52 protein-coding genes (1 of these 52 running past the window's edge) are annotated in these 55,842 nt (G+C 72.7%); 28 read left to right on the top strand and 24 right to left on the bottom strand.

Annotated features, from left to right (window positions below; translation table 11 throughout):
• Positions 1-74: 74 nt before the first annotated feature.
• The 3 genes from OO68_RS13705 to OO68_RS13695 form a co-directional block, all read right to left on the bottom strand.
• Positions 75-1,328 (bottom strand): FUSC family protein, encoded by a 1,254-nt coding sequence (locus OO68_RS13705; RefSeq protein ID WP_078625287.1) that lies wholly within the window; start codon positions 1,326-1,328, stop codon positions 75-77.
• 111 nt (positions 1,329-1,439) lie between these two features.
• On the bottom strand, positions 1,440-1,934 hold the full coding sequence (locus tag OO68_RS13700) for an FBP domain-containing protein (RefSeq protein ID WP_033308599.1): 495 nt from the start codon (positions 1,932-1,934) through the stop codon (positions 1,440-1,442).
• Positions 1,935-2,037: 103 nt separating this feature from the next.
• Positions 2,038-2,616 (bottom strand): PAS domain S-box protein, encoded by a 579-nt coding sequence (locus tag OO68_RS13695; RefSeq protein WP_403551898.1) that lies wholly within the window; start codon positions 2,614-2,616, stop codon positions 2,038-2,040.
• Between the two features lie 221 nt (positions 2,617-2,837).
• On the opposite strand from OO68_RS13695, the gene OO68_RS13690 reads away from it, so the two are divergent.
• From OO68_RS13690 to OO68_RS13675, 4 genes are all read left to right on the top strand, one after another.
• The gene (locus OO68_RS13690; RefSeq protein ID WP_033308597.1) at positions 2,838-6,020 is read left to right on the top strand and encodes a cytochrome P450; all 3,183 of its coding nucleotides are present in this window, start codon (positions 2,838-2,840) and stop codon (positions 6,018-6,020) included.
• A 30-nt stretch (positions 6,021-6,050) separates the two neighbouring features.
• Entirely contained in the window at positions 6,051-7,025 is a 975-nt protein-coding gene (locus OO68_RS13685; RefSeq protein ID WP_033308596.1) for a phosphotransferase family protein, read from the top strand.
• A gap of 93 nt (positions 7,026-7,118) precedes the next feature.
• Positions 7,119-8,408: an ROK family transcriptional regulator gene (locus tag OO68_RS13680; protein WP_033308595.1), complete on the top strand. Its 1,290-nt coding sequence runs from the start codon at positions 7,119-7,121 to the stop codon at positions 8,406-8,408.
• Between the two features lie 61 nt (positions 8,409-8,469).
• A complete protein-coding gene (locus OO68_RS13675; RefSeq protein ID WP_033308594.1) occupies positions 8,470-8,745 on the top strand; it encodes a hypothetical protein in 276 nt (91 codons plus the stop codon).
• A 90-nt stretch (positions 8,746-8,835) separates the two neighbouring features.
• Here OO68_RS13675 and OO68_RS13670 read toward each other — a convergent pair whose 3' ends face one another.
• From OO68_RS13670 to OO68_RS13655, 4 genes are all read right to left on the bottom strand, one after another.
• Positions 8,836-9,864 (bottom strand): SDR family oxidoreductase, encoded by a 1,029-nt coding sequence (locus tag OO68_RS13670; RefSeq protein ID WP_033308593.1) that lies wholly within the window; start codon positions 9,862-9,864, stop codon positions 8,836-8,838.
• 84 nt (positions 9,865-9,948) lie between these two features.
• Positions 9,949-11,130 (bottom strand): FUSC family protein, encoded by a 1,182-nt coding sequence (locus OO68_RS13665; protein ID WP_245236968.1) that lies wholly within the window; start codon positions 11,128-11,130, stop codon positions 9,949-9,951.
• A 166-nt stretch (positions 11,131-11,296) separates the two neighbouring features.
• Positions 11,297-11,962 carry an HAD family hydrolase gene (locus tag OO68_RS13660; protein WP_033308592.1) on the bottom strand — a complete coding sequence of 222 codons (666 nt, stop codon included), beginning with the start codon at positions 11,960-11,962 and terminating at the stop codon, positions 11,297-11,299.
• 39 nt (positions 11,963-12,001) lie between these two features.
• Positions 12,002-13,042, bottom strand: coding sequence for a PHP domain-containing protein (locus OO68_RS13655; RefSeq protein WP_033308720.1), 1,041 nt, complete (start codon positions 13,040-13,042; stop codon positions 12,002-12,004).
• A gap of 123 nt (positions 13,043-13,165) precedes the next feature.
• Here OO68_RS13655 and OO68_RS13650 point away from each other — a divergent pair, with 123 nt between their 5' ends.
• Both OO68_RS13650 and OO68_RS13645 read left to right on the top strand, forming a co-directional pair.
• On the top strand, positions 13,166-13,978 hold the full coding sequence (locus OO68_RS13650; protein WP_051814614.1) for an SDR family oxidoreductase: 813 nt from the start codon (positions 13,166-13,168) through the stop codon (positions 13,976-13,978).
• A 37-nt stretch (positions 13,979-14,015) separates the two neighbouring features.
• Entirely contained in the window at positions 14,016-14,252 is a 237-nt protein-coding gene (locus OO68_RS13645; protein ID WP_031110714.1) for a hypothetical protein, read from the top strand.
• Between the two features lie 21 nt (positions 14,253-14,273).
• Here OO68_RS13645 and OO68_RS13640 read toward each other — a convergent pair whose 3' ends face one another.
• The 4 genes from OO68_RS13640 to OO68_RS13625 form a co-directional block, all read right to left on the bottom strand.
• Positions 14,274-14,819 (bottom strand): VanZ family protein, encoded by a 546-nt coding sequence (locus OO68_RS13640; protein ID WP_033308591.1) that lies wholly within the window; start codon positions 14,817-14,819, stop codon positions 14,274-14,276.
• A gap of 199 nt (positions 14,820-15,018) precedes the next feature.
• Complete coding sequence (locus tag OO68_RS13635) at positions 15,019-15,681, bottom strand: DUF4230 domain-containing protein (RefSeq protein WP_033308590.1); 663 nt, start codon at positions 15,679-15,681, stop codon at positions 15,019-15,021.
• A gap of 105 nt (positions 15,682-15,786) precedes the next feature.
• Positions 15,787-16,164: an anti-sigma factor antagonist gene (locus OO68_RS13630; RefSeq protein WP_033308589.1), complete on the bottom strand. Its 378-nt coding sequence runs from the start codon at positions 16,162-16,164 to the stop codon at positions 15,787-15,789.
• A gap of 190 nt (positions 16,165-16,354) precedes the next feature.
• Positions 16,355-16,792 carry a MarR family winged helix-turn-helix transcriptional regulator gene (locus OO68_RS13625; RefSeq protein ID WP_033308588.1) on the bottom strand — a complete coding sequence of 146 codons (438 nt, stop codon included), beginning with the start codon at positions 16,790-16,792 and terminating at the stop codon, positions 16,355-16,357.
• Positions 16,793-16,904: 112 nt separating this feature from the next.
• Here OO68_RS13625 and OO68_RS13620 point away from each other — a divergent pair, with 112 nt between their 5' ends.
• On the top strand, positions 16,905-18,359 hold the full coding sequence (locus OO68_RS13620; protein WP_033308587.1) for an aldehyde dehydrogenase family protein: 1,455 nt from the start codon (positions 16,905-16,907) through the stop codon (positions 18,357-18,359).
• 22 nt (positions 18,360-18,381) lie between these two features.
• Positions 18,382-19,488, top strand: a complete 1,107-nt coding sequence (locus OO68_RS13615) for an NAD(P)-dependent alcohol dehydrogenase (protein ID WP_033308586.1) — start codon at positions 18,382-18,384, stop codon at positions 19,486-19,488.
• Between the two features lie 825 nt (positions 19,489-20,313).
• Here OO68_RS13615 and OO68_RS13610 read toward each other — a convergent pair.
• Positions 20,314-21,264 (bottom strand): NADP-dependent oxidoreductase, encoded by a 951-nt coding sequence (locus tag OO68_RS13610; RefSeq protein ID WP_209442578.1) that lies wholly within the window; start codon positions 21,262-21,264, stop codon positions 20,314-20,316.
• A 71-nt stretch (positions 21,265-21,335) separates the two neighbouring features.
• On the opposite strand from OO68_RS13610, the gene OO68_RS13605 reads away from it, so the two are divergent.
• The 6 genes from OO68_RS13605 (at position 21,336) to OO68_RS13580 (ending at position 26,941) form a co-directional block, all read left to right on the top strand.
• Complete coding sequence (locus OO68_RS13605; protein ID WP_033308584.1) at positions 21,336-22,280, top strand: GlxA family transcriptional regulator; 945 nt, start codon at positions 21,336-21,338, stop codon at positions 22,278-22,280.
• 269 nt (positions 22,281-22,549) lie between these two features.
• Entirely contained in the window at positions 22,550-24,316 is a 1,767-nt protein-coding gene (locus tag OO68_RS13600) for an ATP-binding protein (RefSeq protein ID WP_033308583.1), read from the top strand.
• A 4-nt stretch (positions 24,317-24,320) separates the two neighbouring features.
• On the top strand, positions 24,321-24,731 hold the full coding sequence (locus OO68_RS13595; protein WP_003994857.1) for a roadblock/LC7 domain-containing protein: 411 nt from the start codon (positions 24,321-24,323) through the stop codon (positions 24,729-24,731).
• Positions 24,728-25,099, top strand: coding sequence for a DUF742 domain-containing protein (locus OO68_RS13590; RefSeq protein WP_033308582.1), 372 nt, complete (start codon positions 24,728-24,730; stop codon positions 25,097-25,099). The genes OO68_RS13595 and OO68_RS13590 overlap by 4 nt, the downstream gene beginning before the upstream one ends.
• Positions 25,080-25,682: a GTP-binding protein gene (locus OO68_RS13585; RefSeq protein WP_033308581.1), complete on the top strand. Its 603-nt coding sequence runs from the start codon at positions 25,080-25,082 to the stop codon at positions 25,680-25,682. Before OO68_RS13590 ends, OO68_RS13585 begins: the two co-directional genes overlap by 20 nt.
• Positions 25,679-26,941 (top strand): cytochrome P450, encoded by a 1,263-nt coding sequence (locus OO68_RS13580; RefSeq protein ID WP_033308580.1) that lies wholly within the window; start codon positions 25,679-25,681, stop codon positions 26,939-26,941. The genes OO68_RS13585 and OO68_RS13580 overlap by 4 nt, the downstream gene beginning before the upstream one ends.
• Positions 26,942-27,001: 60 nt before the next feature.
• Here OO68_RS13580 and OO68_RS13575 read toward each other — a convergent pair whose 3' ends face one another.
• Entirely contained in the window at positions 27,002-28,732 is a 1,731-nt protein-coding gene (locus tag OO68_RS13575) for a hypothetical protein (protein ID WP_245236967.1), read from the bottom strand.
• 536 nt (positions 28,733-29,268) lie between these two features.
• On the opposite strand from OO68_RS13575, the gene OO68_RS13570 reads away from it, so the two are divergent.
• Together OO68_RS13570 and OO68_RS13565 are read left to right on the top strand one after the other, a co-directional pair.
• Complete coding sequence (locus OO68_RS13570; RefSeq protein WP_033308579.1) at positions 29,269-29,733, top strand: pyridoxamine 5'-phosphate oxidase family protein; 465 nt, start codon at positions 29,269-29,271, stop codon at positions 29,731-29,733.
• A gap of 79 nt (positions 29,734-29,812) precedes the next feature.
• A complete protein-coding gene (locus tag OO68_RS13565; protein ID WP_030845174.1) occupies positions 29,813-30,205 on the top strand; it encodes a VOC family protein in 393 nt (130 codons plus the stop codon).
• A gap of 9 nt (positions 30,206-30,214) precedes the next feature.
• Here the strand turns inward: OO68_RS13565 and OO68_RS13560 are convergent, their stop codons facing one another.
• Positions 30,215-30,538, bottom strand: coding sequence for a branched-chain amino acid transporter permease (locus OO68_RS13560; protein WP_033308578.1), 324 nt, complete (start codon positions 30,536-30,538; stop codon positions 30,215-30,217).
• Between the two features lie 212 nt (positions 30,539-30,750).
• Between OO68_RS13560 and OO68_RS43975 the strand changes: the two genes are divergently transcribed.
• Positions 30,751-30,903, top strand: coding sequence for an Lrp/AsnC ligand binding domain-containing protein (locus OO68_RS43975; protein ID WP_209442577.1), 153 nt, complete (start codon positions 30,751-30,753; stop codon positions 30,901-30,903).
• A gap of 48 nt (positions 30,904-30,951) precedes the next feature.
• On the opposite strand, the gene OO68_RS13555 is transcribed toward OO68_RS43975, so the two are convergent.
• Both OO68_RS13555 and OO68_RS13550 read right to left on the bottom strand, forming a co-directional pair.
• The gene (locus OO68_RS13555; protein WP_033308717.1) at positions 30,952-31,230 is read right to left on the bottom strand and encodes a DUF4235 domain-containing protein; all 279 of its coding nucleotides are present in this window, start codon (positions 31,228-31,230) and stop codon (positions 30,952-30,954) included.
• 56 nt (positions 31,231-31,286) lie between these two features.
• Positions 31,287-32,312, bottom strand: a complete 1,026-nt coding sequence (locus OO68_RS13550; protein ID WP_033308577.1) for a glutathione S-transferase family protein — start codon at positions 32,310-32,312, stop codon at positions 31,287-31,289.
• 139 nt (positions 32,313-32,451) lie between these two features.
• Here OO68_RS13550 and OO68_RS13545 point away from each other — a divergent pair, with 139 nt between their 5' ends.
• Positions 32,452-33,372, top strand: coding sequence for a cation diffusion facilitator family transporter (locus OO68_RS13545; protein WP_033308576.1), 921 nt, complete (start codon positions 32,452-32,454; stop codon positions 33,370-33,372).
• 86 nt (positions 33,373-33,458) lie between these two features.
• Here the strand turns inward: OO68_RS13545 and OO68_RS13540 are convergent, their stop codons facing one another.
• Together OO68_RS13540 and OO68_RS13535 are read right to left on the bottom strand one after the other, a co-directional pair.
• The gene (locus tag OO68_RS13540) at positions 33,459-33,908 is read right to left on the bottom strand and encodes a nitroreductase family deazaflavin-dependent oxidoreductase (protein WP_033308575.1); all 450 of its coding nucleotides are present in this window, start codon (positions 33,906-33,908) and stop codon (positions 33,459-33,461) included.
• Positions 33,909-34,013: 105 nt separating this feature from the next.
• Positions 34,014-34,646: a LysE/ArgO family amino acid transporter gene (locus tag OO68_RS13535; RefSeq protein ID WP_033308574.1), complete on the bottom strand. Its 633-nt coding sequence runs from the start codon at positions 34,644-34,646 to the stop codon at positions 34,014-34,016.
• A 351-nt stretch (positions 34,647-34,997) separates the two neighbouring features.
• On the opposite strand from OO68_RS13535, the gene OO68_RS13530 reads away from it, so the two are divergent.
• Positions 34,998-36,194, top strand: a complete 1,197-nt coding sequence (locus OO68_RS13530; protein WP_033308573.1) for a cytochrome P450 — start codon at positions 34,998-35,000, stop codon at positions 36,192-36,194.
• Between the two features lie 13 nt (positions 36,195-36,207).
• Positions 36,208-36,405, top strand: a complete 198-nt coding sequence (locus tag OO68_RS13525) for a ferredoxin (protein WP_033308572.1) — start codon at positions 36,208-36,210, stop codon at positions 36,403-36,405.
• A gap of 9 nt (positions 36,406-36,414) precedes the next feature.
• Here the strand turns inward: OO68_RS13525 and OO68_RS13520 are convergent, their stop codons facing one another.
• A complete protein-coding gene (locus OO68_RS13520; protein WP_033308571.1) occupies positions 36,415-36,966 on the bottom strand; it encodes a TetR/AcrR family transcriptional regulator in 552 nt (183 codons plus the stop codon).
• A 91-nt stretch (positions 36,967-37,057) separates the two neighbouring features.
• Here OO68_RS13520 and OO68_RS13515 point away from each other — a divergent pair, with 91 nt between their 5' ends.
• From OO68_RS13515 to OO68_RS13505, 3 genes are all read left to right on the top strand, one after another.
• The gene (locus OO68_RS13515) at positions 37,058-37,516 is read left to right on the top strand and encodes a nuclear transport factor 2 family protein (RefSeq protein WP_033308570.1); all 459 of its coding nucleotides are present in this window, start codon (positions 37,058-37,060) and stop codon (positions 37,514-37,516) included.
• A gap of 26 nt (positions 37,517-37,542) precedes the next feature.
• A complete protein-coding gene (locus OO68_RS13510) occupies positions 37,543-38,079 on the top strand; it encodes a flavoprotein (protein ID WP_033308569.1) in 537 nt (178 codons plus the stop codon).
• 120 nt (positions 38,080-38,199) lie between these two features.
• Positions 38,200-39,168 carry an aldo/keto reductase gene (locus OO68_RS13505; protein ID WP_033308568.1) on the top strand — a complete coding sequence of 323 codons (969 nt, stop codon included), beginning with the start codon at positions 38,200-38,202 and terminating at the stop codon, positions 39,166-39,168.
• 16 nt (positions 39,169-39,184) lie between these two features.
• Here OO68_RS13505 and OO68_RS13500 read toward each other — a convergent pair whose 3' ends face one another.
• Positions 39,185-40,027, bottom strand: a complete 843-nt coding sequence (locus OO68_RS13500; protein WP_033308567.1) for a phytanoyl-CoA dioxygenase family protein — start codon at positions 40,025-40,027, stop codon at positions 39,185-39,187.
• 73 nt (positions 40,028-40,100) lie between these two features.
• On the opposite strand from OO68_RS13500, the gene OO68_RS13495 reads away from it, so the two are divergent.
• Positions 40,101-41,066 (top strand): helix-turn-helix domain-containing protein, encoded by a 966-nt coding sequence (locus OO68_RS13495; RefSeq protein WP_078625285.1) that lies wholly within the window; start codon positions 40,101-40,103, stop codon positions 41,064-41,066.
• A gap of 388 nt (positions 41,067-41,454) precedes the next feature.
• Positions 41,455-43,734, top strand: a complete 2,280-nt coding sequence (locus OO68_RS13490) for a ricin-type beta-trefoil lectin domain protein (protein ID WP_033308566.1) — start codon at positions 41,455-41,457, stop codon at positions 43,732-43,734.
• 12 nt (positions 43,735-43,746) lie between these two features.
• Here the strand turns inward: OO68_RS13490 and OO68_RS13485 are convergent, their stop codons facing one another.
• Positions 43,747-45,006 (bottom strand): arsenic transporter, encoded by a 1,260-nt coding sequence (locus OO68_RS13485; RefSeq protein ID WP_033308565.1) that lies wholly within the window; start codon positions 45,004-45,006, stop codon positions 43,747-43,749.
• 114 nt (positions 45,007-45,120) lie between these two features.
• The gene (locus OO68_RS13480) at positions 45,121-47,508 is read right to left on the bottom strand and encodes a SpoIIE family protein phosphatase (protein WP_033308564.1); all 2,388 of its coding nucleotides are present in this window, start codon (positions 47,506-47,508) and stop codon (positions 45,121-45,123) included.
• Between the two features lie 257 nt (positions 47,509-47,765).
• On the opposite strand from OO68_RS13480, the gene OO68_RS13475 reads away from it, so the two are divergent.
• From OO68_RS13475 to OO68_RS13465, 3 genes are all read left to right on the top strand, one after another.
• Entirely contained in the window at positions 47,766-50,855 is a 3,090-nt protein-coding gene (locus OO68_RS13475) for a glycoside hydrolase family 2 TIM barrel-domain containing protein (protein WP_033308563.1), read from the top strand.
• 146 nt (positions 50,856-51,001) lie between these two features.
• Positions 51,002-53,245 (top strand): glycoside hydrolase family 9 protein, encoded by a 2,244-nt coding sequence (locus tag OO68_RS13470; RefSeq protein WP_033308562.1) that lies wholly within the window; start codon positions 51,002-51,004, stop codon positions 53,243-53,245.
• Between the two features lie 76 nt (positions 53,246-53,321).
• Positions 53,322-54,113 (top strand): alpha/beta fold hydrolase, encoded by a 792-nt coding sequence (locus OO68_RS13465; protein ID WP_033308561.1) that lies wholly within the window; start codon positions 53,322-53,324, stop codon positions 54,111-54,113.
• Here the strand turns inward: OO68_RS13465 and qcrB are convergent.
• Both qcrB and OO68_RS13455 read right to left on the bottom strand, forming a co-directional pair.
• Entirely contained in the window at positions 54,104-55,588 is a 1,485-nt protein-coding gene (gene qcrB, locus OO68_RS13460; protein ID WP_033308560.1) for a cytochrome bc1 complex cytochrome b subunit, read from the bottom strand. The genes OO68_RS13465 and qcrB overlap by 10 nt on opposite strands.
• Positions 55,585-55,842 carry the final stretch of a sigma-70 family RNA polymerase sigma factor gene (locus OO68_RS13455; protein ID WP_033308559.1) on the bottom strand. Its footprint extends 672 nt past the window's final position, so 258 of the gene's 930 nt are visible here — the last part of the coding sequence; its start codon lies beyond the right edge, outside the window — the gene reads right to left on this strand; its stop codon occupies positions 55,585-55,587. Before OO68_RS13455 ends, qcrB begins: the two co-directional genes overlap by 4 nt.

Here is a 55,842-nt window from a genome sequence, read left to right as displayed (position 1 = left end):
CGCTCCTCACATCAGGTGCCGGCCCCCTGCCGGCGTTCCCCCAGGGGGCCTTTCCCCATGAGCGAAAGGACCCCTCAGCGAGAACGCCCGCCGAACCCCGCGCGGTTCCGCCACATCTGCTCCGTGACGCCCAGCCGCTCCCGCAGCCGTGTCAGCCGGGGCATCCGGGCGCGCTGTTCGCCCGACACACGGTCCAGCTCCTCGAACAGACGCCGGGTGCGGTGCTCGGTGTCGAGCTCGTCGAGGATGCGGTTGACCTCCGCCAGGACCGCTCCCGGAAGCTGCCAGTGCCCGGGCGCCCGCTCCGCCTCCTCGCGCAGCAGCAGAGCCAGCTTGTCGCGGGTCCCCGCCGCGGTGCGCAGTTCCGCGGCGAGACGCTCCTCCGCCGACTCGGCGCTCGTGCTGAGGTGGGTGGTCACCAGCACCGCGAAGCTCACCACCGCGTCGGCGATCTCGGACAGCAACTGCTCCAGGGCGGCGCCCGTCTCGGGCTCGAACAGCGGCTCGGGTTCGCGCTCCTTCGCGAGGTCGGTGAGGGAGCGCGCGAGGACCCGCAGGACGACCGTGCAGATCTCCAGCGTGTCCAGGCCGGTGCGCAGCACGACCCGGTGCAGCACGCTGTCCTGCACCCTCGGATTGAGCCGCAGGCTGTCCTCGGCCTGCCGGAGGGCCGCGTCCACCTCGACGATGTCGTGGTCCAGGCGGCGCGCCTCGTGCAGCTGCTTCTCCGCGCGGTCCACCGGCGTGCCGCCGGCGGCCTCCTCGCCCATGCGCAGCATCAGCTGCCGCAGCCGCCGGGCCAGGTCACCGATCGACTCGCCCGCCTCCTCCACCCACACCGGCGGAGCCAGCAGCAGGTTGCAGGCGAGACCGACGACCGCCCCGATCAGCGTCTCCACCACCCGGGCCCAGGCGGTGTCCCCGACGGTGGTGACGCCGAGGACGAGCATCGCGCTGATCGCGACCTCGGGTACGTACTCCTCGACCCGGACCAGCCGCCCCACGGCCAGCGAGGCCACCAGGAGCAGCGCCAGGCTCCACCAGGTCAAGCCCACCAGCAGGCTGAACGCGATGGCGAGGAGAACGCCGGTCACCACGGCGTTCACCCGCCGGAAGCCGTTGGTGAGCGTGGCGTACAGCGTCACCTGGACGACCAGAAGGGCCGTCAGGGGGGCGGTGAGGGGCGCCGCCTCGGGGCTCAGGCGCAGCGCGATGACGTAGGCGATCGTCGCCGCGGTCGCGGACCGCAGCGTCTGGACGACCACGGGATCACGACGCTTCCTGACGATCCGCCCGGCCTGCGCCGTCCACTCACGTACCTCTCGCATCCTCGGGCTGTTCCCCTTCTCCGGCGCATCGAACGCATCCGTCGAACACGTCCGTGAAGGACGTTCACGAAGGACGTTAGTGCCGGGCCGGACCACGGGCGACCGAGGGGCTCAGGCGTACACCTTGTCGAGGAAGGCGGTCAGATGGCCGGTGGTCCGCTCGATCTGCTCCTCCACGGTGAGGCTCTCCTCGAACCGCGATCCGGTCTCCAGCGCCTTCTTCCCGCGTACGTACAGGGAGCAGGCGAGGTCGGTGCACATGTACGCCCCGACGGAGTTGCCCTCACGCCCGGCCGCCCCCGCCTTGCGGGCGGTCATCAGCGAGACCCCGCCCCGCGGGTGGGTCGTCAGGCACAGCGAACACATGCTGCGGTGCAGGAACCCGCGCTGCGCGGCCTGGAAGCGCATCGACACGCCGACGAGCCGCCCCGCCCGCTCGGTCACCAGATAGCTCCGGTCGGGCGCCCCCGGATCACGCCACCCGAGGAAGTCGAGGTCGTCCCAGGGCCGCGCGTCGAGGTCCCGGGGCACGGCCAGACGCTTGGCCTCGCCCTTCGAGCAGTTGATGAAGGAAGCGCGGATGTCCTGCTCGGTGAGCGGCTGCACGGGAGGGCTCCTACGGGTTGTCGTCGCGAAACCTAGGGGTCCTAGGTTTTGTGGGCCAGGTCAGGTTAGACAGCCTCGGCGCGGGCAGGCGACCGGATTTCCGTCAGGTCGCCCCGCCCCGGACGGCCGGCGGCCACACCCCGGGGGTCAGCACCCCCAGCGCGTACGCCCGGGCCACCAGTTCCGTGCGGTTGGAGGCGCCCCAGCGGGACGACAGGCGGCGCAGGTGGTAGGTCACCCCGTCCGTGGTGAGGGCCGTCTCCCGGGCCGCCCGGGCCGTGGTGGCGCCGGCGGCCAGAAGCGCCAGGATGCGGGCCTCCATCGGGGTGACCGGGGCCCTCGGCACGGGTGTGGCGGGGGAGGGGGCGCGTTCGGCGTCCACCCGGAGCATCACCAGCAGCGCGGGCGTGTCCTCCACCGTGTCGCTCACCGGATCCGCCGTCAGCTCGCCGTAGCGCTCCGCACCGCCCGGGGCCCGCCAGCGCACCGACACCTGATAGCGCGAGCGGTGGCGCAGGCGCAGCGCCTGCGCGATCCGCTCCACCTGGGTGGCCTCCCGCGGGCCGAACAGCTCCAGCACGTCACGGCCGCGCAGCCGCCCCGGCGTCGTACCGCACTCCGCGGCCATGGCCGGATTGGCCAGCAGCACCGCCCCGTACACGTCGCACACCGCGACCGGCATCGCGACCCGGTCGAAGAGCAGCAGGGCGCGGTTGCGCCAGGTCACGGCCTCCTGCCGGGCCAGGTCCACGAGCCTCTCCTGCCATGCCGGGCCGCCCCCGCGCAAGAGCGGCACGTCTGCTCCCCCTACACAATCATGCAGTGCAGAGGCGTCGCCTTCCGGGCCCGGTGGATCACGCTGGAGTGCAGTACTTCCGTACCGCGAAAGGCAGTTGCCGCCCCATGCCCCCCACCGGACAGACACCCCTGACCGCCGACGCCCTCCCCGGCGTCCCCGTCGCCGACATCTCCGCCACCGGACCCGGCGGCGCGCCCGTCCAGCAGGCCATGGACCTGATGCGCGAGCACGGGCCCGTGTTCGTGCGGCGGCTGTACGGGCGGGACACCCTGTTCGTGGGCGACCTGGACCTCGTGGCCGACCTCGCGGACGAGCAGCGGTTCGCCAAGCACATCGGGCCGGGTCTGGAGAACGTCCGGGAGTTCGCCGCCGACGGCCTGTTCACGGCGTACAACGACGAGCCCAACTGGGCCAAGGCGCACGACATCCTGATGCCCGCCTTCGCACTCGGCTCGATGCGCACCTACCACCCCGTGATGCTGAAGGTGGCCCGCCGGCTCATCGCGTCCTGGGACCGCGACGCCCGCGCCGGACGGCCGGTGAACGTCCCCGACGACATGACCCGCATGACGCTCGACACCATCGGCCTCGCCGGGTTCGGCTACGACTTCGGCTCCTTCGAGCGGGCCGAGCCGCACCCCTTCGTCGAGTCGATGGTCCGCTGCCTGGAGTGGAGCATGACCCGCCTGGCGCGCGTCCCGGGCCAGGACTACTCGGCGCAGGACGCGGCCTTCCGCGACGACTCCGCCCACCTCGCCCGCGTCGTCGACGACGTCATCGCCGCCCGCACCGGCACCGACCAGAGCGACGCCGACGACCTCCTCGGCCTGATGCTCACCGCCGAGCACCCGGCCGACGGCACCACACTCGACACCGCCAACATCCGTAACCAGGTCATCACCTTCCTGATCGCCGGTCACGAGACCACCTCCGGCGCCATGTCCTTCGCGCTGTACTACCTCGCCAAGCACCCCACCGCCCTCCAGCTGGTGCAGCGCGAGGCCGACGAACTGTGGGGCGACCAGACCGACCCCGAGCCCACGTACGACGAGGTCGGCAGGCTCACCTACACCCGCCAGGTGCTCAACGAGGCCCTGCGGCTCTGGCCCACGGCCGCCGTCTTCTCCCGGCAGGCCCGCCAGGACACGCTGCTCGGCGGGCGCATCCCGCTGCGCGCCGGACAGTCCGCCCTGGTCCTCGCGCCGATGCTGCACCGGCAGCCCGTGTGGGGCGACAACCCCGAGCTGTTCGACCCCTCCCGCTTCACGCCCGAGGCGGAGGCGGAGCGGCCGGTGCACGCCTTCAAGCCGTTCGGCACCGGCGAGCGCGCCTGCATCGGACGGCAGTTCGCGCTGCACGAGGCGACCATGCTGCTGGCCATGCTCGTCCACCGCTACCGGCTGCGCGACCACGCCGACTACCGGCTCACGGTCAAGGAGACCCTCACTCTCAAGCCCGAGGGCTTCACCCTCGCGCTCGCCCCGCGCACCGCCGCCGACCGCGTCCACACGCCGCTGCCCGGAGCCGCCCCCGCCCAGGACACCGAATCGGCCGAGCCGCAGGGCCTGCCCGCCCGTGTCCGCCCCGGCACCGCCGCCCTCTTCCTGCACGGCAGCAACTACGGCACCTGCCGCGACTTCGCCGCACAGCTCGCCGACGAGGCCGCCTTGGTCGGGTGCGCCACCGAGGTGGCACCCCTCGACGCCTACGCGGGCGGCCTGCCCACCGACCGGCCCGTCGTCATCACCGCCGCCTCCTACAACGGCCGCCCCACCGACGACGCCACCGCCTTCGCCGCCCGGCTGGAGGAGAGCCACGACCTGTCCGGCGTGACGTACGCCGTCCTCGGCGTCGGCGACCGCAACTGGGCCGCCACCTACCAGCACGTCCCCACCCGCATCGACGAGCGGCTCGCCGCATCCGGCGCCGGCCGGCTGCTGGAACGCGCCGCCGCCGACGCCTCCGGTGACCTCACCGGCACCGTCCGCACCTTCACGGCCGCCCTGCGCACCGCCCTGCTGGAGCGCTACGGCGACCCGGACGCCACCACGCCGGACCCCGGGCCCACGACCGCCTACGAGGTCCGCACCCTGACCGGCGGCCCGCTGGACGCCCTCGCCGAGCGGCACGGTCTCGTCCCCATGCGCGTCACCGAGGTCCGCGACCTCACCGCGCCCGGCCACCCGCGCCGCAAGCGGTTCGTCCGTGTCGCGCTGCCCGACGGCGTCACCTACCGCACGGCCGACCACCTCACCGTGCTGCCCGCCAACGCCCCGGACCTCGTCACCCGCGCCGCCACCGCGCTCGGCGCCGACCTCGACACCGTCCTGGACATCCGCGCCACCCGCCCGCGCCGCGACGGCATCGCCGTGGACCGGCCCGTGACGGTACGGCAGCTCCTCACCCACCACGTGGAGTTGCAGGAGCGGCCCAGCGCCGGGCAACTGGCCGCGCTCGCCGCCGCCAACCCGTGCCCGCCGGAGCGCACGGCCCTGGCCGCCCTCACCGACGACCCGCGCACCCTCGTGGAGATCCTGGAGGACCACCCGGCGCTGCGCGGCGCCCTGGACTGGCCGCAGCTCCTCGACCTCCTCACCCCGCTGCGCCCGCGCCACTACTCCGTCTCCTCCTCGCCGGCCGTCGACCCCGGTCACGTGGACCTGATGGTCTCGCTGCTGGAGGCACCCGCCCGCTCCGGCAAGGGCCTCTACCGCGGCACCGGCTCCGGGCACCTGGCCTCCCTGCAGTTCGGTGACACGCTGTACGCGCGCGTGCAGCCGTGCCGGGAGGCCTTCCGCATCGACGTCATGGGAGACCCGGCACCGGTCGTCATGGTCGCGGCGGGCACCGGCCTCGCCCCCTTCCGCGGCGTCATCGCCGACCGCACGGCGGCCCTCGCGGCGGGCGCCGAACTCGCGCCGGCCCTGTGCTACTTCGGCTGTGACGCCCCCGACGCGGACTTCCTGCACGCCGCGGAACTGCGCGCGGCCGAAACCGCCGGAGCAGTCTCCCTGCGCCCCGCCTTCAGTGAGACCCCCGAGGGCGAGGTGCGGTTCGTGCAGCACCGGATCGCCGTCGAGGCCGAGGAGGTCTGGACCCTGCTGGACGCCGGAGCGCGGGTGTACGTCTGCGGAGACGGTTCGCGGATGGCGCCCGGGGTGCGGGAGGCGTTCCGTACGCTGTTCCGCAAGCACACACCGGGCGCCGACGAGAGGGCCGCCGAGCAGTGGCTCGACGGGCTGATCGCGGACGGGCGTTACACCGAGGACGTGTACGCCGCCGGCTGACCGCGGACACAGGGGAGGGGTGGGCACACGGTGGTGGACTCCTGGGAACGGGCCCGGCACGTCCTTCGGGAGGCGGGCCTGGACCCCGGCCGCCTCGCCCACCTCGCCCCGCTGACCGGCGGCACGTACAACACCGTCGAGGAACTGCGCCTCACCGACGGCAGCCGCTACGTGCTGAAGGTCCCGCCCCCCGCGGTCGTCCCCGGCCTGCGGCACGAGCGCGAACTGCTGGTCTCGGAGGCCGAGTTCTACCGCTCGGCCGCCCGCGTCGGGGTCACCGCACCGCAGCTGGTGTCCAGGGGCGACGGCTTCCTGCTGATGACGGCCTGCCCGGGCGAGCCGTGGGACGGCACGCTCACCGGTGCGGAACACGCCTTGCTGCGCACGGAACTGGGCCGCCAGGTGGCCCGGCTGCACCGTGTGACGGGCCCCGGCTTCGGCTACCCCTCCGCCGCCCTCGGCCCGCTCGCCCCCGACTGGCGGACGGCGTTCACGGGGATGATCGACGCCGTCCTCGACGACGCCCGGCGCTACGGCGCCCGTCTGCCCCGGTCCGTCGACGAGGTGGCCGCGACCGCCGCGTCCGCGTACGGCGCCCTCGACGAGGTCACCGTCCCGTGCCTGGTCCACTTCGACCTGTGGCCGGGCAACATCCTCGTCGACCGCGCGGACGGAGCGGCCCGCATCGGGGGCCTCATCGACGGGGAGCGCATGTTCTGGGGCGACCCCCTGGCCGACTTCGTCTCCCTGGCGCTGCTGGGCGACATCAGGAACGACGGGGAGTTCCTGGCCGGGTACCGGGAGGCCGGCGGCCGGGTCCGCTTCGACACGCCCGCCCGTCTGCGCCTCGCCCTGTACCGCGCCTACCTGTACCTGATCATGCTGACCGAGACGATTCCCCGCCGGGTCGGCGAAGAGCAGGAGCGATGGGTGCAGGAGAGGGTGGCCCCGGAACTCCTCGCGGCCCTGGACGAGATCGCGGAGGCCGCCGGGCCCACCGGTTAGCTCACATCGTGAAATAAGAGGTGGGGGAAGGTCGCGCCGCGCCCGGATCCGACGGTATGTTGCAGGTCGGACAGGGGATGCGAAGGGAGCCTCATGGCGGCGGGGAACGGGCGCACGGTACGCGATCTCAGGCGGGCCAACCGCACGGCCGTGCTGCAACGGCTCTACTTCGACGGCCCGCTCAGCCGCTTCGAGCTCGGCCCGGCGACCGGCCTGAGCTCCGGCTCCGTCAGCAACGTCGTCGCCGACCTGGTCGCCGACGGACTGGTCGAAGAGGCCGGAAGCGTCGACTCCGACGGCGGCCGCCCCCGAACCCTGCTGCGCGTCTCACCCGGCAGCGGCCACATGATCGGCGTCGACGTCGGCGAGACCCGGGTCCGCGTCGAGCTGTTCGACCTCACCCTCACCGAACTCGCCCGCGCGGAGCACCCGCTCACGCCGCAGCGGTACGAGGTCGAGGCCATCGTCGACCACGTCCGCCAGGGCATCGCCGAAGTGCTGGACACCGCGGGTCTCGCGCCCGAGCGGCTCCTCGGCGTCGGCATCGGCGTCCCCGGCATCGTCGAGCGCACCCCCGACCGCGGGGCGCTCGTGCACGGGCAGACCATCGGCTGGGACGCCGTCCCACTGGAGGCGCTGCTCCGCGCCAATTCCCCGCTGCCGGACACCGTCCCGTACTTCATCGACAACGGTGCCAAGACGCTGGGCCAGGCCGAGATGTGGTTCGGCGCCGGGCGCGGCGCCCGCAACGCCGTCGTCGTCCTGTTCGGCTCCGGCGTCGGCGCGAGCCTCGTCACCCCGGACGTGGAGCAGGGCCGCGCCGTCGAATGGGGGCACCTGACCGTACGGGTCCGGGGCCGTCGCTGCCGGTGCGGGGCGCTCGGCTGCCTGGAGGCCTACGCGGGCGCCGAGTCACTGCTCGCCCGCTGGCGGGAGGAAGGCGGCCGGGCCCCGGACGGCACCGACGAGGAGACCGCCCTCACCACGATGCTCGCCGCCGCCCACCCGCCCGAGGGCGTCGCGGCCGACCCCGTCGCGCTGGCCGTCCTGGAGGAGACCGCCGAGTACCTGGGCGCGGGCCTGTCCGACCTGATCAACCTCTTCCAGCCCGAGCGCATCCTCATCGGAGGCTGGGCCGGCCTGGCGCTCGGCGCGCGCTTCCTGCCCGCCGTACGCCGGCATGCCATGTCGTACGCGCTGCGCCACCCGGCCGGGAAGGTGACCGTCGACCTGGGGCGGCTCGGGCCCGACGCGGTCACGGTCGGTGCCGCGATCCTGCCGCTCGCCGACTTCTTCGCACGCGGCGGACGGCGCCCCGACCCGGCACCGGAGTACCCGCTCCCGGCCTGGCGCACGGCGCTTCAGGAGCGGACCCCGCGCTGAGGTTTCGCCGATCACCGCGGAGGTACTCGCGTGGCGCCCGGACCACAGAAGGGAGCACGCCGTGACCGACCATCGCCTCGAAGGACCCGGCGAGAACGGTGACCCCATCCCGCGGGACATGCCGGACCAGCAGGCCGACGACGGCGAGGACCCGTGGGAGGTCGCCCCGCGCTTCACGGGCACCGGCAAGGACGGCAAGCAGCGCAGCGACGACGAGACCGACGAGCCCGCCGGTGACGTCCCCGACACGGACGAAGCGGGGACGGGCCGGCAGGGAGCACCGCACTCGGGAACGGTTCACCCCGAGCACCCGGTGCCGGACGAGCCCTCCGCCTGAGGAGGGCATCCCACCGAGGGCCGCAGCCGGCTGTGGGGGTCGGCTGCGGCCCTCGGGCATGTCCCGGGCCGCTCGCGGAGCTCGTCGGGATCAGCCCACCTTGCGTCCCCGTAGCGGCTCCGTCGGCGCCCCCGCGCCCTGCTGGAGGCCCAGCAGGAACTCCTCCAGCACCTCGGGCGCCGTATGCTCCGGCCGCCAGCCGAGCTCCGCCCGCGCCCGCGTGCAGTCCATCAGCGGCAGTCGCAGCACCGCGTCGAACAGGTGCGGGGAGGCGGGCAGCAGGTGCAGGCCCCAGGCGGCGGCGATCGCCGACCGGGCCGCGCTGCGCGGCAGCCGCACGGGACGCGCGTCGAACATCTCGCCGAGCAGCCGCGCGTCGACCGGCGGGTCGGCCGCCAGGTTGAACGCGCCCCGGACGTCCGAGCGCAGCGCCAGCCGGTACGCGTTCGCCGCGTCGTCCGTGTGCAGCGCCTGCATCCGCAGCCCGGGGATGTCCGGCAGGAAGGGCAGCAGCTCCGGGCGGGCCAGCGGACCGGGCAGGAAGCGGCCGCCGAAGATGCGGCGCTGCTCGCTCGCCGACTCCCGCTGGAACAGGAAGGCGGGCCGCATCCGCACCACCCGCGTCCCGGGGTGGTCGCGCTCGAACGTGTCCAGCGCCCGCTCCAGGTAGGCCTTCTCCCGGCAGTACGCGGCGTCCGGCCAGCCGTGCGTCGGCCACGACTCGTCCACCGCCTCGTCCTTCGGGCCGGGGGAGTAAGCGCCGACCGACGAGGCGTGCACCAGCGCCGGCACGCCCGCCGCGGCCACCGCCTCGAAGACCCGCATGCTGCCGAGCACATTGGTGCGCCAGGTCGCGGCGGGGTCGTGCGTCGGCTGGAAGGCCCACGCCAGATGGACCACCGCGTCCGCGCCCGTGAACCGCTCCACCAGATCGGCCCGCTCGGACGCCAGGTCGACGGCGGCCCAGTCCGTCTTGGGCGGCGACCAGTCGGGGATCCGCCGGGCCAGGCCCAGCACGGAGGCGACTTCCGGGTCCTCCGACAGCAGACGCACCACACTGGTGCCCACGTTGCCGGTGGCACCCGTGACCACGATCCTCATGCCCGTTGCGCTGCTCACCTCGTGCTCCTCTCGGCCGCGGTCCCCCGGGAGGTGACCGAGTACCCGGGGGCCGCGGAAGCACTACGGCGGACGGAAGCCGCGTCACTCCTCCTGGTCGCCGGGGACGGTCTCCGCCCAGAGGTTCTCCGCCTGGAGCAGCAGCGTGCCCAGGACGGCCGTGTGGGCGGCCCCCTCGCCGGCGTGCCGGCGCAGGTTCTCCTGCAACTCCTCGTGCAGCTCCCGCATCGCCTTCTCGGTCTCGTCGTCCGGCCGGGCGGTCACGCTGCCCTCAAGCAGGCTGTCGGCCTCGGCGCACAGGGCGTCCCCGATCAGCTCCAGCAGACGGGCGTAGGCGCGCAGGGCCGGGCCCTCGGGCGGGGCGGGCGTCCGCTTGTCGTCCACCGACACCGCCAGGGCCCGGGTGAGCGTGGCGACGTGCGCGGTGACCCGGCCGAGCCGCTCGTCCTCGTCCACCGAGGGCAGGGCGCCCGCGTGCGGGACGCGGTGCAGGGCGCGCAGCGGGGCATAGGTCAGGCGCAGGCTCTCCTGACTCCAGCGCCGTGCCGAGCGCAGCGCCTGGAGGCGGTGGTCCAGCCGGGCCGAGGCACTGACCCAGCCGGCAGCGGTCTGCCCGTCCCACTCGCCCTCGCGCAGGTCACCGGCGACGGTGTGCAGTACGTCTCCCGTCTCCCGGGCGAGCGCCGCCAGGTTCGTGCGTACGTCGCGCAGGTGGAGCGGCGGCAGGACGAGCGCGTTGACGGCGACGCCGATGACCGCGCCGATCGCGGCCTGCCCCACCCGGTGCCCGACGGCGGACAGGCTCACCATGCCCGAGGAGATGGTGAACAGGGCCGTGGTCGCCGCGTAGATGCCCTGGTCGCCGAAGCGGGGCCAGTTCGCCAGCAGCATCAGCACCGGTACCGACAGGGCGAGCGCGCCGGTCGTGTCGTCGGTGATCGCCTGCGCTCCCGAGGCCACCAGTGTGCCGACGCAGATCGCCCCGAACTGCCGCGCGCCCTGCACCAGGGAGCTGAACACCGTGGCCTGCACCAGCACCAGCGCCACCCAGGGCGCCATCAGCGCCAGCGGGTCGCCCATCCAGACGCCGCCCACCAGCCACGCCAGCACCGCCGCCCCGGCCGCCTTCAGCGACTGGACGACCAGATCCCGCTCCCGCCCGGGCCCCCGCCACGCCGCCCGCACGGCGTTCCAGGCGCTCCGCGTGTCGCGCCGCACGGCCTCCACCGGCCGTACGGTGCGGGCTCCCTGCTCGAAGGTGTGCATCCGCCCCTGAGCCGTCGGTGCTCCGTGGGGCCGGCCATCCGTGCCCGCCTCCGTGCTTCTGTCCCTGTCCTTCCGCCCGCGGAGGGCTCCCGCCGCCCGCCGTACCGCATTCATCACACGCGTCATGCGCTGTGGGTATCCGCTCGACCGGCGGTTTCACGCCGCTTCATGCGAGCGCCCCGTCGCCGAGGGCGGACAGCAGGTGTGCGGGATCCCCGTAGACCACGTCCGCTCCGGACTCCTCCAGGTCGGCGCGCGGGATCCCGCCGCACAGGACGCCCACGCAGCGCACCCCGGCCCGGCTGCCCGCCCGCATGTCCCACACGGTGTCGCCGACGAACACCGCCCGCTCCGCCGGCACCCCCGCCAGCTCCAGGGCGTGCTCCACCGGCTCGGGGGAGGGCTTGCCCTCGTCGACGTCGTCGGCGCTCGCCGTGGCGGCGATGGCCTCGTCCGCGTCGATGGCCCGGCGCAGCGCGCTCAGCTCGGCGCCGCCCGCAGAGGTGGCCAGCACCACCGTCCAGCCGTCCCGGTGCAGCCGTCGCAGCAGCGCCCCGGCCTCCGGCAGCGCGGGCAGCCGGTCGAAGTACTGCCCGTACAGCGCCTTGTGCCCGGCGCTGATGTCGGCGTCCTGACCGGTCTCCCGGTCGTCGCCCAGCAGATGGGCGACCAGGTCGGTCGACGGCAGGCCCACGGCCCGGTGGATGGCGTGCATCGGCACCTCGTGGCCCGCCTGCCGGAACGCCTCCCACCAGGCCACGACGTGCAGATGGTTGGTGTCGACCAGCGTGCCGTCGACGTCGAACACGGCCGCCCGTCGTGAGCTTCCCATAAGTGCAGTCCCTTCCTCCGAGGTCGCGCGGGTACCACGTCAGCCGCCCGCCACGCCGGACGGGAGCCGCCGCTCACGGGTCCAGGCCAGCAGTTCGTCGAGGGACCACGTGGTCACCACCCGCTCCGGCGGCACCCCGCACTCCTCGGCCCGCGCGCACCCGTTGATCTGCCAGTCCAGCTGCCCGGGCGCGTGCGCGTCGGTGTCGACGGAGAACAGCACCCCCGCGTCCACGGCGCGGCGCAGCAGCCGCCTGGGCGGGTCCAGCCGCTCCGGCCTGCTGTTGATCTCCAGGGCCGTGCCGGTCTCGGCCAGGGCCGCGAACACCTCGTCCGCGTCGAACTCCGACTCCGGCCTCCCGCGCCCGGTCACCAGCCGTCCCGTGCAGTGCCCGAGCACGTCCGAGTGCGGATCGCGGACGGCTGCCACCATCCGGCGGGTCATCGACCGGGCGTCCATGCGCAGCTTGGAGTGCACCGACACCACCACCACGTCGAGCCGGTCGAGCAGCTCGGGCTCCTGGTCGAGCGTGCCGTTCTCGTGGATGTCGCACTCGATGCCGGTCAGCAGCCGGAACGGCGCCCAGGTCTCGTTCAGCTCCGCCACCACGTCCAGCTGCTCCCGCAGCCGCTCCGGCGACAGCCCCCGGGCGACCGTCAGCCGCGGCGAGTGATCGGTCAGCGCCGCCCACTCGTGGCCCAGGTCCGCGGCGGCCCGGCCCATCTCCTCGATCGGGCTGCCCCCGTCCGACCAGTCGGAGTGCAGATGGCAGTCCCCGCGCAGCAGCGCCCGCAGCTCCTCCCCGCCCCGCGCCGCCGGCTGCTCGTGTGCCTCGCCCTCCAGCTTCGCCAGATAGCCGGGCACCTGGCCGGCCAGCGCCTCCCGCACCACCTGCGCGGTCTTCGGGCCGACCCCCTTGAGTTTCTCCAGCGAGCCGTCCGCCGCCCGCCGGCGCACCTCGTCCCCGCCCAGGTCCTTCAGGACCCGGGCCGCCGTACGGAAGGCGCGCACGCGGTAGGTCGGTGCCAGGGACCGCTCCAGCAGGAAGGCGATCCGGTCCAGTGCCTCGACGGGGTCCATCGCCACCTCCACCTCAAGGGTTCCCCAGCGCCCCGCAGGGCGCACGACGGGCGGACGGTTTGCCCGGTGTCCCCCCGGGTACTGCGATGCCTCGTCCCGGCCCCGCCGACGAGGAGGCTCGTCATGTCCGCCGCCACCAGCGCGTCCCCCAGCAAGGTCGCCGTGATCACCGGCGCCGATTCCGGCATCGGCCGCGCCACCGCCGTCCACCTGGCGCGGGCGGGGATGGACGTCGGCATCACCTATCACAGCGACCGCAAGGGCGCCGAGGAGACGGCCGACGAGGTGCGTGCCCACGGGCAGCGGGCCGAGGTCGCCCGGATGGACCTCACCCGGCTGCCCGACGCCGCCGACACCGTCGACGACCTGTGCGAGCGGCTCGGCCGCATCGACGTGCTGGTCAACAACGCCGGGACCGGCACCATGACGCCCTACCTTGACCTGGAGCTGTCCGACGTGCGCGAGGTCCTGGACGTCGATCTCGTCGGGCCGTTCCTGTGCGGGCAGAAGGCGGCCCGGCACATGATCGACCACGGTGAGGGCGGCCGGATCATCAACGTCACGTCCGTGCACGAGCACCAGCCGCGGGTGGGCGCCGCCCCCTACTGCGCCGCCAAGGGCGGTCTCGGGCTGCTCACCCAGGTCATGGCGCTTGAACTGGCCGAGCACCACATCACCGTCAACGCCGTCGCCCCGGGCGAGATCGCCACGCCCATGACCGGCCAGGAGGACACCGACCCGCACACCGAGAGCCGCCCGGGCATCCCGCTCGGCCGGCCCGGAGACGCCCGCGAGGTCGCCGCCGTCGTCGCCTTCCTCGCCGGCCCGGACGCCTCGTACGTCACCGGCGCGTCCTGGAGCGTCGACGGCGGCATGCTCCGGATGGGTCCGCAGGCCGGTTCCCACCTCACCGGTGACGACTGGCGCCGTCCCTGAACCCGCGCCGCCGCCGGTTGCGTTCTACGCTCGATGCATGACCGAAAGCGCGAGCCCGTACATATCCCACCCGCGGATCCTGGTGCTCGGGGTGCAACCCGGCACACCGCCGTTCCGGATCGTGCAGATCGACGGCCAGGTGGTCGGAGAGGCCCGGGCCGTCACCGACGTGCTGGCGGCCGCGGCCGCGTTCGGCATCACCGTGCACGACATGGACGACCCGGACGTGGTCCGGTGGGTGGGCGGAGACAAGTTCACCTGGACCGTGCACTAGGCCGTGCGGCGTGGATGCGGGCTAGGCCTTGCCGGCCGGTGACTTCTCTCCTGCCCGGCCCCGGCGGGGCCTGCGCGCGTGGACGGCCCTGCTGAGGCGGCGGCCCAGGAGCAGGTAACCGATGAGCGCGCCCGTCGTGTTGAGGATCACGTCGTCGATGTCGAAGGCGCGGCCGGTGACCAGCGCGCCCTGGGCGAATTCCACCAGGAGCATCACGGTCGCGGTCAGGAGCAGCACGCGCAGGATGCCCCGGGTGCGCGGGGCGACCACCGGCACGAGGACGCCGAAGGGAACGCCCAGCAGGATGTTGCCGCCGATCTGCTTGACGGCGTCGCGCAGTTCGGGCTGGTCGAGATAGGCCTTCAGGGAGCTGCCCGGCGTCAGGTTGCTGTGGGTCAGCGCCTCCGAGGCGGGCGAGGGCTGCAGGGTCAGCCGGGCCAGCACCACCGCGAAGGCGACCATGAACGTGAACGCGCACACCATCGCCAGCAGCCGGAGGGGCAGCGGGAGCGGGCGTCGCTCGCTCCCGGACCCGGCGGTCCGGGGACGTGAGGCTGCACTGGCCATTCGGTCCTCCAGTCTTGAACTTCCCTGCGTGACACGGCGGTTACCCCCGGTCGGGCCGACGATGCCGTGGAAGGTGCGTTCCCGGCCACGGCCTCCGGTGACATCGCCGGGGGGCCGTGGCCGGGGATCGCTCCCACCCTCCGTTTCCCGCATTCGGCCGGAGCACTCCCGGCGGGATCACGTCGCGTACGGAAGCCGGTCAGCTCCCGTACGAGACGCGCACCTCCTTGAAGCCCAGGGAGCGCAGCAGGCCTTCGAGCATGCCGGTGGTGTTGGACTCGGCGCGTGCGGTCAGCTCGCTCTCCTTCGCCGCCTCGCCGATGTGCCGCACCGCGAGCTTCTGCACGGCCTGTTCGCCGTTGGGGTTGTCCGAGAAGAGGTCCCCGAGCCGGTCGAAGAGACCGCGCTGCTTGGAGACCGCGTAGGAGCGGTCGGGGTCGAGGGCGGGCTTGCCCAGCTGTGCGTGGGGCAGCCGCAGCGTGGCGGACGTGCGGTCGCCGTTGACCTTCACGTCGTTCTCGCCGATCTTGCCGAGGTCGACATAGGCGTCGACGGTGCCCGCGCCGACGTACAGCGTGCGGGTGCCGCGGATGGCGTCGGGCAGCAGCTTGGCGTCCTTCTCCAGGTCGACGACGACCTGGAAGTTGCCGGAGGCGGCGTCGTAACGGCTGATGTCCTGGATGGATTTCAGCAGCGCGGGACCGGACCGGTCGTGCGTCTCGGTGCCGAACAGGTCCTTCAGGCCCGGGATCACGCTCAGCCGGAGCCCGGCGAAGAACACCACCAGCACCAGCACGAGCGCGGCCACCACCTTCGCCCAGCCGGGCATGCGCCTGGGGAGGCGCTTGACGGGAGTCGTCATACGACGGCCCTCCTTCCTACTGTCCGGATGCCCGCCACGTCCCGCGCCAGACCGCCGAGTTGAAGAGGGAACGACTCCGGCGGAAGCACGTGGGGCGCACACCCGTCACGGTCGGGAGGTCGGCTCCGGCTGTTCCAGCGCGGCGTCCAGCGTCGGCTGCGGGGGCAGGATCCGGGACAGGCCGGTGATCCGCAGGACGCGCAGCGTGAGCGGGTGCGCGCAGACGAGCAGCACCTGTCCCCGCCGTTCCAGCACCCTGCTGCGGGCCCGGTACAGCAGCCGCAGTCCGGAGCAGTCGAAGAAGTCGATCCCGGTGAGGTCGATCACGACGCGGGCGGCGGGGCGGTCCGTCTCCCGGTCCAGGTGCGGTGCGATCTCCGCGGCCGCGGCGAGGTCGATCTCGCCGAGGAACTCCAGCACCGTGTGCCCACGTTCCTGGCGGACGCGCAGATGCCGGGTGAGCGGTGCAGGTTCCTGCCGCACGACGAGATCGCCTCCAGCCTGCTCCGTGCGTGGGAGGGGCCACGGCTCAACACCGCTCCCCGCCCTGCAAGTTACCCTCCAACGAGTGAATTTGAGCATGTTCGATTGACATATGTCTTTGAATTCCGGCCGAGTTGGCCGAGGTTCACGCCGGGGCGTGCGCGGGGGGCGCCGCGGGGGGTGCGCTCCGCTACGACAGGGCGTGCCAGGCCCGGGTGAGCGCCTGGCGGAACTGCTCCGTCTGGTGCGCCGTGAGGTCGCGCACCATCCGCTCCTCCAGCTCCCGGACGGGTCCGGCGTGCCGGGCGAGCAGCTCGCGGCCGGCGTCGGTGAGGAGGATGAGCAGCTCCCGGCGGTTGCGGGGGTTGCGCTCGCGACGCACCAGCCCGCGCCCCTGGAGGGAGCGGACCAGGTCAGCGATGGACTGTGCGGTGACGAAGGAGTCGCGTGCCAGCTGGGCCGCGGAGAGTCCGTCGTGCCGCTCCAGCACGGTCAGCGCGGTGTACTGGAGAGCGGTGATCCCGGAAGGTCTGACCAGCTCGTCCAGGTGGGAGCGCACGACGAGCTCCACCTGCTTGACCATGTAGAGCAGGGAAGGGGGTGCCTTGGTCACCTGTGTGTCGAGCATGGGAGCAGGCTAGACCATTGACAGGAAACCTGTCCGTAAAGAGACTGCGCACAGACAGGAATCCTGTTTGTTGAAAACTTGGAAATCTTGGCGACGACGCTGAGGAGTGGTGATGACCACCTTCGAGAGCACACCCGGACAGCTGTTCATCGGGGGCCGATGGCGCGAGGCCGCCGACGGAGCGCGCACCGAGGTGGTCGACCCGTCCCGGGGCACGACCGTCACCACCGTCGCCGAGGCGGGCCCCGCCGACGTCGACGCCGCCGCGCGCGCCGCCCGCGAGGCCTTCGACGACGGTGCCTGGTCCGGCCTGAGTGGCCGCGAGCGCGGCCGGGTGCTGCACCGCGTCGCCGCGCTGATCCGGGAGAACGCCGAGGAGCTCGCCGCACTGGAAAGCCTCGACGTCGGCAAGCCGGTCACGCTGTGCGGCGCGGTCGACGTGACGAACGCGGCCAACGACTACGAGTACTTCGCGAACCTCGCCCAGAGCCAGGACGGCGCCCTGCGCGAGACCCCCATGAACGCCCTCGCCTACACCAGGCGCGAGCCCCTCGGCGTGGTCGCCGCGATCACCCCGTTCAACTTCCCGCTGATCCTCGCCGGCTCCAAGCTCGCCCCCGCCCTCGCGGCCGGCAACACCGTCGTCCACAAGCCCGCCGACGAGACGCCGCTCAGCGCCCTGTACATGGCCCGGCTGCTCCAGGAGGCGGGCGTCCCCGACGGCGTGGTCAACGTCGTGACCGGCACCGGCCCGGTGGCCGGCGAGGCGCTGCTGCGCCACCGCGGCGTCGACAAGGTCGCCTTCACCGGCTCCACCGCGATCGGCCGGCACGTGGCGAGCGTCGCGGGCGAGGCGCTCAAGCCCGTCACCATGGAGCTCGGCGGCAACGCCGCCCACATCGTGTTCGAGGACGCCGACCTGGAGAAGGCGGTCGGCGCGGTCATCAAGGGCTTCGTCTTCAACACCGGCCAGTTCTGCATGGGCGGCCCGCGCCTGCTGGTGGCCCGCTCGGTGTACCCCACCCTGCTCGGCATCCTCGCCGAGGCCGTGCCCGGTGTGCCGGTCGGCGACCCGCGCGACCCGGCCACGGTCGTCGGCCCGATGGCGGCCGAGAAGCACCTGAAGAAGGTCGAGGAGTACGTCGCCCTGGCCCGCATGGAAGGCGCCCGCATCGTCTGCGGCGGCGAACGGCTCGACCTCGACGGCGGCTACTACTACAAGCCCACCGTCATCGCCGACCTGGCGAACGACTCCCGCGTCGTCCAGGAGGAGATCTTCGGCCCGGTCCTCACCGTGCAGCCCTTCGACGACGAGGACGAGGCCGTCGCCCTCGCCAACTCCACGCCCTACGGCCTGGCCTCGGGCGTCCAGACCGGCAACGTCGCCCGCGCGCACCGCGTCGCCGGCCGGCTCCAGGCCGGCATCGTCTGGGTCAACGACTGGGCGATGCTCGACCCGGCGGTGCCCTTCGGCGGAGTGAAGGACTCCGGCTACGGCCGCGAATACGGGCCTGAGGCCCTCGCCGGTTACACCAAGGTCAAGTCCGTCGTCGTCTCGCTCGACTGAGAACCGTCCAGGAGTCATCACGATGTCCACCACCACCCGTGCCGCGGTCGTCGAGTCCGGCGGCGCGCCCTTCACCCTCTCCGACGTCGTCCTCGACGCACCCGGCCCGCACGAGGCGCTGGTCCGCATGACCGCCGCCGGCCTGTGCCACACCGACCTGGGGGTGGCGAGCGGCGGACTGCCCTTCCCGCTGCCCGGCGTGCTGGGCCACGAGGGGGCCGGCGTCGTCGAGGCCGTCGGCTCCGCCGTCACCGGCGTCGCGCCGGGCGATCATGTCCTGCTCTCCTTCACCTCCTGCGGCCACTGCCGCAACTGCCGCGGCGGCCACCCCGCGTACTGCGCGACCTGGCTGCCGCTGAACCTGATCGGCGGTGGCCGGGCCGACGGCACCAGCACCATCAGCCGGGGCGGCGAGGCCCTGGGCGGCCACTTCTTCGGCCAGTCCTCCTTCGCCGAACTGGCCCTGGCCGACGAGCGCAGCCTCGTCAAGGTCGACCCGGACGTGCCGCCGGCGTCGATCGCCCCGCTGGGCTGCGGCGTGCAGACCGGTGTGGGCGCCGTGTGGAACGTCCTGAAGCCGGAGACCGGTGGCACGGTCGTGGTCCTGGGCGCCGGAGCGGTCGGCCTGTCGGCCGTGATGGCGGCGGCCCTCACCCCGGCCACCAGGATCGTCGCCGTCGACCGGGTCGCCGAACGCCTGTCGCTCGCAGAGGAACTGGGGGCGACCCACACCGTCGACACGAGCGGGACGGATCTCGCCCCGGCCCTCGCCGAGATCACCGGCGGGCAGGGCGCGGACGGGATCGTCGAGACCACGGGCGACGTCGGCGTCCTCCGGCTGGGCGTCGACGCGCTGGCCGCGCGCGGCACCCTGGTCGTCGTCGGCGCCCCGCCCTTCGGCACCGAGGTCGCCCTGGACGTCAACGGCCTCCTCGGCGGCAAGCGGATCGTCGGCCTCACCCTCGGCGACAGCGAGACCCAGACCATGATCCCGGCCCTGGTCCGCCTGGTGAAGGACGGACGCCTCCCGCTGCACCGCCTGATCAGCACGTATCCCTTCGGGGACATCGACCGGGCGGTCCAGGACATGAGGTCGGGCAAGACGATCAAGCCGGTCCTGACGTTCTGACGCACCATAGCTGCGCCGCTTGGACGGGGCGCCTCGGAGCTCGGGGGTTCTGGTGTGCGGGCGGGCGCGGGACGTCAGTGGCCCGTCGCGCAGTTCCCCGCGCCCCCGGAAAGGCCGAACCCGCCGACCGCGTGGAAATGACCGGCCGGGCCGACAGGGAGACCGGACCTGCGGCCTTCGGCGGTGCCCGGCTTCGAGGCCGGTGCGTCGAGTGCTCGGCGATCGGGCAGGGCGCGAGCGCGTGAGCCCACCGCCGACGGCGGTGTGGCTCCCGGAGTAGCTCGGGGGTACCGGTGGATGCCGCTCCGTGCAAGACGGGACGGGTCCGGCCGGACCCGTCCCGACGCGTCTGCGGTCACCCGGTGGAGCCGTCCAGGGCTACGCCGTGCCCGGCGGCGCCCGTTTGTACAGCGGCGGAGCTGTGGCCGGCGGGTTCCCCCGTCGGGTGGCCGGGGGGCCTACGCCGTGCCCGGCGGCGCCCGCCCGGCGGCGGAGCCGTGCCCGAGGGGTTCATCCATCGTCGGTCGGCCGGGCTACTCGCACCCGCGGGCGGCCCGGGCCGCCCCGGCCGGACGGAGGCCGGTTACGCCTCTGTCATGGGGCGTCGCCGTTGTTGGACCCGCGGGGAGCGCGGGGCCGTGGCCCGTGCCGCGGGCCGGCCGGAAGCAGAGGCCCTGGGGCCTGCGCGCCCTCTGGGCCAGGGCTCCCGTCCGGCGGCCCGCCTCGCGCCCGCGTCTCCGCGACGAGGCGACCACAGCGACGCCGAGACCGTCCCCGGGAAGCACGCCCTCGACAGGCACGGGCCCCGCGCCCAGGTCGGCGGGCTCAGTCGTTCAGCAGCACCAGCTTCCCCGTCGTGCGGCCGGTGTCGCCGAGGGTGTGGGCCTCGGCGGCATCGGCCAGCGGGAACGTGCCGGCGATCGTGGCGCGCAGCTTCCCCGCCCCGACCAGATCCGCGATCGCCTCCATGCCGCTGCGATCGGCGTCCACCAGCATCCGCAGCGCCCGCACACCGAGCCGCTCGGCCTCCTCGTAGAGGTCGTCCGGGCCGACCGGGAGGATCGACACCAGGACGCCGCCGGGGCGCAGCACGCGCAGGGAGCGCTGGGCGTTGTCGCCGCCGATCGTGTCCAGGACGACGTCGGCGTCCTTCACGGCCTCGGTGAAGTCCGTCTCCCGGTAGTCGATCGTCTCGTCGACACCGATCCCGCGCAGGAACTCGTGCTTGCCCGCGCTCGCGGTGCCGATCACGTACGCGCCGCGCGCCTTGGCGATCTGCACCGCCACGTGCCCGACCCCGCCCGCCGCCGCGTGGATCAGCACCCGCTGCCCGGGCCGGAGGCCCGCGTGCTCGGTGAGCGCCTGCCAGGCGGTGAGCGAGACCAGCGGCAGCGCGCCCGCCTGGGTGTGGTCGACACCGGCCGGCTTGCGGGCGAGGGCGCGGACGGGGGCGATGACGTACTCGGCGTGCGAGCCGTGCCCGTACGGGTACGGCAGCATGCCGAAGACCTCGTCCCCGGGCGCGAAGGCCACCACGCCGATGCCGACCGCCTCCACGACCCCGGAGACGTCCCAGCCCAGGACGAAGGGCGGCTCGCCCAGGAACCCGCCGGTCGCCCGGTGCTTCCAGTCGGTCGGGTTGACCCCGGCGGCCCGCACCCGGACCAGCACCTCGTTCGGCTTCGGTACCGGGCGCTCGATCTCCACTTCCTTGAGGACCTCGGGACCGCCGAGGACGTCCTGGCTGATGGCTCGCATCGTGTTCTGTGTGCTCATGGTCATCCAGCGTGCCGGTCCGCGGACCCCGCGCCAATGGCAAGATTGCCAACATTCGATACGATCGTGCCATGCGACGTGAACGAGTGGTGGTCCTGGCCCTGGACGGGGTGTACCCCTTCGAGCTGGGCATCCCCAGCCGGATCCTCGGCGCGGCCGACGGCCGGTACGAGGTCCTCACCTGCTCGGTCGACGGCCGTCCGGTACGCACCAATGCGGACTTCGGCGTCACCGTGGAGCACGGCCCCGAGGCCCTGGCCACGGCGGACACGGTGGTGATCGCTCCCGTCGCGCCCGACCGGCTCACCGACGAGGTGCCCGGCGGCGTCCTGGCCGCCCTCACGCTCATCCGCCCCGGCACCCGCATCGTCTCCATCTGCACCGGCGCCTTCGTGCTCGCCGCCGCGGGCCTCCTCGACGGGCGCCGGGCGACTACCCACTGGCAGGTCGCCGACCGCTTCCGGCGCATGTTCCCGCGGGTCGGCCTCGACCCGGACGTGCTCTTCGTCGACGATCACCCGTTCCTCACCTCCGCCGGGGCCGCCTCCGGCGTGGACATCTGCCTGCACCTCGTCCGCAAGGACCACGGCAGCCGCCTCGCCAACAGCGTCGCCCGCCGCTGCGTCGTCCCGCCCTTCCGGGACGGCGGCCAGGCCCAGTACATCGAGCAGCCCGTCCCCGAGCAGGGCGCCGCGAGCACCGCGGCCACCCGCGCCTGGGCGCTGGAGCGCCTCGGTGAACCCCTCACCCTGGCCGACCTCTCCGGCCACGCGCGGATGAGCCGGCGCACCTTCGCCCGCCGCTTCCACGACGAGGTGGGTCTCAGCCCCGGCCGCTGGCTGATCCAGCAGCGCGTGGCGCGGGCCCGGCAGCTGCTGGAGTCCAGCGACCTGACGGTCGATCAGATCGCGGGCCGGGTCGGCTTCGCGACCGGCGCCTCCCTGCGCCAGCACCTGCACACGGCGATCGGTGTCTCCCCGCAGGCCTACCGCCGCACCTTCCAGACCGCGCGCTGACACCGAAGGCGGCAGGCAGGTGCCCCCTCACCTGATACAACGCCAATTCCAGTGACAGCAAAGCCATTTGTCGACCTGTTGCCTTCTCTCGGAGCGTGACGGAACCCTCACGTCCGGAGGGGGTCGAGATTGATCCTTTCGGGTCCAAACCCGATAGGGTTCCGATCGGCGCTGCGAGTTGACGCGATCGCGTCCAGTCGACTCGCGGTGCGTACTCATGAGTGCGATCCACACCCCCCCGTTCGATCGTGTTGCTTCGAAGGATGCAGATGGAACTCGCCACTCCGCCACCGGCGGCGCGGGCCCCTGTCGCCTGGTACAGCTGGTGGTTGATGCCGCTGGGCTTGGGAGGCGGGACCGTTGCCGCCACGTTCATGAGCTCGGATCGAATAACCGCGGCCGTCGCCGGAATCGCGGCGACGGCGGCCGGTGCCGTGTGCGTACGGCTGCTGCTGCGCACCCGGGCCCAACTGCACCGGGCGGAAGGCTCCTTCCGCACCACGCAGGCCGAGCACAACCAGCAGTGGCAGCAGCATGTGGCAGGCCTGGAACGCAAGTTCGCCGCCGAACGCGCCACGCTGGAATCCCAGCTCAACGAACAGAACACGGCCTACGAGCGACGCCTGGCCGAGCAGAGCGCGACGTACGAGAAACAGCTCGCCGACCAGAGCAGCACGTACGAGACGCAGCTCGCCGACCGGTCCCGGGCCTATGAGGAACGGCTGACCGAGCAGGCCACCTCCTACGAGGCGCAGCTCGCCGACCAGGCCGAGGTCTGGCAGGAACAGCTCACCCACCAGCTCGCCGCGGTCGCTCGGCTCGCCGACGAGCAGCTGCCCGACGCGATGGAGAAGCTGCGCGCCGGCGACGCCATCGACGACCTGCTGCCCACGGTCAACCAGTGCGCCAAGGTCAGTTCGGAGCTCCAGGCCGAGCTGCGCAAGCTGCTGCGCACCTCCCTGATCGGCCTGGAGGCGGAGTTCGACCGCTCCACCTCCGCCGAACAGGCCGTGATCAGCATCGGCAACCGCATCCATGTCCTGACCAGCAAACTCCGCGGCCGTCTGCACGAAATGCAGGGCGAGCACGGCCGGCTGCCGGCCGTCGCCCGGGGCCTGATGGAGCTCGACCAGGAGCTCGGCCCCGCCGACTCGCTCGCCGCGAGCATCGGCGTGCTCGGCGGCTCCGACCGGCCCGGCCGGCAGTGGCAGGAGCCGCAGCGGCTGCTGAGCGTGGTGCGCGGCGGCATCGGCCGGATCAAGGACTTCCACCGGATCCAGGTGCGCCACCTGCCCGAACTGGGCGTCGACGGCGGCCTCGTCGACCACCTCACGCTGATCCTGGCCCACCTCCTGGACAACGCGGCCCGCTACTCGCCGCCCACCGAGCCGGTGCTCATCTCAGGCAAGGAGGTCCCCAACGGCGTCGGCATCGAAATCCAGGACTCCGGCAAGGGCCTGAGCGAGGAGAAGAAGCGCGAGGCCGAGCACGCCCTCGCGGGCACCGCGCCCGGCGCGGGCCTCGGCGGCATCACCGAGGACGCCAACATCGGCCTGCGCGTCGTCGGTGGCCTCGCCCGCCGCTACGGCATCCGCGTCACCTTCGCGGACTCGCCGTGGCTCGGAACCTCCGTGGTGGTCGTGGTCCCGCACAAGTACTTCAGCCCGCTGCCCACGGCCGCGACCGCACCGGCCGCGCCCGCCCCCGTCCCGCAGGCGCGCACCGCGACCGCGGCCCCGGCCCGCGAGACGGCCACCGTGCCCCAGCCACGGGCCGCGCAGGCGGAGACCGCGGAGACCACACCCGGCGGACTGCCCCGGCGCCGCAGCAAGCGCAACGAGGCGGAGGCGCCCAGGCCGGCCGAACGGACCGACCGGGGCACCGTCGCCGCCGTTCCGCCGGACGCGTCCTTCTCGGGTCTCGCCGCCTTCGCCACCGCCGGACGCGACGCGGCGGAGGCCTCCGAGCCGGCCGGCGACCGCGACACCCCCGCCGGCCGCGAGTACACCGAGCACCGCACCCAAGAGAGCGACTAGTCCCATGACGCAACAAGGAACAGATGTGAGCTGGGCGCTCCGCGATCTCGTCGAGAGCATCCAGGAGATCCGTTTCGCCCTCGTGGCCTCCAGCGACGGCAAGGCCATCACCTCCTACGGCGCCGAAGACCCCGACGACGTCGACCGCTTCGCGGCCGTGGTGGCCGGCCTGCAGGCCCTGGCCCAGCCGGTCGCCGAGCAGTTCCCCAAGTACGCCGGTCAGCTGCGCCTCGCGATGATCGAGGTGGACGGCGGACACCTCTTCGTCGTGCGCGCGGGCGTGGAGACGTACCTCGGTGTCCTCGCCAGGGAAGGCCTCGACCAGGGCCTGCTCGGGCACCAGATGAGGGACCTGGCCCGCAGGATGGGTGAGCTCCTCGGCACCACTCCGCGCCTGGAGGAGCACTCTGGATGAGTGCTCCCCGCAGACCGTCGGACCCGTCCGGTCTCGAGCGCTACTACGTCCTCACGGGTGGGCGCAGCGGACCGGGCGGTTCGGCGTCGAGCCTCGACGTGGCGACCCTCGTCGTCTCCCGCGCCGCCCCGTTACCGGGCATGCAGCACGAGCACGAGGAGATCCTCCGCCGCTGCCGCGACCCGCTGTCGGTCGCCGAGCTCGGCGCTCACCTCGGGCTCCCCTTCAACATTCTCGCGGTGCTGCTGTCGGACCTGCTGGACGCAGGTCGCGTCGAAGCCCGTAACCCCATCCCGGCGCACGACGCCGGCCGCGGGCCCGACCTCGCGCTCCTTGAGGAGGTACTCAGTGGACTTGAAAGGCTTTGACCAACCCGGAGGCTCGGCCGGGGAGGCCCGCTCGGTGAAGGTGATGATCGCCGGCGGGTTCGGCACCGGGAAGACCACCATGGTCCGGTCGGTCAGCGACATCAAGCCGCTCACCACCGAGGAGACCCTCACCCAGGCCAGTGCCGACGTCGACCACCTCATCGGCGTCGCCGACAAGACGCAGACCACCGTCAGCCTGGACTTCGGCAAGATCGGCATCAACGAGAGCCTGGTGCTGTACCTGTTCGGCACGCCCGGGCAGGAACGGTTCTGGTTCCTGTGGAACGGGCTGTTCAAAGGGGCCCTCGGCGCGGTCGTCCTGGTGGACACGCGCCGCCTGGAGTCCAGTTTCCGGGCGATCGAGGAGATGGAGCGCCTGGAAGTCCCCTTCGTGGTCGCACTGAACGTCTTCCCCGACTCGCGGAACTACCCGGTCGAGGAGATCAGGGACGCCCTGGACATCCCCGAGCACACCCCCGTCGTGGCCTTCGACGCCCGCGACCGGGCCTCCAGCCGGGACGTCCTGGTCGCACTGATCCACCATCTGAAGGAACGCTCGGCCGTGGCCCTGGAGCCCCGATGAACGATTCGACCGACAACTCCCTCCAGGCCGTGCGGGGCTGCCCCGTCGCCCACCACGGGGCTGATCCGGCCCGGCTGTACGGTCCGGAGGCGGCGACCGACCCGGCGGGCATCTACGAGCGGCTGCGCAAGGAGCACGGCTCGGTCGCGCCGGTCCTGCTGGAGGGCGATGTGCCCGCCTGGTTGGTGCTCGGCTACCGCGACAACCGGCGGGTGCTGGACAACCCCCGCCAGTTCAGCCGGGACGCGCGGATCTGGCGGGACTGGCGGGAGGGCCGGATCGAGGAGACCTCGCCGATCATGCCGATGGTCGGCTGGCGCCCCGACTGTGTGTCCCAGGACGGCGAACCGCACCGCAGGCTCCGTGGCGCCGTCACCGACGGGTTGCAGGCGGCGGCCACCCGGGGCATCCGGCGGCACGTCACGTACTTCGCGAACAAACAGATCGACGCATTCGCCGACGCCGGGCGCGCCGACCTCGTGGCCGACTACGCCGAGCAGCTGCCGATGCTCGTGCTCACCAGGATGCTGGGCCTCCCCGCGGCGGATGGGCAACGCCTGATCGAGTCGTGCGCCGAGGTCTTCAAGGGCGGTGAGGGCGCCCTGGAGCACAACGACCGGATCATGCAGATCCTCGCGGAACTCGCCGAGCGCAAGCGGGCCGAGCCGGGCTCCGACTTCGCCACCGCCCTGCTGGAGCACCCGGCCGGCCTCGACCACGACGAGGTCGTCAGCCATCTGCGCCTGGTGCTGATCGCCGCGCACACCACCACCAGCAACCTGCTGGCCCGGGTCCTGCAACGGGTCCTCACCGACTCCGCGCGGCTGTCCGGTCTGGTCAGCGGGGAGCTGAACATCTCCTCGGTGGTGGAAGAGGTCATGTGGGACACCCCGCCGCTGTCCGTGCTGCCGGGCCGGTTCGCAACCGCCGACCTGGAGCTCGGAGGCCATCACGTCCAGGAGGGTGAACTGCTCATCCTGGGCCTGGCCGCCGGCAACCTCGACCCGGAAGTACGGCCCGACTCGGCCGTCGCCGTGCAGGGCAACCAGTCGCACCTGGCGTTCAGCTCCGGACCGCACGAGTGCCCGGGGCAGAACATCGGCCAGTCCATCATCGAGATCGGCGTGGGCGTCCTGCTGCTCCGGCTGCCGGACCTGCGCCTGGCCGTACCGCCGGAGGAACTCGGCTCGACCGCCTCCACGTGGGAGTCCCGGCTGGACAGCCTGCCGGTCGAGTTCGCCGTCCAGGTCCACACCTGACGGACCGTTGCCCGGCCGGTTTCCGGCCGGGCAACGCCGTGCGTGGCGCGGGCGGTGCCGTCAGCCGTCGAGCCAGTCGCCTGCGACACCCGTGGGACGGTATCCCGTGGCGTTCCAAAGGAAATGCGGGTGGGCGCCGCCGAACATGTAGGCGAGCAGGGCGGTGTCCTCCCTGCCGGTCCGAGGGTCGTGCAGGGTGTGGAACTTCTCGGAGCCCACCACCCCGGCGTCCTCCTGGATCTGACGGGCGCGCTCCAGGGACGGTTCGGCGCCGGACGCCTCCACGGCGGCGATGTAGGTGCGGCGAAGGATCTCCCACGCGCTGTCGGTGCTGCCGTGCCAGGGGCCGTGCAGTGCCTCGAAGGCATGCAGCTCCGAGTCGAACAGGGGCCATGCCTGCGGGTGTCGGACCCGGCAGCGCGCGGACAGCTCGGCGGCCCGGGGGCTCAGGCCCGCTGCGGTGCGCCGCGGAGCGATGGTGAGGGTGGTGCCGTGGGTGAGGATGCCGCTGCACGAGTTGGGCTGCAGGTCGCACAGCGGGCAGTCCTCGGCCGGGGGGAGGCCCTGGGTGATGCCGTCGAACCACAGGGCGTGACGGCCCGTGAGCCCCATCCAGACGACGGTGGTGGTCATCAGCCAGGTGTTCCACATCGGGTCGTGCGCCTCGGGCATGCAGCCGTACTTGACGATGGCTATGGCACAGGCGGCGTAGAGCGCCTTGGTGTGGGTGGGCATGTCGGCGAGCCAGAAGTTGCTGATCTCGCCGGTGAGGGCGTCGGCCCGGACGTCGGCCATGTCGTCGATGGCGCGGCACAGCAGCAGGGAGGCGAGGTTCTCCTCCTGCCAGAGTTCGGTGTCGGGCGCGACGTGCCAGAACAGGCAGTCCAGCATCTGCAGGATCGAGTAGGTGCTCTGGCTGAGGGGGTTGGTCTGGGGGAGTACGACGTTGCCCGCCTCGTGCTGCTGGAGCCAGTACTCGTCGACGGACCGCTTGTGGGCCGCGAAGAGGCCGGAGACCAGGGCCCGCGCGCTGTTGGTGCTGAAGTTCTCGGCCAGGCGCTCTTCGACGTGCTGGGTGAGGCGGGTCGTGTCGATGGTGTCGATCACGCGTTTGTACTCGTGGAAGACGAGGATGTCGTCCTCGAAGCGGTGGCGGTGGCCGAGATCTCGCTCGAGGTCGTTCATCTGCCGGGTCCAGGACCAGCCACCGGTGAGGACGCTGTCGAGTTCCCGCCGGTGCGGCCAGTTCTTGACGGTGAGGGGGCGGCCGGCGCTGTGCCGCCAGCGGTAGTCGTCCAGCGTGCGTGCGGGGGGAGCCGGCAGGCGGCGGCACAGAGGGCAGGTGCAGGCGGCCGTCTGCTCCTGCTCGCGCGGCGGGGCGAGTGCCCGGGTCCTCCAGGCCCCCTCCAGCATCATGCAGGTCAGTCTGCACAGCTCGATATCAGTGCTGACCTGCGGGAAGGCCTCTTCTATCACGCGCAGGCCGGCGTCGAGACGCCTCAACCTGGAGTAGCCCTCCTCGTCGGGCGGGAGGAACGCGGGCCGCGCCAGATGCAGGGCACCCTCCACGCGTAGCGCGGTGCCGGAGTCGGCGGATCCGAGTGCGTTCAGCCGCTGCTGGGCGGCGTCCTGGCACCTCCGGTACTCCTCCGTGCTCCCGTTGACGCGTTCCACCAGCAGGCGGGCCAGGGCGGTTCCCGCCTCCGTGGGCTGGAGCCGGCCGCCGGGCTGCGGCCGGAGCGATCTGTCGGCGGACGCCTTCGTAACTGCACCTGCGACTCGAGATTTCACAACGGTCTCCCAAGGAACTGTGGTCATGGCAACGGAATCGGTCGGCCGTGGTCGTGGACCGGCCCGGTCCGGGGATCTTCTGTACGTTCCGCGACGGCCTTGCCGGACGGCCGGACTCAAGCGACCGGCACCGGCTCCTGCTGCGAACGACCGTGCGCTGCGTCGCCCTAGGGGTGCGGGTGGCCGACAGGGGTGTCGAAGGGCAGGTCGAACCGGACGTCCTGAGGCATCTGCTTCCTTTCGGGAGACGGACCGCAGAGCCCCCCGCCCCTGCGAGCGGACGGTGCCATGACCGGCCGCACACTCGAACTCGGCTTCGCAGTCCGAACGTTGAACCGAGAAGCGGTACGAGGCTGCCCAGGGCGTGAACAAGCCATTCCGTGACACTGCCGTGATCTCGGTTACGGTGGAAAGCGCTTGAGCTGCGTATACTCCCTCGTCCCTCACAGGCCGCGGCCTGTCAGCCGGGCCTCCGGCGCACCGGGGCGTCACACTGGTCAGAGTCCGTCCGACGACTCGTCAGGAGGCCGACCGCGATGACGTCCGCACCCGCACGCAGCGCTGAGCAGCGCACGAAGGACACCCTGCGCCGTCTCGAACACGACGTGGACGCCTGGGTCGCCACGGCCGACGGCGCGTCGGGGGCGCCCTACCTCGTCCCGCTGTCGTTCCTCTGGAACGGCTCGTACTTGCTGTTCGCCACACCCGCGTCCAGCCCCACCGGACGGAACCTCGCCGCGTCCGGCCGGGCCCGGGTGGGCATCGGGCCGACTCGTGACGTGGTCATGGTGGAAGGCACGGTGGAGACCGTCCAGCCCGGCGAGCTGACGGAGCAGGACGCCGAACTCTTCGCCGCGAAGACCGGGTTCGACCCCCGCCGGCTCGCCACGCCGTACCTCTACTTCCGCGTCGTGCCGCGGCGGGTGCAGGCCTGGCGGGAGGCCGACGAACTCGACGGCCGTGAACTCATGCGCGACGGACGGTGGTTGAAGGCCGACTGAATCGGCCGGACGGGGATATCCGCAAGGTACGGATCCGCGGGGCACGACCGCCCCGCGGCCGGAATCCTGCGGAGGAGACATGGCACTGGTGAAAGCGGGGGTCCTCGTGCTCGACTGCGCCGAGCCCGAGAAGCTCGCCGTGTTCTACAAGGAACTGCTGGAGGGGGAGGAGTCGGACGCCACCGCCAACCGGGTGGAGATCAAGAGCGCCGACGGCTTCCGGATCGCCCTGCGCCGGGACGTCAACGCGACCCCGCCCAGCTGGCCCCGCCCCGAGAACTCCTTGCAGGCCCACCTGGAGTTCGTGGTGGACGACCTCGACGCGGTGGAACGTCGCGTCATCAGCCTCGGCGGCCGCCCCCTGGAGGCCAAGGAGCCCTCGGGTCCCCTGGAGGAGCGCGGCTACGCCGATCCGGCCGGCCACTCCTTCACCCTGCGCCGCACCGCGCCGACGGCACCCAAGCAGGGCTGAACGACCGGCTCAACGGGCGAGGAAGGTGCTGGCGAGGACCACATGGACGGCCGTGCCGACGAGGATGCTCAGCAGGGCGTTGCGGCGCCACAGGTGCAGCCCGACGGTGACGGCCAGGGCGGCCAGTGGCGCCACCGCGCGGGACTCGGTGACCGGCAGGTCGCGCAGGCAGTAGACGACCAGGATCACCATCACTCCGGCCGGTATGCGCGTACTGAGGTAGCGCACGGTGGCGCTGCCCCGCAGCGGGGCGAGGGCGGCGAAGGGCAGGGCTCGCAGCGCCCAGGTGACGGCAGTGGTGGCGAGGACCGGCACCACGGCGTACTCAGGCATGAGCGGGCTTCCTCACGTCGGCCAGGCGCCGTACCAGCAGCCCGGCGGTGAACGGGGCGAAGGCGGCCAGGAGCAGCTGGTGCGGGACGAGCAGGCCGGCGGCCAGGGCGCTGAGCAGGGCGAGCAGCCCAGTGGGCAGATCACCGCGCAGGTCACGGACCGCGTCCAGGGCGAGGACGGCGAACAGCGCGGTCAGCGCGAAGTCCAGCCCGGTGACGCCGTCCGGGACGAGGGACCCCAGCCGGGCCCCGGCCGCCGGCCACGCCGCCTACGAGGCGTTCCTGATGAACAGGCTCAGCGGCCTGCCCGCCGTGCTGCGCCTCGAATCCCACCTCATCATGAAGACGATCAAGGAGAACGGCTGAGGGCGGGCCGGCCCCGCCCGGCGGCCGCCGGGCGGGGCCGGGCGGCGATCAGTCCCGGCCGCCCTTCTCGCCGACCGGCCAGGTGCCGGTCGAACGCTCGATGGCCTTGGCGCCGGCGCGGTCCACGGCGCTGCGCACCACCGCGAAGATCGCGCCCTGGATGGCGGCGGCCAGGAGGACCTCGCCCCAGCCGCGGTCCTTGTCCAGAGCGTCGGGCGCGTCCTCCTCGTGCCGGATCGCCATCCACGTCTTGCGGAAGGCGAGCCCGGCCAGCCAGCCGCCCGACCAGCCGAGCACGAACCCGAGGGGCTGGTACGCGAGGGACATCTTCTTCTTCTTCTTTGCCACGGCAACTCCTAGAGGGCTGAGGGTGGGTGAAATGGTCAGGGGGTGTGCGCCGCCGGTATCCGCTCCTCGGCGCGGACCGGCCCGGGCGGTGTGCCGTCACCGAACGGCCGGCCGCCCAGCTCCTCGCGGTGGTGCGGGGTCAGCCAGCCGGACAGGTCCGGGCCCAGGGGGACGACGCGGGTCGGGTTGATGCCGGTGTGCACCTGGTAGTAGTGGCGCTTGATGTGGTCGAAGTCGACGGTGTCGCCGAACCCGGGGGTCTGGTACAGGTCGCGGACGTACGCCCACAGCACCTGGTTCTCCGTCAGCTTCCAGCGGTTGCACTTGAAGTGACCGTGGTAGACCGCGTCGAAACGCACCAGCGTGGTGAACAGCCGGATGTCCGCCTCGGTGATCGTGTCCCCGACGAGGTAGCGCTGCCCCTCCAGCCGGTGCGCGAGCAGCTCCAGGCGCCGGAACACACCCGTGCAGGCGGCCTCGTACTCCTCCTGCCCGGTCGCGAACCCCGCCCGGTAGACGCCGTTGTTGACGTCCTCGTAGACGTCCGCCATCACCTCGTCGATCTCGTCGCGCAGCGCGTCCGGGTACAGATCGGGCGCGCCGTCCCGGTGCAGGGCCGTCCACTCGGTCGCGAGGTCGAGGGTGAGCTGCTGGTAGTCGTTGGTCACCAGCCGGCCGCTGGGCACGTCCACGAGCGCCGGCACGCTGACACCACCCGGATAGTCCGACTCGCGGCGGTCGTACGCCTCACTCAGGAAGCGGATGCCGAGGACCGGGTCGCGTCCGTCCTCGTCCAGCGTGAAGCGCCAGCTGCGGTCGTCCTGGATCGGGTCGGCCACCGCCAGGGACAGGGAGTCCTCCAGACCGAGCAGCCGCCGGGAGACCAGCGACCGGCTCGCCCAGGGGCAGGCACGGCTGACGACCAGACGGTAGCGGCCGGCCTCCACCGGCCAGCCGTCCCGGCCGTCCGCGGTGACCCGGTCCGCGAAATGCGCCTTGGACCGTTTGAACGCCCTCCTTCCATAGGCGGTGTTGCCGTCGTCGCCGTCGTCGCGGCTCATGGGAATGACCTCCTTGGCGTACGTGGGCCCTGGTGAACGCGTTCCCCGTTTTCCGCCGACGGCACGGTGTGAGTACCCCCGACCGGGGCAATCGGCGTGGGTGACTGATGAAGGAAGTGATCACAAGACACGCGTCACCGTGCTGGTGGCGCTCGCGGCCAATCTGGTGATCGCGGTGGCCAAGGCCATCGGCGGCCTGGCGGCGGGATCACCCGCGCTGCTGTCCGAGGCCGCCCACTCGGTGGCCGACAGCCTGAACGAGGTGTTCCTGCTCGCGGCGCTGCGCCGCAGCCGCCGCCCCGCCGACCGGCGGCATCCCTTCGGCTACGGCAAGGAGCGGTTCTTCTGGTCGCTCCTCGCGGCCGTCGGGATCTTCGTCATGGGCGGTTGCTTCTCCTTCTTCCAGGGCTTCGAAGCCCTTACGAGCGGTGCGGAGGAGGAACTCGGCGGCTATGTGGCCGGCCTGATCGTGCTCGGAATCGCCCTCCTCGCGGAGGGCGGTTCACTGTTGCGGGCGCTGTACCAGGTGCGCCGGCAGGGCGGCGCGGGCGCCGGGCTGCGCGATCCTGCCCTGCGGACGGTCGTCGCCGAGGACGGCACCGCGGTGCTCGGCGTCACCCTGGCCATCGTGGGCATGGCGCTGCACATGATCACCGGCCAGGTGGTATGGGAGGCCTCGGCCTCGCTCGCGATCGGCGCGCTGCTGGTCTACGTGGCCTTCCGGCTGGGCCGCGAGGCCCGGGACCAGCTGATCGGAGAGGCGGCCGACCCGGAGACGAGCGGGCGGATCCGGGAGCTGCTGCGGGCTCAGCCCGAGATCGACAGCGTGGAAGCGCTGTTCACAATGAAGACCGGACTCGACACCGCCCTGGTGGCGGCCCGCGTCGATCTGGTGCCCGGTCTGGACAGTGAGCGCGTGGAGGAGGTCGCCGTCCGCATCAAGCGGTCCATAGCCCGGACGGTGCCCGAGGCCGACCAGATCTTCCTCGACGTGACCGACCGCCCCGCCCGTGAGGCAGCGGAAAGCCCCGCCGCGACGGGGGAGCGCGGCGGGGCCTGAACCTCGCGTGCCCCGTCGCGGCCGGTTCACACCCACGGGGCGGAAAGTTTTTCGCCGACTGCCCGCGGCGGGCAGCCGGCCCCCCCTCAGCCGCCGTCGGCCGGCTCCAGGACGAACACCGGAATCTCCCGGTCCGTCTTCTTCTGGTAGTCGGCGTACGCCGGGTAGGCCGCGACGGCCCGCTCCCACCAGGCGGCCTTCTCCTCGCCCGTGACCTCACGGGCGGTCATGTCCTGCTTCACCGGCCCGTCCTGGAGCTCCACGTGCGGGTCGGCCAGGATGTTGAAGTACCAGACGGGGTGCTTGGGTGCCCCGCCGAGGGAGGCCACCGCGGCGTAACGCCCCTCGTGCTCGACCCGCATCACCGGCGTCTTGCGCAGCTTGCCGCTCTTGGCGCCCCGTGAGGTCAGGATGACGACCGGCATCTTCGAGCCCTGCAGCGTCGTCCCCTCCGTGCCGCCGGAGCTCTCGTACAGCTCCACCTGGTTGCGCACCCACTGCGTCGGGCTGGGTTCGTACTCGCCTTCCAGAGGCATGGCATCCGTCCCATCGTCGCGTCTGTGGCTCATCGCCACCCGTCGTCAACATCCGTGCCCGCGGGAATCATCCGCACCCCCGGATCCGGCCGGATGCGCGGGATCTCATCCCGGTGCGAGCGCCATCCGCACGGCCAGGGCGGTCATCACCCCGCTCGCCGCAAGGGCCGTCGCCAGCCGCCCTCGCCGGCCGGTCAGCGCCCGGCCCAGCAGCGCTCCGCTCCCTGCCAGCAGCACCTGCCAGCTCGCGGACGCGGCGAAGGCGGCCAGCACGAACACGCCCTGCTCCAGAGGGCCGGCCGGGCCGGTGGCCTGGGAGCCGAGCACGAGGGCCGCGAAGTAGATGACGGTGGTGGGGTTCAGCAGGGTGATGCCCAGCAGGCCCAGGAAGGCCCGGGTGGGACTCGGGGGAGCGGGGGAGGTGCGGGTCGCGAGCCGGTGGCCCCGGTACTCGCGCACGGCGGTGACGGCACCCCACGCCGCCAGCGCGAGCAGTACCAGCACGCAGACCCAGCGCAGCGGCCCGAGCACGGGCCGCAGTGCGGACGCCAGGGCGGTCCCCCCGAGCGTGGCCGCGAGGGCGTAGAGCCCGTCGGCGGTGGCGACGCCGAGCGCGGCGCAGACACCGGTGCGCAGGGAGGTGCGGGCGGTGAGGGAGACGAGGTAGGTCCCGACGGCACCCACGGGGACGGCGATGCCGTACCCGGCGAGCAGCCCCGCGACGAGCGCGGCGGTCATGACCGCGGCGGCGTCGGTCCTCCCCGGCGGCCGGACTGCTGCTGTCGGCGGCCGGCGGGAGCGGCGGCGGACAGCGGCGGGAGAAGGGTGAACGTAGGCATGGCTGGATCCTGGGGCCTGCCCCGCCGGACCGACAACCGGTTTTCGCATCGGCCCCGCCGCACCCGCGGCCCGGGCGAGGAGGCCGGCACCACGACAGGGGGTTGCAACCCCCGGGGCTCGAACAGGAATACGCCATTCCCCGGCCATCTTGGCTCCGTCGGCGACATGGCCGAACTTCGCGTCGCCCTATAGGTGCCTGGGGCATCTAATGAAGATCGGCACGACGCACTACTCGTCTGCGAGGTCTTCATGACGGACACGACCGCACCCGTCGCCTTCCCCCAGAGCAGGACCTGCCCCTACCACCCGCCCGCCGCCTACGACGCGCTGCGCACCGAACGCCCCCTGACCCGCATCACCCTCTTCGACGGCCGCGGGGCCTGGCTGGTCAGCGGGCACGCCACCGCCCGCGCCCTGCTGGCCGACCCGCGCCTGTCGTCCAACCGCGACCGGCCCGGCTTCCCCGTCCCCAACCGGCGCTTCGCCGGGATCCGCAACCGCAGAACGGCCCTGCTGGGCGTCGACGACCCCGAGCACCGCGCCCAGCGGCGGATGGTCGTCGGGGACTTCACCCTCAAGCGCGCCGTCGAGCTCCGGCCACGCATCCAGCAGATCGTGGACGAGCGGCTCGACGCGATGATCGCCGAGGGGCCCGTCGCGGACCTGGTCAGCGCCTTTGCGCTGCCCGTGCCGTCCATGGTCATCTGCGCCCTGCTCGGCGTCCCGTACGCCGACCACGACTTCTTCGAGGCCCAGTCGCGACGGCTGCTGCGCGGCCCGGAGGCCGCTGATGTGCTCGACGCCCGCGACCGGCTGGAGACGTACTTCGGCGAGCTGATCGACCGCAAGCAGCGCGCCCCCGGCACCGGCCTGCTGGACGACCTGGTTCACCGGCAGCTGCGCGAGGGCGACCTCGACCGCGAGGGCCTGATCGCCATGGCCCTCATCCTGCTGGTCGCGGGCCACGAGACGACCGCCAACATGATCTCGCTCGGCACCTTCACCCTGCTCCAGCACCCCGAGAAGCTCGCCGAGCTGCGCGCGGACCCGGACCTGCTGCCGGCCGCGGTCGAGGAGCTGATGCGGCTGCTGTCCATCGCGGACGGCATGCTGCGTCTGGCCGTGGAGGACATCGAGGTGGCGGGGACGACGATCCGTCAGGGCGACGGGGTGGTCTTCGCCACCTCCGTCATCAACCGCGACGAGACGGTCTACCCCGAGCCGGACACGCTCGACTGGAGCCGCCCGGCCCGGCATCACGTCGCGTTCGGCTTCGGTATCCACCAGTGCCTCGGCCAGAACCTCGCCCGCGCCGAGCTGGAGATCGCCCTGCACAGCCTCTTCGCCCGGCTGCCCACCCTGCGCCTGGCCGCCCCGGCCGAGGAGATCCCCTTCAAGCCCGGCGACACGATCCAGGGGATGCTGGAACTCCCCGTGACCTGGTAAGAGGCCTCCGCACATGCACATCGACATCGACAAGGACGTCTGCATCGGCGCGGGCCAGTGCGCCCTGACCGCCCCGGACGTGTTCACCCAGGATGACGACGGCTACAGCGCGCTGCTGCCCGGCGGGGAGAGCAGCGGCAGCCCGCTGTTGCGGGAGGCGGCCCGCGCCTGCCCGGTCAGCGCCATCACCGTGTCCGAGACGGTGGGCTGACCGCGGAGCTCACCCGGTGTCCAGGAGCCGTCGGGCCGCCTCGCGCGCCTCGGCCGCGGGCTCGGCGCTCCCGGTCACACCCGCTGTGACCATGGCCCCCTCGGCCAGCAGGAACAGCTGCCCGGCCAGCGCGCCGGGCAGCCCCGCCGCCGCCACGAGCGAGGCCAGGTACTCCCGGAACGCCCTCTTGTGTGTCCGCACTCGGGCGGCCACGCGTGCCGAGGTGGCCCCCAGCTCGCCGTACGCGTTGAGCCACGCGCAGCCACGGAAACCCGGTTCGCCGAACCACCCCCCGAGCCAGTCGAACACGGCCAGGATCCGCTCCCGCGGCTCCTCGCGGCGCTCGACGTACGCGGCCAGCTCCCCGCGCCAGCGTGCGTCCCGCCGCTCCAGATACGCCTCCACCAGCTGCTCCTTCGCCGGGAACAGCTGGTAGAGCCGCTTGAGCGAGACCCCGGAGGTGCCGCGGACGTCGTCCATGCCGACGGCCTGCACGCCCCGTCCGTAGAACAGCTCCTCGGCGGCGTCCAGCGCCCGCTCCCGGGCCACTGCGCTGTCCATCCCCGACCCTCCTTGACGCGAGAACGAGCGTTCTCCTACGGTAGCAGCCCTGTGGAGAACGCTCGTTCTCCCCTGCTGTCAGGGAGGATTCATGGCCGACCGCCCGCCGCTGCCGCCCTTCACCCGCGAGACCGCCGCGCAGAAGGTGCAGGCCGCCGAGGACGCCTGGAACACCCGCGACCCGCACAAGGTCTCCCTCGCCTACTCGCCGGACTCCGTCTGGCGCAACCGCGGCACCTTCGTCACCGGCCGCGCCGAGATCGCCGAGTTCCTGTCCCGCAAATGGGAACGCGAGCGGGAGTACGCCCTGCGCAAGGACCTGTGGGCGTTCGACGGCAACCGCATCGCCGTCCGCTTCCAGTACGAGTGCCGCGACACCGACGGGCAGTGGTGGCGCTCCTACGGCAACGAACTGTGGGAGTTCGACGAGCACGGCCTGATGACCCGCCGCGAGGCGAGCATCAACGACGTGCGGATCGAGGAGGAGGAGCGCCGGATCCACGGCCCCCGGCCGGAGTCGGAGCGCGGAGCCACGTTCCCGGTCCGGTGAGTCCGGGCGGTCGCTAGGGTTTCCCGATGACCGAACAGGCCGCCCGCACGCCCTTCCTCTACGTCGTCGTCTGCGCCGCAGGCGTCGCCGCGGACGTCAGCAAGCTGATCACCGCCGCTCAGGAACAGGACTGGGAGGTGGGCGTGATCGCGACGCCCGTCGCGATGAACGGCTTCTTCGACACCGCCGCCGTCGAGGCGCAGACGGGCCGCCCCATCCGCTCCGCCTGGCGAACCCCAGGCGAACCCCGCCCCTTTCCGGCGCCCGACGCCGTGGTGGTCGCGCCCGCCACCTTCAACACCGTCAACAAGTGGGCGGCCGGCATCGCCGACACCCTCGCCCTGGGCACCCTCTGCGAGGTCGCGGGGCTCGGGGTGCCGATCGCCGTCCTGCCGTGCGTGGCCGACGCGCTGGCCGCCCACCCCGCCTACCGGGACAGCGTCGGACGCCTGCGGGGGATGGGCGTGCGGTTCGGCGAGCCGTACGCGGGAGAACCCGGGGAGGACGGCGGCCGGCCGGAGTTCGCGTGGAATCGGGCCCTGGACCTGGTCGGACGGGGCTGACGGCCGGACGCCGGCGGCAATGGTGACGGTCCGTCAGGAAGCCCGTACGGCCTGGCCTTCGAGTGCACGCGAACACGTACGCTCCCCCGTGGAATCCCTCCGAAGGCAGGAGCAGCAACGATGCAGTACGTGAAGCTCGGTTCGACGGGCCTGGACGTCTCGCGGATCTGTCTGGGGTGCATGACCTATGGTCTGCCCGACCGCGGCCCGCACGAGTGGACCCTCGACGAGGAGGCCTCGCGCCCGCTGATCCGGCAGGCGGTCGAAGCGGGCGTCACCTTCTTCGACACGGCGAACATGTACTCCGACGGCACCAGCGAGGAGATCGTCGGCCGGGCCCTGCGCGACTTCGCGCGCCGCGACGAGATCGTGCTCGCGACGAAGGTGTACTACCCGATGCGGCCCGGACCGAACGGCGGCGGACTGTCCCGCAAGGCGATCATGACCGAGCTCGACCACAGCCTCACCCGCCTCGGCACCGACTACGTCGACCTCTACCAGATCCACCGCTTCGACCCGCACACCCCGGTCGAGGAGACGATGGAGGCCCTGCACGACGTAGTCAAGGCGGGCAAGGTCCGCTACATCGGGGCGAGTTCGATGTACGCCTGGCAGTTCTCCAAGATGCAGTACACCGCGCGGCTGAACGGCTGGACGGGCTTCGTCACGATGCAGAACCACTACAACCTGATCTACCGCGAGGAGGAGCGCGAGATGCTCCCCCTGTGCGCGGACCAGGGCGTGGGCGTCCTGCCCTGGAGCCCGCTCGCCCGCGGCCGGCTCACCCGGGACTGGGACGCCACGACCGAGCGCAGCGCCACCGACACCTTCGGCAGCAGCCTGTACCAGGAGGGCGACCGCGCCATCGTCGAGGCGGTCACCCGCATCGCCGGGGAGCGGGGCGTCCCACGCGCCCGGATCGCCCTCGCCTGGCTCCTCCACCAGCCCACCGTGACCGCCCCGATCGTCGGCGCCTCCCGGCCCGGGCACCTTCAGGACGCGGTGGCCGCCGTGGAGATCGAGCTCAGCGACAAGGAACTGGAGGAGCTGGAGCGCCCCTACGGTCCCCATCCCGTCGCCGGGCACTGAACGTACGGCTCGCGGCTCAGTGGGGACCCTGCGGCGCGAACTCCGTGCCGCAGGGTCCCGCCCCCTCGCTCTCCGCCAGTTCCACCCTCGTCCCGTTCATCGCCAGCGTCCGGTAGAACCGTCCGATCCGCTCGGCCGACCGCCCCACGTAGTGCCCGATGAAGGACCGGCGGAACCGCTCGGCCGCCCGGTTCGGCTGTGAGCCGTGCACCAGGCTCCCGTTGAAGAACAGGACGTCCCCCGGCGCCATGTCCACCGGCACCGGCGCCAGCCCCGGCGGCGGCGGAACGTACTCCCGGGCGAAGGACACGTCCGAGTCTGCCTGCTCCGGGCAGAACAGGTCCATGCGGTGCGTGCCCGGCACGACCTCCAGCCCGCCGTTCTCCCGGTCGATCACATCGCAGGCCACCCACGCGGCCACACACGTGCCCGGCTCCACCCGCAGGTAGAAGTTGTCCTGGTGCAGCGCCTGTCCCCGGGCCCCCGGCGGCTTGAAGTAGAACATGCTCTGCGCGGCCAGCACCTCCTCCCCGAGGAGCGCCTCCAGCACCGTCCGCAGCCGGGCGTCCAGCAGGACCTCACGCGCCGGGCCGTTGATCTCGTGCGGGTGCATGACCCGCGGCCAGACGTGCAGCGGGTCGGCGCCCGGCCCCTCCTCGGCGCGCGGCTCGAAGTGCCCGGGCACCGGACCGGCCGCCCGCAGCGCCGCGAACTCGCCGCACAGCCGCTCGATCTCGTCGGCCCCGAAGAGCCCGCGCACCACCGTGAAACCGTCCTCCTCGAAGCCCTCCCGGTATCGCCGGAGCCCGGCGGGGTCCAGGATGGGAGCACCGGCGGCGCTGTTGCCCGTGACTGTCATGAACGCACTCCTCGGTCAGCTGTCGTCAGGTGCCGTCGGTACGGAACGCTAGGCCCCACAGCCGCCCAGGAGGATGCCCGTGCGTGCTGACGGATTGCCCACGGCTGCTGGGAACGGTGACACCGACGGCTCCGGGGACACCGACGGCTCCAGGGACGCCGGCGATCCCGCCCCGCCGCCCGGTCTGGTGGTGCTCGGCCACTTCGACCAGAGCCCCGGCTACGGCGTCAGCCGACCGTACGGATCGGCGAGCTGGCTCTTCACCTGGACCACCGCGGGCCGGGGGCGGCTGTGGCAGGGCGGTGCGCGGACCTCGGCCGGGCCCGGCGCACTGGTCGTCCTCGCCCCGGGCGTCCCGCACGGCTACGCCGTCGAGCAAGGCGTCCGGCACTGGCGGTTCTGGTGGGCGCACTGCCAGGCCCGCCCGTCCTGGGCCGCGTTGCTGCGGCCGTACGACGCCGGGGACGGGATGTACGTCGTCACCTCCGCCCCGGCCGGTGTGCACGGCCGCGTCGAGACGGCGTTCCGGCGGATGCACGCCGACGCCCGCTGGACCGGCACCGAGGCTCCGCCCGGCGTGGCACCACCGGACGGGCAGGTCGCCGTGGCGCACGGCAGCGTGGCCCGCGAACTGGCCCTGTGCGCACTGGAGGAGATCGTCCTCCTCACCACCGCCGGTTCCCGGCCGACGGAGCCCCGGCCCGGCCTCGACGCACGGATCCGCCGCGCCCGGGAGCTGATCGACGCCGACCCGGGCGCCCCGCACACCGTCCGGTCGCTCGCCGGTGACGTCGCGCTGTCGCCGTCCCGCTTCGCCCATCTGTTCAGCCGGCAGGTCGGGCAGTCGCCCATGCGGGCCCTGCGCGAGGCGCGGCTGCGGCACGCCGCCCGGCTGCTGGAGAGCACCGACCTGCCGGTGGAACGCGTCGCCGCGGCCTCGGGGTTCGCCAGCCCGTTCCACTTCAACCGCGCCTTTCGCGAGCGCTACGGAGCACCCCCCGGGGCCTACCGCACGAGGCACGGCGAGCCGCCCGCCTGAGCACCACCACCTGGGCACCGCTATTGGTTCCCGGACCGTCTGCGAAAGGCAGGGACCGGGAAGGCGGCCGGCGGTGTGAGCTGCTGTGCAGGCGGTGGCTCAATGGTTTCCGGACGGCCTCCGGAGGCGGGCAAATGCACGGCGCCAAAGGGGGCAGACACCAAGGAAATGCCTTTCGCTCCACTGATTGACATCTTGTCAAAAGGCCCTGGCGGCGCACGCAATGCACGAAACGGCCGGATCCCTTGTTCCCTGTCGCTGACCTGTGCAAAGGTGTGCCCTGTCGGCGTGCCCACATCACGCCTTTCTTTCGTATGCGCGAGGCCGACGAGCCGGCATACCCCTTGGTATGGACTTTATCCCGCATGTCCTTGAGAGGAATGCAGCTTTGAAAGACGCAGGCCCGTCGAATTCCCCGGCCCCGGCCCGCGGCTTCGGCCCGACGGACGAGCAACTGAGCGCGGAGCTCAGGAAGTGGACCGGGGCGACGCCCGCACTCCACCCCGTCGGCGAACTGCTGGACCGGCACTGGGAGGCGGCCTTCGGCTACGCCCGGCTGTGCACCGACGGCCCGCGCTCCGCGGGAATCCTCACCACTGCCGCTTTCACCCGGCTCTTCGGAGAAACCCTCCGCCAGAACGGCCCGACCTCCGCATGGCGGTCCCACCTGCTCGTCACCGTGCGGCGCATCGCGGCCGAGTGGGCCGGTGACCACAGAGTCGGCATGCTCCACCCGGAGCTGCTCAGCGGCACCGGCGAGGGGGAGCGCCCCGCCGCCCGGCTGCTGCCCTCGCAGCGGCGGCGCCTGCTGTCCGGGGCCTTCCAGCGCCTGCCCCAGTCCGCCCGCTGCCTGCTGTGGCACGTCGAGGTCGAGGCCGAACCCCTCACCTCTCCGGCCGGATTGCTGGGCCTGGACGAGGAGGGCGCGCGCGTCGAACTGGGCCGGGCCCGGGACCGGCTGCGCGAGGAATGCCTCCAACTGCACCGCGAGACCGCCCCCGACGAGGAGTGCCGGCGCTATCTGCGCCTGCTCGACGTGACGTACCGGCGCGGGGGCCTCGCCCTCGACCCCGATCTACGCGCGCATATCGAGGGCTGCGGGCACTGCGACGCCGCAGCCGACCAGCTCGACCAGTTCAACCACGGCCTCGGCGCCGCCCTCTCGGAGGCGGTGCTGGGCTGGGGCGGGCGGGCGTACGCGCAGAGCCGGGCGCACGAGGCGGGGGAGGGCGCCGGGAGCGGGCGTCCCAGGGAGCGGGGGCGGCCCGGGGGAGCGGCCGGTTCGGCCGCCGCCGCGACCCCGGCCGCCGCGGCACGTGAGCTGTTCCCGGACCCGGTGGCCCTGGCGCGCGAGGTCTTCCCCGACCCGGCCGGGATGGCGTACGAGATCATTCCGGACCCGGTCCGGCCGGCACGTGAGTCCTTCCCCGAGCCGGCCCGTGAGCGGCGCGAGCTCTTTCCGGATCCCGTCCGGGCCGAGCGTGCGCCTTTCCCTGGGCCGACCGGGGAGGGGCGCGGGGCCTTCCCGGACCCGGTCGCCCTCGCCGGCACCGTCGGGGAGTCGTTCACCGACCCGGGCGGCCCGGCGCCCGTGCCGCCCCCTCCCGCGGCGGCGGGCACACCCCTCGACAGGGACCGCGCTCCGGGCACGACCGGCGAGGGTCCCTCCGCACCGCCGTCCGTCACCGTCTCCGCAATCCCGGGCCCCCGGACCGCGGCGCGAAGATCCGCCCACCGGACGGCCCGCCGTGCCGCCCGGCGGCGCAACCTCACCGCGGGCATCCTGACGGTCAGCGGCCTCGTCGTCCTGCCGCTGGTCCTGTGGTCCACCGGCAACGGCGGCGACGGCGCCCCGGCCGGTACCGACCGGCCCTCCGGGCAAGCACCCGACTCCGAGGCGGGCGGGGCGACCACCGACCCGTCCTGGGCCGGGGCGGACGAGGCCGCGAAGGGCGCCCTGCGCGGGCGGCTGCACAACGTCGCCTCGGGCCTGTGCGTGGGCATCGACGGCGAGAAGGCCGTCGAGGACGGCGAGGCCGGACTCACGACCTGCTCCGCGGACGCCGCCCAGCAGTGGACCTACGAGACCGACGGACTGCTGCGCAACGGCGCCGCCCCCGACCTGTGCCTGGACTCGCGGCTGGGCTACTCGGTGCGGCTGGCCCCCTGCGCGGGCGCGTCCCGGCCGGACCCGAAGAACATCCGCTACGACTTCACCCTCCAGGGCGCCCTCGTACCCCGCTGGGACCAGGACCTCGCCCTGGCCCCGGCCGCGACCAACGGCTCGGGGGCCCTGGTCCTCAAGGCCCGGACGGACGACGAGGCCCAGCGCTGGGTGATCGACACCTCCAAGGCCGACCTCCGGATGGAGGCCGTCAACTGGCACGCGGCCGTCCCGGCCCAGCGCCCCACGCCCACGCCGGCCCCCACCCTGTCGAAGACGCCCGAGCCCTCGCCGACGCCGTCCGCGACCTCCCCGGCCCCGAAGCCGGCGCCGAGCAGCCCCGCCGCCACCGGATCACCCTGCGACCGCTACGGCTACTACTGCGACGCGGACGGCCGGTACGGCAACCCGGGAGACGGCTACCCCGGCTACGGATACGGCCCCGGTGGCTACGGCTACGGGGGCTATGGCTATGGCGGCAACGGCGGAGACGCCCGCCGCTGACCGGGCGTGCGCTCAGGCCCCGATCACCGTCAGGGACAGCCACAGGGCCACCACGGCCGGCACCAGCGCGGCCGGTACGGCCAGCAGTCCGAGCCGGGTGAACTCCCCGAGCCCGACCCGGTGCCCGTGCTGCTGCACGATCCGCCGCCACAGCAGGGTCGCCAGTGACCCGGCGTAGGTCAGGTTGGGGCCGATGTTCACGCCGAGCAGTACCGCCAGCACGGCGCCGGGACCGGCCCCGGCGGTCAGGGGCAGCAGCACCAGCACCGCGGGCAGGTTGTTGATGAGGTTCGCCAGGACGGCGGCCAGTGCGGCCACGCCCAGCAGCGTGAGCAGCCCCGACCCGTCGGGCAGCACACGCCGCAGCGCGTCGGCGAGCCCGTGGTCGACGACTGCGCGCACCACGACGCCGAGCGCGAGCACGAACGCGAGGAAGGCCGGGGAGGCGGACCGCACCACCGTCAGCGGCGTCGCCCGCCGCCGGAGCAGTGCCCGGCCGGCCAGCACCAGCGCACCGGCCGTCGCGGCCCAGGCCGGCTCGATCCCCACGGCGGAGGCCACCACGAACCCGGCGAGCGTGCAGCCGACCGTCACGAGGGCGAACAGCGGCAGCGGCTCGGGACGCCGCTCGGGGCCGGGGGAGGGGAGCGGCGCGGCCAGTTCGTCGTCGAAGAAGCGCCGGAACACCAGGTACTCGGCGGCGATCGCGACCAGCCAGGGCAGTGCCATCAGGGCCGCGAAGCGGGTGAAGCTCAGCCCGCTGGCGGTGAAGGCCAGCAGATTGGTCAGGTTGGAGACCGGCAGCAGCAGTGAGGCGGTGTTCGACAGGTGGGCGCACGCGTACAGGTGCGGCCGGGCCCGGACGCCCATCCGGGTGGCGGTGGCGAGCACCACCGGGGTCAGCAGGACGACGGTCGCGTCCAGGCTGAGCACGGCCGTGATGACGGACGCCAGCGCGAACACCGCGGTGAGCAGCCGGGTGGGGCGTCCGGCGGCCCAGCGGGCCATCCACGCCCCGCACGCCGTGAACAGCCCCTCGACGTCGCAGAAGTGGGCGAGTACCAGCACGGCCGCGAGGAAGCCGACCACCGGCCCCAGCCGCTGGACCTCCTCCCAGGCGTGCTCCGGCGAGATCACGCCGAGGGCGAGGGCGAGCCCTGCGGCCGGCACCGCCAGCACGGCCTCGGGCAGGCCCTTCGGGCGGGCGACGGCCCAGACCAGCACGGCGGCCAGCAGCGTCACGGACAGGACTTCGGCGAGCGGGGTGTTCAGGGCGGGTCCTCCGGGACGCGATCAGGTCGTGCCCGCACATGAAACCAGGCCTGGGTAAGAACGCCGCAGGGGCCCCGGTGCCCAGGTCGGGGCCGCCGGCCCGGCGGAGCGTGCTCAGACCTCGTCGTCGAGCAGGGCCAGCTCCGACCAGATCGTCTTGCCCTCGGCGGTGTGCCTGCTGCCCCACCGCTGGGTGAGCTGGGCGACCAGGAGCAGACCGCGGCCGCCCTCGTCCCAGGTCTTGGCGCGGCGCAGGTGCGGAGCCGTGTGGTTGGTGTCGGACACCTCGCAGATCAGGGTGGCCGCGTCGTGGATCAGCCGCAGCCGGATGGGCGGGGCGCCGTAGCGGATGGCGTTGGTGACCAGCTCGCTCACGACCAGCTCGGCGGTGAACGTGGCCTCGGTCAGCCCCCAGCGTTCCAGCTGGTCGACGACCTGTTTGCGGATGGGCGCCACCAGTGCCGGATCGGCGGGGATGTCCCAGGTGGCGACCTGGGCGGACGGCAGGCCGCGGGTGCGGGCCAGCAGCAGGGCCACGTCGTCGCTGGAGCCGCCCGGCGGGAGCAGGCTGTGCAGCACGCGGTCGCAGGTCTCGTCCAGGGAATCGGCAGGGGCCGACAGGGCCTCGCGGAGCATCCGGCCGCTCGCGTCGATGTCCCGCTCGCGGCTCGCCAGCAGCCCGTCCGTGTGGAACGCCAGGACGCTGCCCTCCCGCAGTTCCACCTCGGCGGACTCGAACGGCAGCCCTCCGACCCCCAGCGGGGGGCCCGAGGGCAGGTCCAGCTGCTCGGCCGGGCCGTCCGGCGGGACGAGCAGGGGCAGCGGATGCCCCGCCCGGGCCAGGTTGCAGCGCCGCGACACCGGGTCGTACACCGCGTAGAGGCAGGTCGCGCCCACCTCTCCGGCGCCATGGTCCGCGCCGGACTCCTGCGACAGCCGGACGACCAGGTCGTCGAGGTGGGTGAGCAGTTCGTCGGGGGCCAGGTCGATGTCGGCGAGGGTGCGCACGGCGGTGCGCAGCCGGCCCATGGTGGCCGAGGCCTGGATGCCGTGGCCGACGACGTCGCCGACGACCATGGCGACCCGCATCCCGGACAGCGGGATCACGTCGAACCAGTCGCCGCCCACGCCGGAGCGGATGGCCGGCAGATAGCGGGAGGCCGCCTCCACCGCGGCGGTGTGCGGCAGGGTGCGGGGCAGCAGGCTGCGCTGCAGGGTGAGGGTGGTCTCGCGCTCGCGCGAGTAACGGCGTGCGTTGTCGATGCAGACGGCGGCCCGGGCCGTGACCTCCTCGGCGAGCAGCACGTCGTCGTCGGTGAACGCCTCGGGGCGCCGGAAGCGGGTGAAGACCGCCACGCCGAGGGTCGTGCCCCGGGCCTGGAGCGGGACGGACATCGTGGAGTGGATGCCGTACTCCTGGACCCGCTGGAAGCGCACCGGGTCCCAGGCGAGCCACTGCTCCAGGTCGCCGGAGGAGCCCGAGGCCACCACGGTGTGCCCCGCGACCAGCGAGGCGGCCTGCGGGGAGTTTTCCGGGTAGACGTCGACCTGCCCGGGCTTGACGACCGCTTCGGGGCTGCCCCGGTTGACCGACTGGTGGGCTGCCCGGCGCAGCTGCACCGGCGGGGCCGGCGGGCCGGGAGCCTCGCCACCGCCCTCCTGCGCCTCCAGCAGGTCGACGCTGACGAAGTCGGCGAGGGCGGGAACGGACACGTCCGTCAGCTCCTGGGCCGTCCGGGTGACGTCGAGGGTGGTGCCGATGCGCACGCTCGCCTCGTTGACCAGTTGCAGCCGCTCCCGTGCCCGGTACTGGTCGGAGAAGTCGTGGGCCGTCACGCACACGCCGCGCACCCGGCCGGCCCCGTCGGTGAGCGGTGCCATCCTGGCCAGCCAGGCGTGCGCGGCCCGGCTCTCGCCGGTGGCCTTCATGTACGTCTGCATGTCCTGCCGCCGGCCGGTGCCCAGGACCTGGCGCAGATTCTTCTCGAGCTCGGAGTTCTGCGGCCGGCTGCCGATGTCGGTGGGCTTCAGGCCCAGCATCCGCCCGGCGGGCAGTCCCAGGAGGTCCGCCATGGCCTCGTTGACGCCGCGCAGCCGCAGCCGCTCGTCGAAGACCATCGTGGCGCAGGGCGACTGCGTCAGGGCCAGGCGCACCAGCGGGTCGTCCGGCAGTCCGGGGCCGGTGGCCTCCGGCGGGGACACCGCGAGCCACTCGGTCGTCTCCGGTCCTTCGGGCGGCCTGCGATGGGCGAGCACCCAGACGGACACCGGGTGGCCGTCGCGGTGGCGCAGGGTGAGGGTGCCGCTCCAGCGGGAGTCGTCCGGCACGGACGGGAGCTCCGCGCCGTCGGCCAGCAGCGCTGCGGCCGGGCGGCCCACGACCTCGGCGGCGGTGTGGCCCAGCAGCCGGCGGGCGCCCTCGCTCCACTCGGTGAGCGTGCCGTCGACGGCGATGACGGCACGGGCGGCCACGCCATCGTCGAACACCTCGTCCGGGCTCATCGTCGCGACTCCATACGGACACTCACAGTGAACAGGGAAGCCAGTTGAGTTCCAGCGTAGTCCGTAGGCACCCGACGTGGACCGGTAACCCCCGTGCCGACTGCGCGGCCGGAGACGAGGTGCACATCCGGTCGAAGTGCCCCCTGGGGCAGAAGGACGCTCCCGCACCCTTGACGGTCAGGTGTGACTGGTCGACAGAATCTGTTTGTTCGCGATCAGTTGTGAGCACTTCTGAGTTCTCATGAGGGAGAGCTGCCATGTCGGTCACGCGCAGATCGGTCCTGCTCGCCTCCGCGGCCACACCCGCAGCCGGAGCGCTGCTCGGTGCCCCGGAGGCGTGGGCCGCCGGGGAGGCGCGCGGTGCGACCGGCCGCCGGACCGTCGCACTGCGCGACGGCTGGCGCTTCGCGCTGGTGAATCCGGGCGGCATCACCGACCCGACCGGCGCCTACGCCGACGCCCACCTCCCCGGCTACGACGACTCCGGATGGCGCGAGACCGCCGTCCCGCACGACTGGAGCATCGAGCAGACCCCCACCACCGAGCACGGCACCACCAGCGGCACCGGCTTCCTGCCCGGGGGCCTCGGCTGGTACCGGCTGGCCTTCACCCTGCCGCCCGCCCTCGCCGGCAAGCGCGTCTCGGTGGAGTTCGACGGCGTCTATATGGACTCCACCGTCTACTGCAACGGCAAGGAGGCCGGCCGCCACCCCTACGGCTACACCGGCTTCGCCCTCGACCTCACCGACCTGGTCCACACCGACGGCACCACCGGGAACGTGCTCGCCGTCCAGGTCCGCAACCGGCTCCCCAGCAGCCGCTGGTACTCGGGCAGCGGCATCTACCGCGAGGCCCGCCTGGTGATCACCGAGCCGGTGCACGTGGCCCGCTGGGGCACCCGCGTCACCACGCCCGAGATCTCCGCCGAGCGGGCCCTCGTACGGGTCGCCACCTCCGTCGTCAACGCCTCGGGCACCGACGCCGACGTCGAGGTCGTCTCCCGGATCGTCGACCGCGAGGGCCGGACGGTCGCCCGTACCTCCTCAGCCGCGGCCGTCACCACCGAGCGGACCGAGACCCAGGAACTCACCGTCCGGCGCCCCGAGTTGTGGGACTTCGAGACCCCCCACCGCTACACCCTGCACACCGAACTGCGCGTCGGCGGCCGGACCACCGACACCTACCGCACGGTCTTCGGCTTCCGTACCTTCCGCTTCGACCCGGACGAGGGCTTCTCCCTCAACGGCACCCACCACAAGATCAAGGGTGTCGACCTCCACCACGACCTGGGCGCACTCGGCGCGGCCGTCAGCATCGACGCCGTCCGCCGGCAGCTGGAGATCATGCGGTCCATGGGCGTCAACGCCCTGCGCACCTCGCACAACCCGCCCGCGCCCGAGGTGATCCAGGTCTGCGAGGAGCTGGGCGTCGTCATGCTCGTGGAGGCGTTCGACTGCTGGCGCACCGGCAAGAACCGGTACGACTACGGACGCTTCTTCGACGAGTGGTGCGAGAAGGACGCCACCGAGATGGTGCTGGCGGCCCGCAACTCGCCCGCCGTGCTGAGCTGGTCCATCGGCAATGAGGTCCCCGACTCCACCTCCACCGCGGGCCTCGCCATGGCCGACCGGATCATCGACGCGATCAGGGCCGCCGACGACACCCGACCGCTGGTCATCGGCTCCGACAAGTACCGCCGCCTGCCCGCCAAGGGCTCCGCGTCCGACCTGATGCTGGCCAAGCTGGACGGCCTCGGCCTCAACTACAACACCGCCAAGTCGGTGGACCAGCTGCACGCGGCCTACCCGCACCTGTTCCTCTTCGAGTCCGAGTCGTCCTCGGAGACCTCCACCCGCGGCGCCTACCAGGAGCCCGAGCACCTCAACACCGGCGAGAACCACACACCGGGCAGGCGCGCGACCTCCTCCTACGACAACAACCTCGCCTCCTGGACGATGAGCGGCGAGTACGGCCACAAGAAGGACCGAGACCGCAAGTGGTTCGCCGGGCAGTTCCTGTGGTCGGGCATCGACTACCTCGGCGAGCCCACGCCCTACGACGTCTTCCCGGTCAAGGCGTCCTTCTTCGGCGCGGTCGACACCGCGGGCTTCCCCAAGGACATGTACTACCTCTTCCAGAGCCAGTGGACCGAGCGGCCGATGGTCCACCTGCTGCCGATGACCTGGAACCACGACAAGGGCGACACGGTCGAGGTCTGGGCGTACGCGAACGTCGAGACCGTCGAGCTGTACCTCAACGGCAAGTCCCTGGGCGTCCGGCGCTTCGACACCAAGAAGACCGTGGACGGCCGCACCTACCTGGAGACGACCGAGGCGACCGGCGACGACAAGACCTTCACCGACGGTCCCTACCCCGGCAGCTACACCAGCCCGAACGGCAGCGCCGGCAAGCTCCACCTCACCTGGCGGGTGCCCTTCGCGCCGGGCGAGCTGAAGGCCGTCGCACGGCAGGGCGGCGAGGTGGTCGCCACCGACGTCCTGCGCACCGCCGGAACCCCGCACGCGATACGCCTGACCGCGGACGGCGCGTCCCTCGCCGCGGACGGCCGTTCCCTGGTCTTCGTGACCGCCGAGGTCGTCGACCGGCGCGGCGTGGTGGTGCCCGACGCGGAGCACCTGCTCTCCTTCGAGGTGGCGGGCGGCTCCCTCGCCGGCCTCGACAACGGCCGCCAGGAGAGCGCCGAGCGCTACCAGGCGAGCACCCGGACCGCCTTCCACGGCAAGGCCCTCGCCATCGTCCGGTCCGGCACGAAGGCCGGCGCGGTGCAGGTGACCGCCCGCGCCGAGGGGCTGCGCACCGGCACCGCGACCGTCCGCGCCACCCCGGCCAGGGACCGGGCCGAGACGCCCCCGCCCGCCTTCGGGCCGGAGCATCCCGCTCCCGTGGACCACCCGCACGCGGATGCCGGCTACTCCGGCCGCCCGGACACCCTGCCCGCCGCCATGCTCGACGGCGATCCGGCCACCGGCTGGTCCAACGGCTTCTTCAAGCAGGCCACGCCCTTGCTGCCGGCCTTCGACGGCGCGCGGGCCGAGGACTGGGTCTCGGTCGACCACGGGCGCACCCGCGCCTTCGACCGGGTGGACGTCTTCTTCACGGTGGACGCCTCGCACAGCCTGCCCGCGACGATCGAAATCGCGGTCTGGGACGGCCGGGCGTGGCAGCCCGCCCGGGACACCGAGATCGGCTGGGCCGCCGCTTCCGACGCCCCCACCATGATCACCTTCAGGCCCTTGCGCGGCTCCCGGATCCGGCTCACCCTGACGAGCCGCCACCCCGACGAGGCACGTGGCGCGATACGCATCAGCCGGCTGGACACCCTCTAGGCCGCCCCGGTCCGGACGGGCGGTGAACAGCCACTCCCGTCCGGACCGTTGACGGAGTGTCACATCAGCCACAACCATGGTCTGCGCCCGCATCTGGGAGCGCTCCCATGCTGAGCGCCACCCGCACCTCCCGGAGGAGCCCAGACGTGAAACGACGCAGAACCGCACTGCTGTCCCTGACCGCCCTGCTGGCGACCGCCCTCACCGCGCTGCCCTCCGCGCCGGCCGGGGCCGAAGAGGCCGAGCAGGTCAGGAACGGCACCTTCGACACCACCACCGACCCCTGGTGGACGACCAGCAACGTCACCGCCGGCCTGTCCGACGGCCGGCTCTGCGCCGACGTCCCCGGCGGCACCACCAACCGCTGGGACGCCGCCGTCGGGCAGAACGACATCACCCTCGTGAAGGGGGAGTCGTACCGCTTCTCGTTCAGCGCGACCGGGACACCCGCCGGGCACGTGGTGCGGGCGATCGTGGGCCTGTCGGTGTCGCCGTACGACACCTACCACGAGGTGACACCGCAGCTCAGCGTGTCCGGTGACACCTATTCGTACACCTTCACCTCGCCCGTCGACACCGCTCAGGGGCAGGTCGGCTTCCAGCTCGGCGGCAGCGCGGACGCCTGGCGCTTCTGCATGGACGACGTCTCGCTGCTGGGCGGGGTGACGCCGGAACCGTACGAGCCCGACACCGGGCCCCGGGTCCGCGTGAACCAGGTCGGCTACCTGCCGGCCGGACCGAAGAACGCCACCCTGGTCACCGACGCCACGGCGAAGCTGCCCTGGCAGCTCAAGAACTCCGCCGGGACGGTGGTCGCCCGGGGAACGACCCTGCCGCGCGGGGTCGACGCCTCCTCCGGGCAGAACGTCCACTCGATCGACTTCGGCGCGCTCCGCGCCAAGGGCGCGGGCTTCACACTCGTCGCCGACGGCGAGACCAGCCGCCCCTTCGACATCGGCACGAGCGCCTACGAGCGGCTCCGGCTGGACGCGGCGAAGTACTACTACACGCAGCGCAGCGGCCTCGCGATACGCGACGACCTGCGGCCCGGCTACGGCCGCCCGGCCGGTCACGTGGGCGTGGCACCCAACAAGGGCGACACTTCGGTGCCCTGCCAGCCCGGCGTGTGCGACTACACCCTCGACGTCAGCGGCGGCTGGTACGACGCGGGCGACCACGGCAAGTACGTCGTCAACGGCGGCATCTCCACCTGGGAGCTGCTGAGCACCTATGAACGCGCCCGGCACGCCCGCACCGGGCAGGCGGACAAGCTCGGGGACGGCACCCTCGCCATCCCGGAGAGCGGCAACAAGGTCCCGGACATCCTGGACGAGGCCCGCTGGGAGCTGGAGTTCCTGCTGAAGATGCAGGTGCCCGACGGCAAGCCGCTGGCCGGGATGGCCCACCACAAGATGCACGACGAGCAGTGGACCGGCCTGCCGCTGATGCCCCACGACGATCCGCAGAAGCGTGAGCTGCACCCGCCCTCCACCGCCGCCACCCTCAACCTGGCCGCCACGGCGGCGCAGGCCGCCCGGATGTACCGCCCCTACGACAAGCCCTTCGCAGCCAAAGCACTGGCTGCCGCACGCAAGGCCTGGGCGGCGGCGCTCGCCCACCCCGACCGCCACGCCTCAGAGAGCGACGGGGTCGGCGGCGGCGCCTACGCCGACAGCGACGTCACCGACGACTTCTACTGGGCGGCGGCCGAGCTGTACCTCTCGACCGGGGAGAAGCGGTTCGAGGAGTACGTCGCGAAGTCCCCGGTGCACACGGCCGACATCTTCAAGCCGATCGGCTTCGACTGGGCCCGCACCGGCGTCGCGGGCCGGCTCGACCTCGCCACGGTGCCGAGCAGGCTTCCCGGCCGGGACGCCGTGCGCCAGTCCGTCGTCAAGGGCGCCGACCGCTACCTGGCCACCCTCAAGGCGCACCCCTACGGCATGCCGTACGCGCCGGACGGCAACATCTACGACTGGGGCTCCAGCCACCAGGTGCTCAACAACGCGGTCGTCCTCGCCACCGCCTACGACATCACCGGCGCCTTGAAGTACCGGGACGGCGCGCTGCAGAGCATGGACTACATCCTGGGCCGCAACGCGCTGAACATCTCCTATGTCACCGGCTACGGCGAGGTCAGCGCCCAGAACCAGCACAGCCGCTGGTACGCCCGCCAGCTCGACCCCGCCCAGCCCAACCCGCCGAAGGGCACCCTCGCGGGCGGGCCGAACTCGAGCATCCAGGACCCCTACGCACAGAGCAAACTCCAGGGCTGCGTCGGCCAGTTCTGCTACATCGACGACATCCAGTCCTGGTCGACCAACGAGCACACGATCAACTGGAACGCCGCCCTGACCCGCATGGCCTCCTTCGTGGCGGACCAGGGGTAGGGACCGGACAGCGGTGCCGCGTGCCGGGGGAGTGGGCCGACAGGACGCCCCCGGCATGCGCGCGTAGCCTGGTGTCATGCCAGCGGTGCGGGTCGACGGCATCGAGGTCGCGTACGACCGGGTGGGCCAGGGCCCGCCCCTCGTGCTCGCGCACGGCGCCACGACGGACGCCCGGCTGTTCGGTGGCCAGGCCCGGGACCTGGCCGACGAGTTCACCGTCGTCGCCTGGGACGAACCGGGCGCCGGCCGCTCCTCCGACGTGCCGCTCTCCTTCACCCTGGCCGACTACGCCCGCTGTCTGGCGGCCGTCATCGAGGACGTGGACCTCGGCCCGGCCCATGTCCTCGGCCTGTCCTGGGGCGGAACCGTCGTGCTGGAGCTCTACCGGCACCACGCCGAGCTCGTCCGGACACTGCTCCTCGTCGACACCTACGCGGGCTGGAAGGGCTCGCTGTCCGCGGCGGACGTGCGGGCACGGGTCGAGGGCGCGGAACGGATGCTCGCCGTCCCGGCCGAGGTGTTCGCCCCGACCATGCCGGGCCTCTTCGCCGGGCAGCCGTCCGCCGAGGCCGTACGCCTGCTGTCGGTGATGTCGGCCGACACCCGGGCCCGGAGCATACGGACCGAGCTCACCGTCATGGCCGAGGCCGACCAGCGCGATCTGCTGCCGAAGATCGAGGTGCCGACGCTGCTGCTGTGGGGCGAGCTCGACGTGCGCTCACCCGTGGAGACCGTCGCCCGCCAGTTCCTCGCAGCGGTTCCGCGGGCCACGCTCGTCGTCCTCCCCGGCGTCGGGCACCTCAGCAACATCGAGGCGCCGGAACCGTTCAACCGGACCGTCCGGGAGTTCTGCCGCGCTCACTCCTGACCGGGCCCGGCCAGGGCCCGGCGCGGATCGTGCCCGACGGGCTCCCCGGGCCGCTGGTGAGCGGTCAGCGTGTGCAGCCGGGCCGGGTCCAGCGGCTCGTGCACCTCGACGTACTCGCCGTGCGGCAGCCGTTTGACCACGCCGGTCGCCCGGCCGTGCCGCACCAGTTCCTCGTCGTGCCGTTGCAGCCCCAGGCAGATGTGCCGGGTGACGGCGAAGACGGCCGCCGGGACGACGAACACGGCGATCCGCACCGCCCACGTCACCGTGTTGATCGACAGGTGGAGGCGCGTCGCCACGATGTCGTTGCCGCCGCCCGCCAGGAGCACGAGGTAGAGGCTGATCCAGGCCGCTCCGACCGCCGTACGGACCGGGCGGTTGCGCGGCCGGTCCAGCAGATGGTGCTCGCGCCGGTCGCCGGTGAACCGGGCCTCCAGGAACGGGTACACGCCGATGAAGACCAGCAGCAGCGGGAACACCACGACCGGGATCAGCACGCCCAGCACCAGCGTGTGCCCCCACAGCGTGACCTCCCAGCCGGGCATGATCCGCACCAGGCCCTCGGCGAAGCCGAGGTACCAGTCGGGCTGGGCGCCCGTCGACACCTGGTCGGCGCGGTACGGACCGTACGACCACACCGGGTTGATCGTGGCCACCGCCGCCATCAGCGTGAGCACCCCGAACACCAGGAAGAAGAAGCCGCCCGCCTTCGCCAGGTACACCGGCATGAACGGTGAGCCCACGACATTGCGCTCGGTGCGCCCGGGCCCGGGGAACTGGGTGTGTTTGTGGTAGACGACCAGCAGCAGGTGGACCACGATCAGCGCCGCCATGACCCCGGGGATCAGCAGCACGTGCAGCGCGTAGAAGCGGGCCACGATGTCGTCGCCGGGGAACTCGCCGCCGAACAGGAACATCGCCAGGTACGTCCCCACGATCGGCACGGACAGCAGCGCGCCGTGCACGAACCTCAGGCCCGTGCCCGACAGCAGGTCGTCCGGCAGCGAGTAGCCGAACAGCCCCTCGAAGAGACCGAGGAAGAGCAGCGACCAGCCGAACAGCCAGTTGACTTCCCGCGGCTTGCGGAACGAGCCCGTGAAGAAGTGCCGCATCATGTGCGTCAGCATCCCGGCGACGAAGACGAGTGCCGCCCAGTGGTGGATCTGCCGGATCAGCAGCCCGCCGCGCACGTCGAAGCTGATGTCCAGCGTAGACGCGTACGCCTCGGACATCCGCACACCGTTCAGCGGGACGTAACTCCCCTGATAGGTCACCTCGTTCATCGACGGGTGGAAGAACAGCGTCAGGTACACGCCGGTGAGGACCAGCACCACGAAGCTGTACAGGCAGATCTCGCCCAGCAGGAACGACCAGTGGTCGGGGAACACCTTGCGCAGGTACTTCCTGCCCAGCGTGTGGGTGCCGAGCCGCCCGTCGAACCAGTCGGCGAGGCGCTCTCCGCGCCCGGCGCTCACGCCGCCGTCCCGGAGAGGTGGGCGAGCTTGTCCGGATTGGCCACCACGTAGATACCGCGCACCCGGTCGCCCTCCGGGGTGAGGTCCAGGACCAGGACGGCGAACGGGGCGTCGCCGTCGAACAGCACCGCCGCGTCGTCCCCGTTCACACGCCGGTAGCGCCACACGGGGTGATCCGGACCGCCCCGGCCGGCCGTGAGCAGACGGGTCACCTTGTCCCGGCCGTGCACCGGGCGCAGGCTCGCCCGCCGGCG

The organism is Streptomyces iakyrus (genome assembly GCF_000717055.1).
Lineage (GTDB): Bacteria > Actinomycetota > Actinomycetes > Streptomycetales > Streptomycetaceae > Streptomyces > Streptomyces iakyrus.
The sequence above is the reverse complement of the archived record's forward strand: the minus strand, read 5'-3'. Positions and strand labels throughout refer to the sequence as shown.

What these genes read in the sequence shown, in the direction of transcription:
- OO68_RS13705 (WP_078625287.1), bottom strand. Translation starts at nt 1,328, where the DNA reads ATGCGAGAGGTACGTGAGTGGACGGCGCAGGCCGGGCGGATCGTCAGG.
- OO68_RS13695 (WP_403551898.1), bottom strand. Translation starts at nt 2,616, where the DNA reads ATGCCGGTCGCGGTGTGCGACGTGTACGGGGCGGTGCTGCTGGCCAAT.
- OO68_RS13690 (WP_033308597.1), top strand. Translation starts at nt 2,838, where the DNA reads ATGCCCCCCACCGGACAGACACCCCTGACCGCCGACGCCCTCCCCGGC.
- OO68_RS13680 (WP_033308595.1), top strand. Translation starts at nt 7,119, where the DNA reads ATGGCGGCGGGGAACGGGCGCACGGTACGCGATCTCAGGCGGGCCAAC.
- OO68_RS13665 (WP_245236968.1), bottom strand. Translation starts at nt 11,130, where the DNA reads ATGCACACCTTCGAGCAGGGAGCCCGCACCGTACGGCCGGTGGAGGCC.
- OO68_RS13660 (WP_033308592.1), bottom strand. Translation starts at nt 11,962, where the DNA reads ATGGGAAGCTCACGACGGGCGGCCGTGTTCGACGTCGACGGCACGCTG.
- OO68_RS13655 (WP_033308720.1), bottom strand. Translation starts at nt 13,042, where the DNA reads ATGGACCCCGTCGAGGCACTGGACCGGATCGCCTTCCTGCTGGAGCGG.
- OO68_RS13650 (WP_051814614.1), top strand. Translation starts at nt 13,166, where the DNA reads ATGTCCGCCGCCACCAGCGCGTCCCCCAGCAAGGTCGCCGTGATCACC.
- OO68_RS13645 (WP_031110714.1), top strand. Translation starts at nt 14,016, where the DNA reads ATGACCGAAAGCGCGAGCCCGTACATATCCCACCCGCGGATCCTGGTG.
- OO68_RS13640 (WP_033308591.1), bottom strand. Translation starts at nt 14,819, where the DNA reads ATGGCCAGTGCAGCCTCACGTCCCCGGACCGCCGGGTCCGGGAGCGAG.
- OO68_RS13635 (WP_033308590.1), bottom strand. Translation starts at nt 15,681, where the DNA reads ATGACGACTCCCGTCAAGCGCCTCCCCAGGCGCATGCCCGGCTGGGCG.
- OO68_RS13625 (WP_033308588.1), bottom strand. Translation starts at nt 16,792, where the DNA reads ATGCTCGACACACAGGTGACCAAGGCACCCCCTTCCCTGCTCTACATG.
- OO68_RS13620 (WP_033308587.1), top strand. Translation starts at nt 16,905, where the DNA reads ATGACCACCTTCGAGAGCACACCCGGACAGCTGTTCATCGGGGGCCGA.
- OO68_RS13615 (WP_033308586.1), top strand. Translation starts at nt 18,382, where the DNA reads ATGTCCACCACCACCCGTGCCGCGGTCGTCGAGTCCGGCGGCGCGCCC.
- OO68_RS13610 (WP_209442578.1), bottom strand. Translation starts at nt 21,264, where the DNA reads ATGAGCACACAGAACACGATGCGAGCCATCAGCCAGGACGTCCTCGGC.
- OO68_RS13605 (WP_033308584.1), top strand. Translation starts at nt 21,336, where the DNA reads ATGCGACGTGAACGAGTGGTGGTCCTGGCCCTGGACGGGGTGTACCCC.
- OO68_RS13600 (WP_033308583.1), top strand. Translation starts at nt 22,550, where the DNA reads ATGGAACTCGCCACTCCGCCACCGGCGGCGCGGGCCCCTGTCGCCTGG.
- OO68_RS13595 (WP_003994857.1), top strand. Translation starts at nt 24,321, where the DNA reads ATGACGCAACAAGGAACAGATGTGAGCTGGGCGCTCCGCGATCTCGTC.
- OO68_RS13590 (WP_033308582.1), top strand. Translation starts at nt 24,728, where the DNA reads ATGAGTGCTCCCCGCAGACCGTCGGACCCGTCCGGTCTCGAGCGCTAC.
- OO68_RS13580 (WP_033308580.1), top strand. Translation starts at nt 25,679, where the DNA reads ATGAACGATTCGACCGACAACTCCCTCCAGGCCGTGCGGGGCTGCCCC.
- OO68_RS13570 (WP_033308579.1), top strand. Translation starts at nt 29,269, where the DNA reads ATGACGTCCGCACCCGCACGCAGCGCTGAGCAGCGCACGAAGGACACC.
- OO68_RS13565 (WP_030845174.1), top strand. Translation starts at nt 29,813, where the DNA reads ATGGCACTGGTGAAAGCGGGGGTCCTCGTGCTCGACTGCGCCGAGCCC.
- OO68_RS13560 (WP_033308578.1), bottom strand. Translation starts at nt 30,538, where the DNA reads ATGCCTGAGTACGCCGTGGTGCCGGTCCTCGCCACCACTGCCGTCACC.
- OO68_RS13555 (WP_033308717.1), bottom strand. Translation starts at nt 31,230, where the DNA reads ATGTCCCTCGCGTACCAGCCCCTCGGGTTCGTGCTCGGCTGGTCGGGC.
- OO68_RS13550 (WP_033308577.1), bottom strand. Translation starts at nt 32,312, where the DNA reads ATGAGCCGCGACGACGGCGACGACGGCAACACCGCCTATGGAAGGAGG.
- OO68_RS13540 (WP_033308575.1), bottom strand. Translation starts at nt 33,908, where the DNA reads ATGCCTCTGGAAGGCGAGTACGAACCCAGCCCGACGCAGTGGGTGCGC.
- OO68_RS13535 (WP_033308574.1), bottom strand. Translation starts at nt 34,646, where the DNA reads ATGACCGCCGCGCTCGTCGCGGGGCTGCTCGCCGGGTACGGCATCGCC.
- OO68_RS13530 (WP_033308573.1), top strand. Translation starts at nt 34,998, where the DNA reads ATGACGGACACGACCGCACCCGTCGCCTTCCCCCAGAGCAGGACCTGC.
- OO68_RS13525 (WP_033308572.1), top strand. Translation starts at nt 36,208, where the DNA reads ATGCACATCGACATCGACAAGGACGTCTGCATCGGCGCGGGCCAGTGC.
- OO68_RS13520 (WP_033308571.1), bottom strand. Translation starts at nt 36,966, where the DNA reads ATGGACAGCGCAGTGGCCCGGGAGCGGGCGCTGGACGCCGCCGAGGAG.
- OO68_RS13515 (WP_033308570.1), top strand. Translation starts at nt 37,058, where the DNA reads ATGGCCGACCGCCCGCCGCTGCCGCCCTTCACCCGCGAGACCGCCGCG.
- OO68_RS13510 (WP_033308569.1), top strand. Translation starts at nt 37,543, where the DNA reads ATGACCGAACAGGCCGCCCGCACGCCCTTCCTCTACGTCGTCGTCTGC.
- OO68_RS13505 (WP_033308568.1), top strand. Translation starts at nt 38,200, where the DNA reads ATGCAGTACGTGAAGCTCGGTTCGACGGGCCTGGACGTCTCGCGGATC.
- OO68_RS13500 (WP_033308567.1), bottom strand. Translation starts at nt 40,027, where the DNA reads ATGACAGTCACGGGCAACAGCGCCGCCGGTGCTCCCATCCTGGACCCC.
- OO68_RS13495 (WP_078625285.1), top strand. Translation starts at nt 40,101, where the DNA reads ATGCCCGTGCGTGCTGACGGATTGCCCACGGCTGCTGGGAACGGTGAC.
- OO68_RS13480 (WP_033308564.1), bottom strand. Translation starts at nt 47,508, where the DNA reads ATGAGCCCGGACGAGGTGTTCGACGATGGCGTGGCCGCCCGTGCCGTC.
- OO68_RS13475 (WP_033308563.1), top strand. Translation starts at nt 47,766, where the DNA reads ATGTCGGTCACGCGCAGATCGGTCCTGCTCGCCTCCGCGGCCACACCC.
- OO68_RS13465 (WP_033308561.1), top strand. Translation starts at nt 53,322, where the DNA reads ATGCCAGCGGTGCGGGTCGACGGCATCGAGGTCGCGTACGACCGGGTG.